Origin of the sequence: Bordetella sp. 02P26C-1 (assembly GCF_009763255.1) — a bacterium.
GTDB lineage: Bacteria > Pseudomonadota > Gammaproteobacteria > Burkholderiales > Burkholderiaceae_B > Bordetella_A.
Map to the genome: position 1 here is coordinate 229224 of NZ_WSJB01000032.1, position 57007 is coordinate 286230.

Below are 57007 nucleotides of genomic sequence, written 5' to 3' on the forward strand. Positions count from 1 at the left end.
GCGGCGCAAGGCTTCGGTTTCAGAGCTTTGCGTGACGTCGAGTTCTACCGGTGTAACACGGCAAACAAAATGGGTTTCGGCGTCATCGATCGTATCGATACGCGCGCGCTGGGTGCCTTCGACCAGAACTTTGACGGTGCCGTCGGGCAGTTTCAACATCTGCAGGATGCTTGCGACGCAACCGATTTCGTAGACGTCTTCGGGAGTCGGATCGTCCTTGCCGGCGGATTTCTGCGCGACCAGCATGATGCTCTTGCCCGACTCCATGGCGACTTCCAGCGCTTTGATCGAGCGAGGACGCCCGACAAACAGCGGAATAACCATGTGCGGGAACACCACCACGTCGCGCAACGGCAGCAGCGGCAGATCGATGGGTTCAGAAGGCAGGGTCTGGCTGGCAGACATATCGGATTCCTTGATTTGACTCGGCGTAGTGAAAAGCGGACGCCAGGCAAACCCAGCTATCCTCGTCATCACGTCTCATATGGGAACAATAGCCGAAAATTCAAGCTATCGTCGTGCAGAGGGGCAGCAAAACACAAAAAAACCCGTTACAAAACGGGTCATTTGCCTACTCAGCGGCCGGCTGCGTCACAGTGGCGCGCGCTCGGCGCGCGCCGTTCCGTTTACTCGCTGTTGCTAGTATGTCAGCCGTGTTAAGCCGCCGCACCGCGAACCTGCGATTGATCCGATTTATCGGACGATTCGCCCTCTTCAGCGTAAATCAATAGCGGCTTGCCGTCGCCTTCGATGGCGTTTTCGTCAAGCACGACACGATTGACGTTGCCTTGTGACGGCAGGTCGTACATCGTATCGAGCAAAGCACCCTCGATAATCGAGCGCAGACCACGCGCACCGGTCTTGCGCTTGAGCGCCTTACGAGCAATCGCCTTGAGCGCGCCGGGCCGTACATCGAGTTCAGCGCCTTCCATCGCGAAGAGCTTCTGGAATTGCTTGATGAGCGAGTTCTTGGGCTCGGTCAAGATCTGAACCAGCGCGGCTTCGTCCAGCTCGTCCAGCGTGGCCACCACGGGCAGCCGACCAACCAGCTCGGGGATCAAGCCGAACTTGATCAGGTCCTCGGGCTCGACTTCGCTAAACAGTTCGCCCACGCCGCGTTCGGACTTGGCTTTGACCGAAGCCGAGAAACCGATGCCGGATTTTTCCGTACGATCACGGATCACCTTTTCCAGGCCGTCGAACGCACCGCCCACGATGAACAGGATGTTGGTGGTGTCGACTTGGACAAAATCCTGGTTCGGGTGCTTGCGTCCGCCCTGCGGAGGCACGGAAGCCACGGTGCCTTCGATAAGCTTGAGCAGCGCCTGTTGCACGCCCTCACCCGATACATCACGGGTGATCGAGGGGTTGTCGGACTTACGGGAGATCTTGTCGATCTCGTCGATGTAGATAATGGCGCGCTGTGCCTTGTCTACCTCGTAGTTGCAGTTTTGCAGCAACTTTTGAATGATGTTTTCGACGTCCTCGCCCACGTAACCGGCTTCGGTAAGCGTGGTGGCATCTGCCATGACGAACGGGACGTTCAGCATGCGAGCCAGCGTCTGCGCCAGCAAGGTCTTGCCCGAGCCGGTGGGCCCGATGAGCATGATGTTGCTCTTGGACAGCTCGACTTCGTCGCCCTTGATTTCGCCGTGGCGAATACGCTTGTAGTGGTTATATACCGCTACGGCCAGCATGCGCTTGGGCAGCGTCTGACCAACAACGTACTGATCCAGGAAAGTCTTGATCTCAGCCGGCGTAGGCAGCTCAGATCGAATGGCCGCGCGCGCGGTGGCCTGAGCCTCCTCGCGGATAATGTCATTGCAAAGGTCGATACACTCGTCGCAAATGAACACGGATGGCCCCGCGATCAGCTTGCGGACTTCGTGCTGGCTCTTATTGCAGAACGAGCAGTGCAGCACCTTGGCGTCGGCCGGTCCCTTTTTATCAGGCATATGTGTTTCGTATCTCTGGTGAGAATGCGCCAGCCACAGGGCCGGCGTATTCAACGCTTACTTGGACGTCACCGCACTGCTCCGGGTTTTACCGCGAGCTTAGCCCTCGGAGCGGGATGCGAGAACCTTGTCCACCAACCCATACGATACCGCATCTTCAGCCGACATGAAGTTGTCGCGCTCGGTGTCGACGGCGATTCTCTCTACCGGCTGCCCGGTATTGTCGGCCAGAATGCGGTTCAAACGCTCGCGCAGGTCCAGAATTTCGCGAGCCTGGATCTGAATATCCGAGGCCTGACCCTGGGCACCGCCGGACGGCTGGTGAATCATGATGCGCGAGTTAGGCAGCGTGAAACGTTTGCCCTTCTTGCCAGCCGCCAGCAAGAATGCGCCCATGCTGGCCGCCAAGCCCGTGCACAATGTCGAAACATCGGGCTTGATGAACTGCATGGTGTCGTAAATGGCCATCCCGGCATACACCGACCCGCCAGGCGAGTTGATGTATAGCGAGATGTCCTTATCGGGGTTTTCCGATTCCAGGAACAGCAACTGCGCCACGATCAGATTGGCCGTGTTGTCATTGACCGGGCCAACCAGGAAGATCAGACGCTCGCGCAGCAGGCGCGAATAGATGTCATAGGCACGCTCTCCGCGACCAGACTGCTCGATGACCATGGGGATATAGCCCAGGCCGGTCGGCGTGACCGAAGACCCGCCGTACATTGCTGCATAGAAATCGGTAAACCTCTGCATACTTACGCCATCCCCATCAACTGATCAAAGGGCACTTGCTCTTCGGTAACCTTGGCTTGTTCGAGCACGTGTTGCACGACGTTGTCTTCGAGCACGATTGCTTCGATTTCAGCGCGGCGCTGACGGTCGGACAGGTAGTAGCTGACGACCTGAGCCGGCTGCTCGTAGTTCTGCGCGAATTCCTCGATGCGAGCGCGGACTTGCTCGGGCTTAGCCTGCAATTGTGCTTGCTTGACCAGCTCGGCAACCAACAGGCCCAGACGCACGCGGCGTTCGGATTCGGTGCTGAAAGCTTCAGCCGGGATGGGCACCGACTCGGCGTTCGGGATGCCACGCTGCTTGAGCTCTTCGCGGGCAGCTTGAACGCGGCTTTCCACGTCGCTGTCGACCAGGGCCTTGGGCACGTCGAACTTGGCGGCTTCGACCAGGGCGTCCATGACGCTGGCCTTGGTGCGGCCTTGCGAACGGGCTTTGACTTCGCGCTCGATGTTGGCGCGGATGTCGGCCTTCAGCTTTTCGACATCGCCTTCGGCTTGGCCGAGGGCTTTGGCAAACTCGCCGTCGACTTCGGGCAACACGCCTTCGGCGACTTCCTTCACGGTGATCGTGAATTCAGCGGTTTTACCAGCGACTTCCTGGCCTTGGTAGTCTTCGGGGAAGCTGAGCGGGAAGACCTTGGTCTCGCCAGCCTTCAGGCCGGTCGCGGCCGTTTCGAACTCAGGCAACATGCGGCCTTGGCCGAGCACGAACGAGAAGCCTTCGGCTTTGCCGCCTTCGAAGGGCACGCCGTCGATAGTGCCGGCGAAGTCGAGCGTGACACGGTCGCCGCTGGCAGCGGCGCGGTCTTCACGGGCTTCGTACGTAGCGCGCTGTTTGCGCAGCACGTCGAGGGTCTGGTCGACTTCGGCGTCGGTGACCGGGGTCTCGTAGCGGGTCACGGCCAGCGCGGACAGGTCCGGCACGGCGACTTCAGGATAGACCTCGAACGTGGCCGTAAAGGCTAACGTGTCTTCGGCGACGCCTTCGGTCTTGGGCTCCAGAGAAGGAGTGCCAGCGACACGCAGCTTCGCGGCTTCGATAGCTTGTTCAAACGCACGGCCGACTTGGCCATTGATCACGTCGTAGCGGATGCCAGGGCCGTGGCTACGTTCCAGCATGGCCAGAGGGGCCTTGCCAGGACGGAACCCGGGCACTTTGGCCGTACGGGCGACGCGCTTCAATTGCGCCTGGACTTCCTTTTCGACGTCGGCCACGGAAACCGACAGATCCAAGCGGCGTTCCAGACCAGAGAGGGTTTCAACCACAGGCTGCATCAAAATTATCCGAGAAATGGGTGAACGAACGGGTAAACCGGGCATTTTACCGGAAAGTTGGACCAGGCTGCGAAAACCGCTGCCAAGGGTCCGCTTAAGCCCGGCGTACGGCGTCTATCTCGGCCCCTGTCCAGTCGCTAAGAGTGCAGTGCTCGAACGAGCAAACGCCCCTGAAAGCGTTGCGCTAACAGGGGCGAGGCCCACACGCGCCTGCCCGAAGAATCAGCCGGCGACGGTGATGTTCTTTGCGCTGGGGCCTTTGGGGCCCTGCCCGACTTCAAAGCTCACGCGCTGATTTTCCTGCAGCGACTTGTATCCGTCGCTGCGAATTTCCGAGTAATGGGCAAAGAGATCTTTGCTGCCATCATCCGGGGTAATAAAACCGTAGCCCTTTTCTGCGTTGAACCACTTGACGATACCTGTTGCCATGAGAGTGTCCTTACCTACTGAAGCGATTGCTCGCGGGATGCTAGATCGTCAAGGATGGGCAACAAAACTGCGGGTACCTGGGCGCCAATGAGACCGACACCATGTCGCTTGAAAATCTCGCAAATCCAGTTTATGAGGCGCGCGGGCCGACGTCAAACTTTCAAATGGAAACAAGTTTTGTACGAAGACGGAATGTTTCGCCGCGATGGCGCGGGCAACAAAAAAGCCCCTTGCGGGGCTTTCGGATTCAGTTCCTAGATCTGTGGATTACAGAACTTGGATCTTCGTCGCTTGGGGGCCTTTGGGGCCGTTAGCCGTCACGAAGCTGACGCGCTGGTTCTCTTCCAGGGACTTGAAGCCGTTGGCTTGGATTTCCGAGAAGTGCGCGAACAGGTCCTTACCGCCAGCTTCGGGGGTGATGAAGCCGTAACCTTTCTCCGAGTTGAACCACTTAACAACGCCGGTTTCCATACTGTATTTCCTAAATAATGTGGGCAACATGCCCGGGAGTCACGAATCAATCAAGAAGGGGACAGTAGAACAATAACGCCGGCCGGAGAGGCACTGCACTGATCGAAAATCACAACGCTTGAGATCGTGTGCCGTCACTATCGTCAGGTTGTCCCGACAAGTCAACATATTCCTCAAAAACGCGTACCAATAATGCAACAAAGCGCAACTTGATTGTCGGGTTTTTGGGAACTTTTGGCGCGCATCACTGTCGTGTGCGCCCCAAAAATCAGTCGATGGGAAGACCTAAGAGGTCGAGTGCAGCGTTATAGGCGTCCTCATCGGCGCAAAAAAACACTGCAACGTCTCCAGGATTCACATTCTCGAGGACTTGATCCACCTGTTCCTGCGCGGTTTCGATATCGTCGACCATGGTCGCGTGAATATCGGCACCGGCTTGGACTTTTTCGGCGGGAACGATCTCTGCGATGGCCTCGAGGTCTGACACGCCAGCGATGACGTAGCTATCGATGCGTTCACCGTCCAGCGTGGTCGCGAGCGCGACGCCGCCAGCGATGTCTGAGATCTTGGTGCTGGTTATTTCCACGAGCGTGCCTCCTTCATGCATTGGTACGCGGGGGTCGGCACTATAACAGCCTTGCGATGGCAGTAATCGTAAAAAACACTATGAGCGGACCCGGATTTACCCTAACCTGTACGTCTTGCGTCCGCCACGTCTTGAGCGTGTTGTATTTGCCCCTCGGATGGCCGGCCGCTCAATTAACCGATAGTAAGGATGGCTATGCGACGCGATTTTGATTTGGTGGTGACGATGTTAAGCGAGCTGCGCGACGCAGAGGCCGCGGCGCTATCACAAGACGAGCTCGTGAGTGCTGTGCGGGCGAGTATTCCCGATGAGTTGACCGATGCGACGATCACGCATCATCTGAATATTTTGCTGGACGCGGGGCTCATCGCGCCGGCCGCGGTCAATGGCGAAGCGTCGGCTGGCTGGCGCTTGACCTGGAAAGGCCATGATGCGCTGGAACAGGAAGAAGAAGACGAAGAGTAGCGGCTGAGACAGCCTAGCCGCGGTGCATCGTCCGATGCCCGCGCACGCGGTGGGTCAGCAATGCTGCCGCCGTGCCGATCACCAGGGAAAACAAGAATGCCGCCACGGCGAGCAAAGTGGTGATGTCCGCGGCCGGCCCTCGCGTGGCGAGACAAGCGACAACAATGGTGGTCACGCAGGACTGTAGCGACACGCCGATCAGGCTGTTACGACGACGTCTGAAACACCCGGCCACCGCGCCCCCGGCCAGCGCCGCAAGCACCACGATAGCCATTCCCCAAAAGACGGACTCATACGCTTGCACGGTATGCACTCATCCTATGAATAGGTGGCGGGCAGCATAGCATGCAGTCTGAATTGTCACACCGCAGGCCATGAGCCAACGTCGGGGCTGTCCTGATTGGTAGAATTCTCGCCCCTTTTTTCGACAAATTCCGACGCAGCATGATTCGTCACGCCCGTAGTTCCCACGCCTTACCTCCACTTGCAGCTTTGATATTCAGTTCGCGCTGGCTGCAACTCCCGCTCTATCTCGGACTGATCGTCGCACAGGCGGTTTACGTTTTGCTGTTTCTGAAGGAGCTGTGGCACCTGGTGACACACGCGTCTTCGTTTGGCGAACTCGAAATCATGTTGATCGTCCTGGGACTGATCGATGTGGTGATGATTTCGAACCTGCTCGTGATGGTGATCGTGGGCGGCTACGAGACTTTTGTTTCGAGACTGCGCCTCGAAGGACATCCGGATAGCCCTGAGTGGCTGAGTCACGTGAACGCCAGTGTATTGAAGGTCAAACTGGCGATGGCCATCATCGGCATCTCATCGATTCACCTGCTGCGTACGTTTATTGAAGCAGGCAATATCGGCGCGCCCGACTCGCGCTTTACGGAGACTGGCATCATGTGGCAAACCATTATCCATGTCACCTTTATTCTGTCTGCGATCGGCATTGCCTATGTCGACAAGCTTCTGGCATCGGCGAGCAAAGACCACTGAGCAATGTAGCCTGACTGGCGGACGCCGGGCGTCCTGCCAGCCAAATAGCGCCTGACAGCAGGCGATGGCGGCGCTATTGCGCCGTCTGTACTTCTGACGCCTTGGTTTCAGCGAAGAAGGCCTCCGCGCCAGAGTGCAGCGGGATGGTGATGCCAGTGAGCGCATGGCGCAGCGAGATCATGGCGCCGGCAGAGCTGCCCGCCGCGACGAAGTCGATGCCTGTATAGACGCCGGTCAATACCCGGCGTACCTCGGCGTTCGACATACTGGTGGTCGCAACCAGCAGTGCCGCCACGCCCACGGTGCGCACGGCAGTGTCCTGCCCCGGATAGGTGCCTGCGGGCAGCATGATTGGCACGATGCCGGGCGACTTGCGCGCCAACATCGCAACGGCCTCGGGCGACAGCGACAGAATGCGGATCGCGTTATCGGCGGCCAAACGCTGCAATTGGCGTTCGGGAGCGCTGATCACGGTGACGAAGGCGTCGATTTCTCCTCGCGCGAGCGCTTGGCCGGCCTCTACCGGGCCCATGTCGGAGGCCTGGATGTCGGACTCTCGCAAGCCGTGGGCCTCTAGCACTGCCAATGCGGTGTTGCGCGTCCCAGAGGCGGGCAGACCGAGATCGACTTTCAAACCCCGCAAGGCCGACACCGACGTCGGGCCATCGGCGCGCACCACGAACTGCACGGCTTCTGGGAACAGGCTGCCTAATGCGCGCAGCGACGGTGCCGCGCCCTGTGCGGCAAAAGGACCTGTCCCTTGAAATGCCATCAGCGCGACGTCGCTTTGCACGATACCGACGGTGGCGAAATGACTGCGCAACAGTTGCGCGTTTTGCACGCTGCCCTCGGTAGTGGTGGCGGCGACCCTGACGCCGACAGGCTTGCCGAGCGTTGCGATTTCTTTGGCCACCACGGCGTACTCGCCGCTGGGTTGCCCCCCGGCCACGACGAGTACGCGTTGCAGATTATCCAGCCGCAAGTCGATTTGGCGCATCGCCTCCTGCAGTTCTTCCGCGATGATGGCGCGCGAGGCGGCGGCCTGCGAAGGCGGCATGACGGAGAAACGCTCCATGATCGGTTCGACGAGTTCGCGCGCGGTTTCGCTGGCCTGATCTTGCACCGGTACGGCGTCGGGGGCCTCGGGAGGCACAAAGAGGACGGGTTTCCAGTCGCCGTCGTCTTCTTTGCTGAATGTCACCGAGCCGTGCACCAGCAAGGAATCGCCCGCGGCGTTGCCCGTGCTCTGAATGCCGCTGATGCCACGCTCAGTGGCACCCAGCAGACTGGCCAGCGCCGCCGGGTTCAGGGCATCCCAGTCCGAAAATCGGTAATCGCGCTCCAGCGTGAAACGCGCGTTGTAATAAACGATCATGCGCGCCGCGCCGTCACCACCGGCGGCCAGGGACGCGCTGCCCATGCGTTTGAGACTGGCGATTTCAAGTAGCGGGTCGTGAAAGGCCGAACGCAGGCGTTCGCTCACCACATCCCGCACGTCTGCCTCATCCGGACCGCGAGCGCAGCCGGTAAGAAACGTCAACAAAAGCAGGCAAAGTGCGAGCCACTGGTAGCGGACAGTGCAAGACCAGAGCGAAGTGCCACGCGCGGCGGGTACGGGGCATGAAGAGACGGAGAGCCTGAGCATGGGAGCGACTTATTTAATAGCCGAAGATCGGGAGAGTCAGAAAACCCTGTAAAAACAAGGCGTTTGTGATATCGATCAGGAATGCTCCCACGATCGGAATAATCAAGAACGCCTGTGGCGAGGGCCCGTACTTGGCCGTGATCGCCTGCATGTTGGCGATAGCGGTCGGGGTCGCGCCCAGCGCCAGACCGCAATGGCCTGCGGAAATCACCGCGGCGTCGTAGTTGCGTCCCATTACAGGGAACGTCAAGTAGGTGATGTAAATCGCCGCCAGCACGGTTTGTATAGCTAACACCACCAGAATGGGCAATGCAAGCGACACCAGCTCCCACAGACGCAGCGCGAGCAACGCCATGGCCAGAAACAACGATAGGGACACGCCCCCTAATAGCGCCACGGTGTTGTCATCGACTTTATAGAGCCGGGCAAACGACAGACCGTTGCGCAATACGACGCCCGTAAACAGCGTCCACACAAAGCTCGGCAGCGTCACATATTCGTTTTGCGCGACGTTGCTAAGCCATCGCCCGCAGAGGACACAGGCCACGATTAGCAACAGGCTATGCATGAACGAAATCGGCGTCAGGGTCTTGGCGCCCGAGGCGGTTTCGTCTGGCTGAACTTCGGCCGCCTCAGCAGCAGCCGCCGGTACGCCTGGCGCAACGGCAGTCTCCTTGGATAGTTTGTTGCGTTTAATCAGCCGCTGCGCGACTGGACCGCCCAGGACACCGCCCAGCACCAGTCCGAATGTCGCACAGGCCATCGCCAGCTCCATCGCACCTTGCAGGTTGTCGACTTCGGCGAAACGACCCGCGTAGGCCGCGCCGGTGCCATGCCCGCCCAGCAAGGTGATGGAGCCTGACAGCAGCCCGACCAGCGGGTGCAAGTCCATCGCCCATGCGGCGGTGATGCCCGCGATGTTCTGCACAACAAGCATGCCGATCATCAACGCCCAGAAGACGATCAGGCTTCTGCCCCCCTTCAGTAGCGTACGCAGGTCGGCGCCCAGGCCAATCGTCGCAAAGAAGGCCAGCATCAAAGGGGTTTGTAACGAAAGGTCCATGGCGACTTGGACGTCCGCGCCAAACAGCAAAACCGTAATCAATACGGCAGCGAGCAACCCGCCTACGACAGGCTCGGGAATGCTGTAGCGACGTAGGAAACCGATACGGTTCACGAGCGCCCGACCGATCAAGAGGACCACAATCGCAATGACCAGCGTGCTCATTGCATCGAATTCGAACAGCATCAAAGTGTTATCCCTACGTCAATTCAATCTGGATTGGAGATGCATGCGCTCGCCTGTTAACCGTGTACCACCGCAGGGCGGCCCGCAGCGAGCGAGGCATTTTATAACCAGTGACATGTGACGACGGATGATTCCGTAGGGAAATCCGACCAACTCCGAGAGTGTCGGCGCCAAGCACGAGAAAAAGCGTTTTTGTCCGCCAAGATGGCCCTAACTGCAGGCTTTGTTGCGGTATGTGCCAATGGGTCGACTGTCATCAAAATATCACGCTACCGTCACGCGACGGCAACACGCCCTGCCTAGACTGCCGGGACGCTTGGGAAACAAGCACCCGTCGAAATCTAAGTGAGGCCGTTACATGAACATCAGCCGCCGTCAGTGGCTCGCATTCACCGCTGGGGTAATCACCACTGCCGTTTCTACGCCGGGATGGGCGCAGCACCGGGATCAGCCATCCGGAGGAAAACGGATTCTACGCATCGCGGTCTCTGGAATCAGTAATAACGGCACCTTGTCCACCCTGCGGGAACAGAGCAACGTCGGCAAACGGGTGCTCCCCTCGCTACTGGAACCTCTGATCGCGATGGACGTGCTGGGAGACCTGAGTTTGCAGCCGGGCCTCGCACAGTCATGGCGCCGCATTGACGACAAAACCATTGAAATCAGTCTTCGCCGCGGAGTGCGATTTCATAATGGCGATGAGATGACGGCTGAAGATGTGGCTTTCAGCTTTGGACCGGACGTCATGTTCGGCGACACCCCACCGCACCGTGGCGAGGGCGCCAAGACGATTCGCACGGATAACGCCGCAGCGCATCGGGCGTCGGGCACACGCTGTCCCGCCGAAGTTGCCGCGGTGGGCCGCCGGCTGTGGCCCTCGCTGGAAGCCGTCGAGGTGCTCGATCCGTATACGGTGCGATTCGTGAACGCGGTGCCGGACCTGACGTTGGAAGGTCGTTTGGCGCGCATGGGCTGCGACATTATCAGCAAACGGCAATATCAAGAGGCGGGCGACTGGCAGGCGTGGGCCTCGGCACCCGTAGGCACCGGGCCGTTCAAGGTGAAGACGTACAAAAAGGATCAGCATCTGATTCTGGAGAAACACGCCGACTATTGGGGTGGAGCGCCGGAGGTGGACGAAGTGCACTTTTATGAAGTGCCCGAAGTCGCCTCGAGAATCAATGGGATGCTGGCGGGCGAATACGATTTCGCTACCGATATTCCGACCGATCAGATCAAGACGATCGAGTCCGCGTCCAAGCTTGAGGCTGTGGGCGGGCCCATTATTAATCATCAGATCACTTGCTTCGATAAGCATCACCCGGTCCTGGCCGATCCGCGCGTGCGACGGGCCATGGCGCACGCAATCGATCGTCAGCTGATCGTGGAAATGATGTGGGGCGGGCGCACAGTCGTTCCCCAAGGGCTGCAGTTCGAGTTCTACGGCGAAATGTTCGATCGGAACCACCACACGCCGGAATACAACCCCGAATTGGCACAGCGACTGCTAAAAGAAGCCGGCTACCAGGGCGAGGTGATCCCTTACCGTGTGCTGAATAACTACTACACCGGTCAAGTGCAAAAGGCGCAGATCATGGTGGAGATGTGGCGGTCGGTAGGCCTGAATGTACAGATGCAGATGGTCGAGAACTGGTCGCAAATCTATGATGCGTCCAGCCCCCGGGGTATTCGTGACTGGTCGAACTCGGCCGGCTATAACGATCCAGTCAGTTCGCTCGTCAATCAACATGGCCCCAACGGCCAGCAGCAGCAAAAGGGCGAATGGAACAACGAAGAGTTCAATCGCCTTTCAGGGTTGCTCGAGACTTCTACCGACCCGGCGGAACGCCAACGGGTGTATGCGCGCATGCTGCGTATCGCGGAGTATGAGGACCCTGCCTACCTGGTCGTGCATCAGACGGCTGCCTTTTACGCCAAACGCAAAGACATTCACTGGAAATGGTCGCCGACCTTTTATATGGATTTCCGGCGCGGCAATACCGCTGAGGTGTCCGTATGAATACGGCAGTATTGACCCGATTTATCGATACGCGAGACTGGACGCGAACCGACAGGCGTCTCATCGGTTCAGCCACCATCGCGCAACCGGCGGCGGCACGCGAGCGCCAAGCGCTATTGAGTATCCGCGACTTGCACGTCTCGTTCGACACTGGATCGCACCTGGTGCCGGTGCTGCATGGCGTGGATCTGGAGATCCGCCGAGGCGAAACGCTGGGAGTAGTGGGCGAGTCGGGCTGCGGCAAGAGCGTGACATGGATGGCGGTGATGCGCTTGCTGGGCGAGCGTGCACGAATCCGTGGCCGTATTCAGTTGGGGGCTGACGATATCGCCACGTTTAGCGAACGTCAGATGACACAGGTGAGGGGCAAGCGCATCGCAATGATTTTCCAGGACCCCTCCTCTTCGTTGAACCCGGTTCATACCGTCGGCCGTCAACTCATGGAGGCGGTCCGTCTGCATCGAGGCCTGCGCGGCGAGGCGGCACGGGTGGAGGCGCTAAGACTGCTGGATCGGGTGCAACTGCCCAGCGCGGCGCAACGGATGCGGGCGTGGCCGCATGAGCTGTCCGGTGGGATGAACCAGCGCGTGATGATCGCCATGGCGTTGGCGGGCGAGCCTGATCTGCTGGTGGCCGACGAGCCGACGACGGCATTGGATGTCACGATCCAGGCACAGATCCTGGACCTGCTGCGGGAGCTGCAACGAGACACAGGCATGGGCTTGGCGCTGATCTCGCACGATCTCGGCGTGATCGCGCAGGTGTGTGACCGCGTGATGGTCATGTACGCCGGCCGGGTTGTCGAAACCGCAACGGCCGATGCGCTGTTTGCTCATCCCCTGCACCCCTATACGCGTGGTTTGCTGGCCGCGCTACCCGAGCTCGATGGACCGGTCCGGCGGCTGCAGGCCATCCCTGGGACGGTGCCCTCCCCCATGGCCATGCCGGCGGGATGTGCATTTGCGCCGCGTTGCGGTCAGCGCGAGAACGATTGCGAAGTCCGTCGGCCCGGGTTAAGAGTCAACGCCCTTGACCACTCGGTCGCTTGTTGGAGGCTGACCAAATGAACGCGCCATTACTTGAGCTACGCAAGCTGGCGCGACATTATCGGGTGCGATCCGGACGAGGATGGTTTTCACCGGCGCAGACCTTGCGGGCGGTCAGCGAGGTATCGCTGCAAGTGCGCAGTGGCCAGACCGTGGGCCTGGTGGGTGAATCGGGCTGCGGCAAATCGACCACCGCGCGGCTCAGTCTGGGGCTGACCTCGCCCACCTCGGGTCAAGTGCTTTTCGAAGGCAGGCCCGTACCGGCTCAGCGTAATGCACATTGGAAAGACCTGCGCCAGCGCATGCAAATGGTGTATCAAGACCCGCTAAGCGCACTCGACCGCCGCCTGGGCGTGATGGCGCAGGTGATTGAGCCATTAAGCATTTTCCGACGCGGCTCGCCGGCCAGCCGCCGCGAGCGCGCCGCGCGCGTGTTGGGCGAGGTGGGACTGAGTGAGTCGCTGTGGCAGCGCTATCCGCATGAGCTATCCGGCGGACAACGCCAGCGCGTGGTGCTGGCGCGGGCCTTGGTGCTGAAGCCAAGCCTGCTGGTTTGCGATGAACCGATATCGGCGCTGGATGTATCGATCCAGGCGCAGGTGATCAATCTGCTCACGCAGACCCAACAGCAGCGGCGACTCGGGATGCTGTTTATTAGCCACGACCTGAAGGTCGTGCGGCAGGTCTGCGATGAAGTCGCGGTGATGTACCTGGGGCGGATTGTCGAACAGGGCACACCAGAGCAGCTATTCACCAATCCTGTGCATCCGTATACCGAGGCCCTGATCTCGGCGATACCGACGATCCAGCGCGGCAAAGTCCATCGGCGGATCTTGCTCAAGGGCGACCCGCCCAATCCGATCAATATCCCTGGCGGCTGCGCGTTTCATCCGCGTTGTCCCATCGCCAAGCAAGCGTGCCGGGAAACCTCGCCCGTTTTGCGCGAGGCAGCCGATGGGCGGCGGCTTGCGTGCCTGTACCGCTGAGAGAAGGACAATCCGATGCTGAATTATCTGGGAGAGCGCAGCCTGCGTCTGGTGATCACGCTGTGGCTGGTGTTGAGCTTTTCGTTCGTCATTTTGAGACTGTCTGGCGACCCTGCGCTAATCATTCTTTCACCCGATGCCCCACCCGAAGCCGTGGAGGCTTTTCGTAAAGCCTGGGGGCTGGACGCACCGCTATGGCAGCAGTACGTTGGGTACTTCCTGAATGCGCTGCAAGGGAATTTCGGTGTGTCGATGAAGGACGAAATCCCCGCGATGCAGTTGGCGCTCGAACGTGTTCCGGCAACGCTGGCGATCACGGTGCCTGCGCTTATTCTGCAATTGCTGATCGGCGTTCCAGCAGGGGTGTACGCGGCGCTGCACCACAATTCGCGGCTGGATCGATGGTTGATGGGTGCATCGATTGCCGGGCACACCTGTCCAAGTTTCGTGTTGGCGCTGCTACTGGTGCTGGTGTTTTCGGTATCGCTCGGGTGGTTGCCTACCGGCGGATATGGCACTTGGCGGCATGCGCTGTTGCCGGTCGCCACCCTCGCCTTCGGTGGCGCCGCAGTGCTGGCGCGTTTTACGCGATCGGCCATGGTGGAGGTGTTGGCGCAACCCTATATTCGGGCGGCCTTGGCCAAGGGACTGAGCTGGCGGCAAGTGGTGTTCCAACATGCGCTACCCAATGCCGCGATCCCCACAGTCACGCTGGTGGGCATGATGGTGGGCGGCTTGGTCGCGGGCGCCGTTGTGGTGGAAAGCGTATTTTCTTGGCCGGGTGAAGGGCGTCTGCTGGTGAGCGCGGTGACGAGTCGCGATTTGTCGGTGGTGCAGGCGGTGTTGTTCATCGTCGCGGCTAGCATGGTCATCGCCAATCTGATGGTGGATGCGGTGTATGTGATTCTGGATCCGCGTCTGCGCACGCGCCACCATGGTGCGAACGAATGAGCCTGCCTCTTATTTCCCACGCGGCCCCGTTTTCGCGCTCGCGCAGCCACATCGCTGCGTTCCTGAAGGCGTGGCCACCCATGGTGCTGCTGAGCCTGGCATGGCTTGCGCTGATGTTGATTATCGCCTGCACAGCGGACTGGCTTATGCCATATGGCTTCAGTCAGATCGATTTGCGCGCGCGCCTGCAGCCTCCGGTTTTCTTTGGCGGGGATTGGAGCCATCCCCTGGGCACTGACGAGCTGGGACGCGATGTGTATTCGCGCGTCCTGTCGGCCATCCAGGTCAGCTTGATGATCGCTTTCGCATCGACGCTGATATCTACGCTGTTGGGTGTGGTGTTGGGCATGATGGCCGCCCATGTGCGTGGCTGGCTGGAAAGCCTGGTGTTGATGCTTATCGATTTTCAGGCAGCCATGCCATTCATGATCATCGCCCTGTCGGTGTTGGCGTTCTTCGGTAGCTCGCTTGCGCTATTCATCGTCCTGATGGGGTTTTATGGATGGGAACGCGCCGCGCGGATTGCACGCAGCATGACGATCACTGCTAATGAGCAGGGCTACGCCGCGGCGGTTCACGATCTGGGTGCATCGGCATGGCGGGTTTACGGCAAACACGTGCTGCCCAACATCGCCGGCACGATCATCGTCAACATCACGATCACGTTCCCGGGTGTCGTGCTGCTGGAATCGGGATTGTCGTTTCTGGGTCTGGGCATACAGCCGCCAATGGCGAGCCTGGGCAATATGGTGGGATATGGACGCGAGTATCTGCAATCGGCGCCATGGATCCTGCTGTGCCCCAGCCTGATCATCGTGCTCACCACTTTTAGTCTGAGTCTGCTTGGCGATTGGCTACGCGACCGGCTCGACCCTGCTTTGCGTTAAGGAACCGAAATGAAGACACGCAAGAATGTACTGCTCATCGTGGTGGATCAATGGCGCGGGGATACCCTGCCCATGCTGGGCCACCCTATCAAAACGCCAAACATCACGCGGCTGGCCCAGCGCGGCGTGACGTTCGCCAATCACTACACGCAGGCGGTGCCGTGCGGACCGGGACGGGCCAGTCTGTTGACGGGTCAGTACATGATGAATCATCGCGCCGTGCAGAACACCATCCCTCTGGATGCCCGTCATACGAACGTGGCGTGGGAAGCGCGCAAGGGTGGGTACGAGCCAGCGCTGGTGGGCTACACCACGACCACGCCGGACCCGCGCCATACCGATGCGAACGACCCGCGATTCCGCGTGTTGGGAGGCGAAATGGAGGGTTGGAAGCTGGTGGGATCGTGGGGGCTGAAGATGGAAGCTTACTTCGCGTGGGTCGTGCGACAATGGCCCGACATGCCGGCTACGCCAGAAGACATGTGGCTGCCGCAGCAACCGGATCGCGCCGGCACGGACGCGACAGGCGAACCGTCGCGGGTACCCGCGGAATTTTCCGACACCGCATTTTTTGCCGAGCGCGCATTGGAGTATCTGCATGGCGCGCGACATAAACCATGGTTCCTCCATCTGGGTTTTTATCGCCCGCACCCGCCGTTTATCGCGCCAGAGCCTTGGAATCAGATGTATGACCCGAGCGATTGTCCGGCGCCGCTGCGGGCCGATACGGTAGAAGAGGAAGCCGCCCAACATCCTTTGCTCGGGTTCTATCTGGAAGATGTACGCAAAGAGCGTTTTTTTCGCCATGGCAAAGGCGTAGCCAGCCGCATGTCGGTCGACGAGGTCAAGCAGATGCGCGCGACTTATTATGGCCTGATGAGTGAGGTCGACGCGCACTTGGGACGCATCTTCGATTTCCTGGAAGAAACGGGTCAGTGGGAAGACACGCTCATTATCTTTACCAGCGACCATGCGGAGCAATTGGGCGATCATCACCTGCTGGGCAAGCTGGGATATTTCGACGAGAGCTACCATATTCCCATGATCGTGGCCGACCCACGCAAGGTCGCCGATGGGACGCGAGGCACGATAGTCAGGGAATTCACGGAGACAATCGATACGATGCCCACCATATTGGAATGGATGGGCCTGCCGATACCGCGGACTTGCGACGGGCATTCCTTGTTGCCCTTTGTCGAAACGGGAGCGACCCCGCCCGGCTGGCGTACGGAGGTGCATTACGAGTTCGATTACCGCAATATCTTTTATTCGCAACCCGAGTCGTTCGTGGGGACGGGGATCGATGACAGCTCGCTGTGCGTGATCCGCGACCACGACTACAAGTATGTGCATTTCACCAATGCTCCACCGCTGTTCTTTGACCTGCGGCGCGACCCCGGGCAATTCAACAACGTGGCGAGCGACCCGGCCTATGGCCCCACCCTGCTCCGCTATACTCAAAAGATGCTTTCGTGGCGCATGCGATACATGGACAGAACTTTGACCGGCTACGCGGCCAGCCCTGAAGGATTACGGAAACGCGCATGAACACGCTTGAAATTTTCTCGACCCCGGTGGTGGGTGACGATGCCGGCTGCGATCACGCGCGGGCGGATCTGACGACGGACAAGGTTGAACAGCGCGCGCTGCACGCTTTGTTCCGCCAAGCCGACGTGCGCGGGCTGATATTCGATCTGGATGGCACGCTGATCGACAGCGCGGACGATATCGTGGGCAGTATGCGCGACATGTTGCGCGAGACCGGCTATGGCGAGGTCCCCCAAGATTACTTCCCCGAAAATCTGCATGGGACAAGTGACGGCATCATTCGCGATGTCATGCGGGATATGGGTTGGGCGGCCCCTGACGATCTGACTGAACTGAAGGCGACGTATTACCGCATCTATGCCGAGCGCGGGCATGCCAACACCCGGCTGTATCCCCACGCATGGGAAATCCTGCGGCAATGCAGCGAGCATTTCTCATTGGGGGTATGTACCAATAAGATTTATCGCAATGCCGTTTCGGTAACGGACACGTTGGGCATCCGCCAGCATTTCGCCGCGATCACCGGCGCGGATTCTTGGTCGGCCGCAAAGCCGTCTCCGGTGCCGCTTTTGGAAACGATACGCACGCTGAATCTGCGCCCGGAGGAATGCCTCTATTTTGGTGATACGTCCGTCGACGCCGAATGCGCAGCGCGGGCCGGCGTACGTTTCGTGCTGCATGAGTCGGGGTACGGAGACCCGGCGCTGCACAAGCAGCCTTGTCATCATGCGTTCAAACAGTGGAAGGAACTGTTGACCGTCTAAAACCGCTGGCAGCCCTGGGCACACTCTTATCCGATTCGCTTCGATGACTGCCTCACCGAACATATCGTTATTACAGCTGCGGGCTTTTTTGGCGGTCAGCCGCTACGGCAGCTTTACGCGCGCTGCCGAGGTGTTGCATCGTACCCAGCCGGCGATTACGCAACAGATACGATCGCTGGAGGAATCGCTGGGGTTGAAGCTATTCGATCGTACAACCAGGCATCTGCGCTTGACCGAAGCAGCGGCGGATCTGGTGCCTGTGCTCTCGGCCATGCTCAAACAGCTGGACGATGTCGTGGATGCGACGCAGGACTTACGGCACAAGCGTCGCGGCACGGTGAGGCTGGGATGTTTACCGTCGGTTGCGGCACTTTATTTACCGGGGCGAGTGGCAGAATTTCGGCGGCATTACCCCGGCGTATCGTTTGTGGTGAGCGATGGCCTGGGGGATCAGGTCGTAGGCATGGTCAAACGTGGCGAGGTCGATTTTGGGATCACGGACGTGCAGCAGCCTGCGCACGATTTGCGTATACGCCCTCTCCTGCGCGAAACCATCCAGATTTTGTATCTGGATGGGCATCCCATTGCGCAGGCGCCGTGTATCGATGTGGACGAGCTTAGCCGGCACGATCTGATTCTGACGGCCCCGGGAAGCACCGTGCGACGCATCGTGGACACCGCCTTTGCCGCGCAAGGCCGCGTGGCCATCGCGACGTGTCAGGCGTCGTATAACACCACCGCCATCGGCATGGTGCAGGCTGGCCTGGGCGTGGCCTTATTGCCCGCGAGTGGCTTTGATCTGGACCAGGACAAGCGGCTGCGCACGCGCGCCATCGAGGCGCCAGGCTTCGATCGGGAGCTCTGCATGATTCAGCTCAAGGATCGATGCATGCCGCCTTCTACACAGGCGTTCTTGGCAATGTTAGAGGCGGAAACGGGACTTCAGTCCTTGCGGGATGCGGTGCCTGCCTGGAGCGCAACGCTGCCCGGTTAAATGAACCAGACGGGACATTCCCGACCGGTATATATAAGAAAGTCTTATCGACTTTTAAGAACATTTCATTTAACTAATATATCGACGCTCTTTAGGATGGTTGCGTAGTGACACCGGCCGCCTGCCTGGCGGTGATCCCACGGCTACAGGACCAACTATGAAGATTGTCGCGTTACGCGAACTGGCCCATGCCAGATCCGGCGAGAAAGGAAATGATTCGAACGTCTCCGTGATCGCCTACGACCCCGCGCTTTATCCCGTGCTTGAGCAGCAGGTCACAATCGAGGCCGTCGCGCCACTCTACCGGCCGATTACGCGGGGATCGATTCGCCGTTATACCCTGCCGGCCATCGGTGCCTTGAATTTTGTTTTCGAAAACGCACTGGAGGGCGGACGATCCCGGACGCTGGCGTTCGAGGAATCGGGCAAGGCGCTGTCTTCCTTGATGCTGACGTTGCGCGTGCGTGTTCCCGACGATACGGAGGAACGATCCGTGGCGGTGGCGAAGGGGAAAGCATGAAACGAATTCGTCTAGGCTGTGGCGCGGCTTGGGCGCGCGATCGTTTCGATCATGCCCCGGATCTGGTCGCGCGTGGAGAGATCGACTACCTGTGCTTTGACTCCATGTCCGAGGTCACCATGAGCGCCGCACAGGTAGCGCGCATGGAGCGCCCGGATGCGGTGCCCTATGACCCCTACCTTGTCGAACGGATGCGACCGATTCTGGCCGACTGCAAGCGCCGGGGGATACGCATCGTCACGAATCAAGGATGGCTGGACCCGGTGGCGGCGGCCAAGCGCGTCACCGAGCTGGCACGGGAGCTGGGCCTGCCGGACTTGAAGGTGGCTGCGGTGTCCGGTGGCGTGCTGCATCAGTCGATCGCTGATCTGGGCCTGACATTCATCGAGAACGGTGAACCTATTTCGCTATCGCGCGACAAGATACTGTCGGCCGAGGTCTATCTGGGCGCCGAGGGGATAGTACAGGCGCTTGAACAAGGCGCCGATGTGGTGATCACCACGCGAGTCGCGGACGCCTGTGTGTATCTGGGGCCGCTGGCTCATGAGTTCGGCTGGGATTTTAGCGACCACCATGCGATGGCGCGCGGCATGATCATCGGTCATTTGATGGAGTGCGGGACTCAGGTGACGGGTGGATACTTCGCTGACCCGGGATATAAAGAGGTTCCCGACCTGGCGAACGTGGGCGCACCGATTGCCGAAGTGAGCGAAGACACGGTGTTCATCACCAAGCTGGCGGGTACCGGTGGCTTGGTCAGCGAAACGACGTGCAAGGAACAACTGATTTACGAGGTGCAGGATCCGTCGACCTACTATTGCCCCGACTGCATCGCGGACCTGACACGCGTGTCCTTTAAACAGGCGGGGCCGGATCGTGTGCAAGTCCTGATCGATAACGCCGGCCGACCGAAAACCGATACGCTGAAAGCACTCATCGGGTTGGCCGAGGGCTATATGACCGAGGAAATGGTGCTGTTTGCCGGCCCGGGCGCGCTGGAACGCGCAGAGCTCACGAAAGAGATCCTGAGCCAACGATTCGATAAGGTCGGTCTGCGGGCGCAAGAGATACGTATGGATTATGTGGGCATCAATGCCGTGCATCGCGAGTCCACGCCTGCTTGGACCGGCGACCCGTATGAGGTCGTCTTGCGCATCGCCATCCGTACCGAAACACGCGCGGACGCGGAGAAGCTGCGCCGCGAGGTAGACCCACTGGCCGTTAATGGCACCTACGGCACCGGCAAATGGGCGACGACCTCGCCCGGATCGCGCGTGCGCGCCGTGGTGGGATTGAGTTCAGCGCTCGTGCCCAGAAAGTCGGTGCCTTTTGAAGTATCCCTGCATCGAATCGCCGTGTGAGCCAACAAAACGATACGCACAACGAATTGGGACAATGAGTCCATCCGGAGGAGACAAACCCCATGAACCGTGTGAAAAATCCCGTAGTTCACCACGCCCCACGCAGGGTCCCACAAGCCGCTCTCCTCGTAGCGGCAGCGACGCTGACAGCATCGGCCTTGGTTCCCACGCAAGCGGCCGCCGAATGGCCAGATCGGCCCATGCGATTGATCTTGCCCGCCGCGCCCGGGGGATCCTCTGACCCTACAGCGCGGCTGCTGGCAGAGGAATTATCCAAACGGTTGGGGCAACCCGTCGCAGTGTTTAATCGGCCGGGTGCGGGCGGCAATGTCGGGATGGCAGAAGCCGCTCGCGCGGAGGCGGATGGAAACACCATCGTTTTGAGCTGGACTGGCCCTTTGGCCACTAACATGGCGCTCTACAAGTCGCCAGGGTTCGACTCGCAAAAGGATTTCGCGCCCATCGCGAAGGTGGGCTGCGTGCCTAACATCATCGCGGTGAACAAGGATCTGCCAGTCAAGGACTTGAAAGACTACATCGAACTGGCCAAGAGCCGACCAAAGGGGCTGACCTATGGTTCAACGGGCACGGGTAGTTCCTGGCATATCGCGGGCGCGATGATCCAGGAAGAATCGGGCGCGAAGCTGGTGCACGTCCCATACACATCGCCGGGCGTGGCGGTCACCGATTTGATGTCGGGACAACTCGATTCCATGATGCCGCTGGTCGTGATGATGGTGCCGTATGTCAATGATGGACGGGCGAAAGGTTTGGCCGTGATGTCAAAAACACGTTCGCCGGTGTTGCCTCAGGTGCCCAGTACCGCAGAACTCGGCATGCCAGAAATGTTGAGCGATACGTGCTTCGCCCTGCTGACCAATGCGGGCGTTAAGCCCGAAATCGTTGCCAAGCTGAATCAAGCCACCAATCAGGTGCTGCAAGACCCGAAAGTCAAGGAGCGGCTGGAGGCCAGCGGAATCACGGTCGAAGGTGGGACCCCGGAAGCGCTACGGGACTACATTGCGAATGAGGTCAAACGCCAGGCGGAGATCGTCAAAGCGATTAATGCCAAGGCGGATTAAAAGCGTTGATACAAAGGAGAAGGCGAGGTGCGCGCGAGCATAAACCCTCGCGCCCGCCCCACCCCTGTTTACCAGTCTGCCATCCCGGCCACTGCCTCGCGCGTGATCTGCAAGGCATGCCGCACGGTCGCGTCACGCCACATCTGATCAACAGGGCTAAACGCATCCATCAAGTCGGCGCGCAGCATGTCGGCCTGTTCGGTGCCCGGCGTGGCATGAAATTTCAGCCAGAGATCCAAGCGTAGGATGCGGCGCATATGCCAACCGCGTGTGCCGAATTCCACCACTGCGCCACACACTGGAATATCGCCGGCGAATCGCTGCACGCCATGAAAGAGCAAGCCTTGATAGGAAGGCCGCGCTTTACCGTGCGGACGTTGTCCGCGTACGCGCGACTCACCCCACCACTGGCAGGCCCGGGCAAACAGGTCGCCGTCTTCGTCGTTAAAGCATAGAAAGAACGGCTCGCCATATTCGCCGACGCCCGTATGCCAATCGATAAAGCCGATTTTGCTCGCCGTGCTGAGGTGTTCCTGATAGATCTGCTCTAACAACAGATTCGACCACTCTCGCTGCGTGCCGCCATAGTTGAGCCCATCCGGATGCGTGTACTGTCCACGAGCCAGCGCATCGAACAAGGCATCCGAGCCCTTGGCTGCGGCATACTCGTCCATGGCGGCCTGCGCGCGCGCAACGGCCCCCATCGTCCACTCGCTTTCCAGCAAGCGATCGTGCAGCAGTCCGTAGTCGGGGTTCGCGGGATGCGGTTGTGTGTGGTCGACGAAATTGCGGTTCAGATCGACGTTGTTTTCCGTCGTGCGCGAACCATGGGCAAAGCCCCACGGATTGATCGCATGCACCATGACGACCGCCACATCGGAGGGCAATGCCTGCGAGCCGCCTTCCAGGATCCAGGCCAATTGGGCCGCCGAGCCGCAATAGCCTTCCAACCCATGCGTGCCGCTGATGATCAGCAGACGGCGCGAGGCGTCGGCAGGCCCGAACACAGCCACATCCGCGGCCAAGGTCTCGCCATTGGGCCCGGACATAGGGTGTTGATATTCATACAGCTTAGCGCCGTGTTCGGTCGCAGCGGCACGAAAGCGCTGACGCGCGCTTTCAAAGGTGGTGGCGTAACAGTCGTGAAATTCCATCGCGATCGTCTTGTGTAATCAGTGTGTAGAAAGCGTCTGCGAGCTGTTGCGCTCCCAGAACACGAGACGGCGGTGCAACACGCTCATGAGCTGCGTGCCGGTCACGCCGATGGCGATCAGGCTAAAGAGGCAGGCAAACATCGTCGCCACGTCCATGTTTACTGACGCCGACTGAATCAGATAACCCAACCCTTTGCTGGAGGAGACAAACTCCGACACCACCGCGCCGATCAGGCTCAACACCACCGAGATCTGCAGACCGGCAAAGATGTGACCGGCTGCGGACGGCAGCTTCACATTCAGGAAGACGTGCAGCCGGGATGCGGAACAGACTTGCATGAGGTCCAGCATGGCCGCATTCGTTTGACGCAGCCCGGTGATCGTGTTGATGAAGACCGGGAAGAACGTCATCAATGCGATCAGCACCACCTTGGACGCCATGCCGTAGCCAAACCACACCAGGATCAAAGGCGCGATGGCAACCTTGGGCGTGGCCTGTAGCGCGACGATGTAGGGGAAGAAAAAACGCTCGAACGTTTTCGATTCCGCCACGAAAGCGCCGAGTACCAGTGCCAGGCAAGCGCCACTGGCATAGCCCACGACCGTATTGCGGAGGGTAAAGAAGAAATCCGGCCAGTACTTGCCTTCAATGTACCCGGTGTAGAGCGTCCCCAACACGGCGCGTGGTGCGGGAATCAGATAGTCCGGCACTTTGAATACATCGACCGCGCAGATCCAGATCGCAATCAGCACCAGCGCGGTCACGATGGGATAGCCGATGGCTTTCAATTTGTTCGACATGAGTGAGCTCACTTAATTGAAATGCACGAGTTGCTCGAACAGCCGACGCAGCACGAGGCAGTATTCGGCGAACTCGGGCGAAGCCATGGTTTCCAGCGTGCGGGGACGCGGCAGATCGATCTTGATGTCTTCGACAATAGTGCCGGGGCGAGCCGACATGACCAGTACGCGATCGGACAGGAATACGGCTTCCGAGATACTGTGGGTGATGAAGATCGCCGAGGTCTTGCGCGCCATCCAGATGCGCTGCAATTCCAGGCTCATGTGATCCCGCGTCATGGTGTCGAGTGCCGAAAACGGCTCGTCCATCAAGAGCAGATCCGGATTATGAATCAGCCCACGCGCAATACCGACGCGTTGCTGCATCCCGCCGGATAGTTCGCTGGGATAGTTATGCGCGAAGCGCTCAAGACCCACGAGACGCAGCAGATCCATCGCGGCTTCGCGCGCCTTGGAGATGTCTTGACGCAGCGCGCGCGCAGGCACCAGCACGTTGTCCAACACGGTCTTCCAAGGCAGCAAGTTTGCCTGCTGGAACACCATGCCCACGTCACCGCGCGGACGATCGATCTTCGCACCCTTCAGATAGGCGGTGCCGTGCGTGGGTTTCAACAACCCGCTAAACACCCGGGTGAGTGTCGATTTACCGCAGCCTGAAGGCCCAATCACCGACACGAACTCGCCGCGTCCTACGGACACGTTGATATCCTGCAGCGCCGTGACGCTGCCACGGCTACCGCGGAAGATAACGCTCAGGTTTTCCGTGGAAACCAAGGGTGTGCTGTCATTCCCAACGTCAATAGCGTTAGGCGTTACCTGCGCGCGTGCTTGCATCATTTTGCCTTTGCTTGCGCTGCAACGGCGCGGGCGTCAAAGTCGTTGATGCGATCGACGAACTCGTTGGTGTAGAGCGTATCCAGCGGCAGATCGGTGGTCGACAACAGGCCGCCTTGGTGCAGAACCTTGGCATAGTCTTGCAGCGATTGCTGGGTATAGCGTCCCATTTGTGCCGGGCCCTCGGCCGGGATCATGGTGGCCAGGCGCATCTCTACGATACGTACGGCGTCGGCGAGTTTTTGCTCTTCGGTGCCTTGGGAAGGCTTGGTGTTGGGATACATCGCCCAGAAGTTTTTCACGCAGGCTTCTACGTTGGCTTGGCAAGCGACCACGCCTTTGGCGGCGGCGCGCGCGAACTTGACGGCCAGTTCGGGGTTATCACGCAATGTGTCTTCGTGGGCCAGCCAGCCATTGGAAAAGAGTTTGCGGTACTTGTCCTCGACTGGCACGCGGCGCAGTTTGGTGCCGTTGTTTTCCAACTGGCCATGGAAGGTGTCGAACAGGTTCAGGCCCGCGATCGAGCCGTCTTCCAACGCGCGAAACGCGCTGGCGCCCACGCCGACGGGCAGCAGCTCGTAGTCTTTACCGGCTTGCAAGCCGGCGTCGTTCATGATGGCCTTGGTAATGGGAATGTTGGCCCAGGTCATGCCACCCACACCGATTTTCTTGCCGGCGAAATCGGAGGCTTGCTTGATGGGGCTGTCTTCCTTGACCACGATCTCGTAGGGCGACAGATAGATACCGTTATAAAAGAGCTTGACCGGTAGGCGCGTGCGGTCGGGCTGCGCGCCGGAGATCAACGACTCCGGGCTCATCCAACCGAAGGTGATGTTCTTTTGAGTCAGCTGGGGCATCATCACCGACGAGCCCTGGAAGAACATGATTTCGACGTCCAGGCCTTCGTCTTTGAAGTAGCCCATGCCATTGGCCATCAACAACGGCGCGTTCGACAGGTTGATGTTCGTGGGAAAGGCGAACTTCACCGTTTCCGCGCGCGCACCGAACGTAGCGGTCAACGCGGCACCAGACAACAGGCTCAACGCGGCCAAGCGCGCGAATGAACGGCGCGATTTTTGTGCTGCTTTCATATGCAAACTCCAAAGATGAGGGAATGCGCGTCAGCGCGCGCTACCCTGGTGTTGCTACTCAAATGACTAGATGGATTCTTGGAAAACGAGCGTCATGCCGCCCGCGTTCTTGGGCGCGATGCGGATGCCTCCAGGACAGGATTGGAACGGCACTGCATGCGCGTTTAAGTGCGTGACCGCGCGTTCCAGACTGGCCACGGTCACGGTGCATGCCGCTGGAAACGGCAATGCGGGCACGCGCGCATCGGGCGCCACTGCGTGCAAGTACTCGGGGGTCACCAGGCGCAATGCGCCGTGAGTGAGAGTGAACAGGCGATATCCCGGCCCTGCTTGCGCTGCGCAGCCTAGAAAACGTTCGTACCGTGCAGCCGCTTCGTCCAGATTCGATACGGCGACGGTGGTTTCCGCCAGTGCAATGGCGGTATTCGGATGCGTGAGGTATCGCGGCTGCCAGACCAGTTCCGGCGTCTCGTGCTGCAGCATGAACACGCGCCCTTCTGGCAGTTGCGAGGCGTCGGGACGCACCTGGATGAATCGCGCGACGTCGCTGCCGTCGGGCAGATCGACGCGCCGTTCTAGGATCGTACGGCCAGGTTCAAAGCCAGTGGCTTTCAATCTGGCCTGCTCGGTATCGGCATCGCGCAAACCGAATGCCAGGATGTGCAGGCCCTCGTAACGTGCGAGCGCCTCGGGTACACCCAGCGTGTCCAGCCCCGGATCGACCACGCCCAACAGTTCGATATAGCCCTGCTGCAACATTGCACAGCGGTTGGCAGTGCCGCGCAGGGATATCGGGGCATCAGGGGTGGGGGGACGGGAATGTTGTGACTGTGGCGTGAGGAGAAACCCTAATGCCTCGTATTGCCGTGCTGTGTGGCTCAGATCATCGGCAAATAGCCCGACATGATCCAGATTCACCCCTGTAGGCAAGGCCGGTAAAAGCTGCATCCGACGTCCTGACTGTATATTTAAGTTGCATAACGATCTGTATACAAATGAGCATACTGTAAAATTTCGCTTGACGAAAGCCGCAATTGTCAGAAACAAGGGAAAGTCCGGGGTTTGTGCGGCCAATCAGGGGCGTTGACACACGAAAATGTCGTTGGTAACCGGCTTTGACTGTGCGCGACCGCCTTGCGCTACGAACCAGATGCAGTACTCGCGTTAGGCGCGGTGCGTGGCTTGAGGGGTTTCGCCAAACGCTTCGCGATAGGCCCGCGAAAAGTCCCCGAGGTGGTTAAACCCGAACCGTAACGCAAGCTCTCCCACTTTCGCGGGCCGTTCCGGCTGCAGCAATTGCTGACGTACCGCTTGCAGACGCTGCATACGCAACCATTGCAGCGGCGACTGTCCGCAAGACTCTCGAAACAAGGCTTGAAGACGCCTGACCGACAAGCCGCAATGCGCCGCGATCATGGATACCGGCATGGGCTCTCCCAGATGCCGCATCATGTAGTCCTGCGCGCGCCAAATCGCCTTGGGCAACGCAGGCGGCGGAGCGGGCCACAACAGTGTTGCCATGTTGTGCGGTTGATGTAGCAACAGCGTTGTCGCCAGTAAGGATTCCGTCTGCGCCAATAAGGTATCCGAAACAGCGCGTCCATTGCTTTGGCCCGCGCACCTGACCACCCATTGCAGCATAGGAAACATGGCCTGCCAGCCCGCCGTATGAGGCGCAACCACGACATCGAAGAGTATTGCAGGCGCTTGTTCATGGCCCGTTAAGCGGCACCATGCCTGGGCAATCGCGCGTCGATCGACCCGCAGTAATACATGTTCGTAGTCGGCGCTGGCGTTAAAACGAAACGGACGACCGGGGCTTAGGAGAAACAGTCTCTGCGGCGATACGTCGATACATGCGCCATCGAAGTAAAAAACGGCTCTCCCTTGCGTCGGCACCACTAAAAGGTAGTAGTCCTCCAGGCACTGCGTCTCGAGGTCGATGCCGATTTCAGCGCCAAAACCTGGCCGCAGCTTCAACAGCGCCAGCTTGCCGCTGGGTACCAGATCCATGCGGCAATGCTGCACGCGTCCCCGATGGATTTGCAGTTGATAGGCGGTCAGCACCTTGCCAATTTCCGATCGCGCCTCGTCCAGGTCGTCCGTGTCGACGACGCTAAAGCGCTCAAACGGGACCTGTTCAAACAGCGTGACGATCATAGGATTCGGCCCAAGCGACGAGAGCGCAGATCTTATCGGATCGGTTGTGGCCCGACGAAAAAATATCGCGAATCCGATAACAGACGCCAGCAATCCGATAGACGGAAATATTAAGTTGCAAGACGATATCGCAGGCTGCAGATGCGTGACAGCGTGCTCCCTCTTCACCTCAAGCGATCCGCAATAGCGTTACTCTGCGCATCCTTTTTTATCGCCACCGCTGCCGTGCGCGCAGCGGTCGCTTACGCGAGTGTTATTGATGCCAAACCCTTCCCAACCGCGCCATCGAGTCGTTCGCCAATCTCTGGATACGCATCACCCAGCTCAGCGCCACGACGTTCTGACACTTAACTATGCGAGCAAGCTGCTGCTGGTGCTTTCTTATTCCGCATTACCCATGGCGCATGCGCAGAGCAACCTCGAGGGTCTAAGTTGTACCAACAGCCAGGGCGCCGAAGTTTGCAGCAATAGCAGCGGTCAGACCATGGCAAACCCGGCGGTCTTAATTGATCAAGGCAATACGCTGCAGGTAACGACGAACTCGAACGTGGTCTACAGCGCCGGCGACGTTATCGCGGGCGCGCAGATCATTAGTCAAGGGGTCGACGGCAGTGCCGATCAGTTCAACGGCGGTGCTAGCGGTGCTGTAACACTGATAAATAACGGGAGCGTGGACATCACGCTGACGGGCTGGGAATCGCAAATGGCCATAGGTCTGCGCGCCTCCAGTCGCGGCGGTGTGGGTTACTCGCCAGAACACGACGATGACGGGGGCCATGGCGGCGACAGCGGCACCGTCCAGCTGACAAACAATGCGTCAGTAACACTAGGCGAGGACGGCGGCGTTTTCCAATATGGCGTGATGGGCGTTTACGCCCAGGCCGCGGGCGGCACGGGCGGCACAGCGCATTCGCACGCTATCGATCACTATGGGGGCAATGGTGGTAACGCTGGCGCAGTCACGCTCAATAATCATGGTGCGATCGGCATGGGCACGAGCAGCGACCTATTGGCGGGAACTTCACGCGCCTGGGCAGTCGCTGCGGAAAGCGTCGGCGGCCGGGGAGGCATGTATGCCAAGGGCCAAAGGACCGATGGCAATGCCGGGACGGGCGGCAGTGCGAGCAGCGTCACGCTGAACAACACAGCCAATATTGCGCTCTATTGGCAGGACCCCGATGTGACAGACGACGGCGCAGTGGGCGTCATGGCGCGCAGTGTCGGCGGCGATGGCGGAGAAAGCCAATACAGTGATGATTCTGGCGGCAACGGTGGTGATGCCGGCTCGGTCGCGGTCAACGTGGGCGAGGTACCCGGCACATCCAATCCCGCGCGAACGTCTATTGTCGTGCGCGCCGCCATGGGTACCACGCCATCTAGTGTGAGCGCGGGCGCGGCCATCACAGCGATTTCGCGAGGCGGGGTGGGCGGCACGCTAACCTCCCACGGTGCCAGTGGGGGCCAGGGCGGCAATGCAGACACGGTGAGCATCCAGCTCAACAACACCAGTGTGCAAAGCATCGGAGACTATATCGCTGGCGTGGTGGGGTTCTCACGGGGCGCGAACGGCGGGTCCGGAGACAGCACGGACCGCAGCACGAACGGCGGCAATGGCGGCAAAGCCGGAAACGTATCGATTTCGCTGGACGCTGGTGCGAGCTCGCCGAGCCAGGCCTCTTCGATCACGACTCAAGGCCTTTATGGCTATGGCTTGCTGGCGCAAAGTATTGGTGGATTTGGCGGCACCGGCACGAGCCAGGGGGGTACGGGCGCGAACGCGGGCACCGCGTCGGCGACAACCAACCTTGCCTCGATTCGCACGAGCGGGAACTATGCCGCCGGCGTGATCGTGCAATCGATCGGAGGTGGCGGTGGCACGGGCACCGATTTCACCTGGGGCCTCGCTGGCAGCGGCGGAAATGGTGGCAATGGGGGTAACGGAGCGGCTGTCACGATAACGAGTTCGGGCAATATCAGCACGATCGGCCAACACGCGTACGGGCTGCTCGCGCAATCGATTGGCGGCAGCGGCGGCACGGGTGGCGTCGGCGTCGGCTTGATCGCGGCCTTGGGCGGAGATAGCGGCGCGGGTGGCGCCGGCAGCACGGTGCAAGTGACTAACGCCGGCAACATCACGACAAGCGGCTATGCATCCAACGGGATGGTGGGTCAGTCCATCGGCGGCGGCGGCGGAGCGGCGGGATCGGCCACGGGTTTGTTCGCTGTCGGCGGGAACGTGGCGCCCAGTGGCACTAGCGGCGCGGGGTCGGTGACGATGACCAACGCCGGCAGCATCACAACGGCGGGCGATGCGGCCATTGCGATGCTCGGCCAATCCATCGGTGGCGGTGGCGGCACGGCAGCCTCCGCGGCCGGACTCCTATCGATTGGAGGAACCGGCGGCAACGGGGGGCAAGCGGGCGACGTCACGCTCAACGCGAACGGCAAGCAACAAACCGCTGGCGAATATGCCTATGGCGTCGTTGCGCAATCCATCGGCGGCGGGGGTGGCAATGGCGGCAATGCCTTCGCGCTAAGCACGGCGGCCCCCGCCATCTCCATCGGCGGCAATGGCGGCATCGGCGGTAACGCTGGCAACGTCAATCTGTCCGTGAACAACAATGGCACGGTGGTCACATCCGGCGCGGGCGCGACCGCGGTCCTTGCACAGTCCATTGGCGGCGGAGGCGGCAGCGGTGGATCGGCGAAGAACGCGACATTGTTTTCAGACGCCACCCTCAGCATCGGCGGCGCTGGCGAAGCGGGAGCCTCCGCGGGTCAGGTCAACGTACAGGCCTCCGGCGCCAACGTGCGGACCTATGGGGCAAGCGCTTCTGGCATCGTGGCTCAAGCCATCGGAGGCGGCGGTGGCATTGGTGGCACCGCGGAGTCGGCCGGCTTAAACGTGGGGTTCAATCTGGCGGTCGCCGTCGGCGGCACGGCAGGCGGTGGCGGAGCCGGCGGAAAAGTGTTGATGACGCTGAGCGATACGGTCGTCGCGACTTCGCCCGTCGACCCCAGCACGGAAGTGACGCAAGCACAGGCACAAGCTGTCGCGCAATCAGACGCCTACGGCGTTCTTGCGCAATCCATCGGCGGCGGTGGCGGCTCGGGCGGCAGCGCGACAGGAAACAGCGTCGCCCTGCCCGTCCCGATTAGCGAGGACACGGTTTTTGCTCTTGCATCCTCCATTGCTGTTGGCGGCAAGGGCGGGCTCGGAGGCGATGGCGGTGAAGTCGATGTCGTATTGAACGGCAGTAGTCTCGTGGTCACCAACGGCCAAGGTGCGCACGGCGTGTTGGCACAATCGATTGGCGGCGGAGGCGGCAACGGTGGCGACTCGAATGCCATGAGCCGCACGTTCACTACGCCTGAGGTAAGCATTGCAGTAAACGTCGACGCGTCGGTGGGCGGCAGCGGCAACGCGAGCGGGCATGCCGGAGCAATCGACTTGCAACTCAATGACCGGAGCCAGATCGTCACCTATGGCGACTATTCCAACGCGCTGATGGCTCAGGGCATCGGTGGGGGTGGTGGTAATGCAGGCGTAGGCAGCAGCGGAACAGGCGGCATCGCGCAGGGCAAGTCATACACCGTTAATGTGGGTGTGGGCGGTAAAGGCACCTCGGGCGGCGCCGGCTCCAATCTGACCGCGACGACTGGGTCGGGTACCGCCATCGGCACCGCTGGATCTGGGTCGCGCGGCATTTTGATGCAGTCGATTGGCGGTGGCGGAGGCGCTTCGCAAGGCACCACCGTCTCTTTAGGCTTACCGTTGGAAGACAGCGGCGGCGGTGGCGGTGAGGCCACCACGAGTTTCACCGCGGCGGTCAGCATTTCCGTGGGCGCCACTGGCGGACAAGGCGGCAGCGGTGGCAGCATCGTGCTGACTGATGCGTCAAGCATTACCACCCGTGGCAATGATGCCGATGGCGTGTTGCTGCAATCCATTGGCGGCGGCGGGGGGTTGGGCGGTTCGGCCGGCTCTGATGCTTCGGCCGGACCTTCGTCATATCCAGGGTTCAATCCAAGTGACGACCCTCCTTCGGATGACAACGATCTCGGCACCTATGGGTTGTCGGTGACCGTGGGTGGCCAGGGCGGCGCGGGCGGCAACGGATCGGCCATCACGGTGAACTACTCCGGCATCACGCAAACGCAGGGCGATCTGGCGGACGCCATGATCGTCCAATCCATTGGCGGCGGTGGTGGCGTCGGAGGTACCGCCACGGCAAAGGGCGCCAGAGGCACCGCTAATCTCACTATCGCCGTGGGTGGTAGCGGTGGCGACGGCGGAAATGGCGGCGACATCGATTTAAATTTCGCGGGCAAGGCCAGCGGATCATCCGGCAATGCCAGTGCGGGCCAGTTGATCACCCGGGGCAACGCGGCGTATGGCCTGCTCGTGCAGTCCATCGGCGGCGGTGGCGGTCAGGCTGCTGACGGGTCGGCCGATGTCACTTACAAAACCGGCGCCACCCCCTCGCTGCTGATTGGTGTAGGCGGGCGAGGTGGCGCGGGCGGAACCGGCGGCGCGATCAACATGAATGCCGCCAACAGCCTGATTGGAGCCAGTACCTATGGCGCAGGCTCGCATGCCATCGTGCTGCAGTCCATTGGCGGCGGCGGCGGCGCAGCCAGCGCTGGCGCCAGCACCGACGGATCGATCGTGGGTGAGGACTTCGTGCTTAGCCTCGGCGGTGGCGGCCAGGGAACCGCTAGCGGGGCCGGCGCGATAACGGTCGATTCCATCATCCTCTCGCACACACAAGGGCCGGCGGCCTACGGTCTGGTCGCTCAATCCATCGGCGGCGGCGGCGGTATTGCGTATGTGGGACCGACTTCGCCAATTAGCAGTGCGAATATCGACACCTCAGAACAAGCCAACTCGTTCGACGCTTCCGGTGGCAATGTCCATGTCAGCCTTTCATCGGTCAATCATCTCGACCCGAACGGCCGGGATCCCTACAACGACATTTCGACCGCGGGCTTTGCTGCGCATGGCATAGTGCTGCAGTCGATAGGCGGTGGCGGAGGGATCGCGGGTAGCCCGGATTCGCAACTGCAGATGGGATGGCAAGGCGCAGGCCAGCAAAATGTCAGCCCGAGCGGCGCTGACGCGGGTGACGTTCGGCTGGACATGGGAGATATGACGATCAGCGTGACCGGTGACAATAGCGTCGGCGTGCTGCTTCAGTCGATCGCAGACGGCGGCGGTGTAGGCACGACTTCACAAGGCAGCTTTGCCGGTTCGGTGTACGACCATACCCAGGGCGGCGGGTCCAAAGCCGGTGCGATTACCTTCACCCAGACCAGCGAAGGCACTCTCTCCGTGACAGGTGCGAACCCGGTAGCGATTTTTGCGCAAAGTGATGGGAACATTGCGCAGGCTTCGCCCATTTCCATCACGATAGGCGGGATGGTGCAGACAGCACCGGTGCCCACGCTTCCCAACGCGTATGGGGTGTGGCTTGATGGGGGTTCAGATTCCAACGTCGTAACGGTTGCAGAGACTGCCTATCTCATCTCCACTATCGCCGTGCAGCAAACACGATTTGGCACGATTACGGTCAATAACGCCGGCACGATCGCGGGTTCTCAGTTTTTAAGCGCCGACAGCAGCGCGACCGTTGGCGTCGTCAACAATACGGGCACGCTGATCAATGCCGCCACCATCAAAGGTACGGTGGTCAACGCAGGCAACGTGATTGTGGGTTCTCCCTATGAAATCGATCAGATGCGTGTGACAAACGACTTCGTCCAACGTGAAAAAGGAACGCTGCATATCGGGGCGGATTTCAACAATCGACGGATAGACCAGCTCGTAGTGGGGCGCGACGCTCATTTAAACGGTCAGCTGAGTATCGCGGCTTCAACGCTCATGCCCAATCGGGAGTTGACCTTTGTGCAAGCAGGCAGTGTGAACGCCGCCGCGCTCAAGGTTCACGGCGCGTCATCGCTCTTTGACTTCAATACGCATGCCACCGCTGGCGCGGCGGCCGTATCCGTCGGTCGAGCGAATTTCGACAAGATGTCGCAGGCCTATGGGCTAGGCGAAAACCTGCGCGAGGTGGGCGATCACCTGCAGAACATCTGGGAACGCGGCAGCACAGAAGCGTTGGGCTCGATCTATGCTCGGCTCGATCGCCTGGCGAATAACGCGCAAGCTTATTCCTCGGCAATGAGTGACTTGTCCCCCGGTTTGTCGGCCGCCCCGGCTGCCCTTGCCACCCGTTCGATGAAAACGTTCGCGGACAGTTTGTTTAGTTGCCCGCAACACGCCGCTAATACCCTGCAGCAACCTGAGGGCGACTGCGTGTGGGGTCGGGTGTCGGAAAAGACCTCGCACCTGGATCCGAATCGGGGTACCGCCGCTACACGTGCGCGTTCAACGTCGTATCAACTTGGTGCTCAACGGCGTATCGCTCCGCAGTGGGTTCTAGGGGTAGCGGGCGCGTATGAGAACAACAACATACGTTCGGACGACAGCCGTATACATACCAAAGGCGACGCGGGTTATGTGGGTCTGGTGCTGAAATACGAGACGGGCCCCTGGACCTTCTCTGGAGCGACCTATGGCAGTTACGCATCGTACGACACCGAGCGGCGCATTAATCTCACGGGCGAGACGGCCAAGAGCGACCCAAAGGTCTGGTCCATCGGACAGCAACTGCGCGCGGCCTACACGGTCTCCATTGAGAAGGCATATATCAAACCTTATGCCAATGTGGATCTGATCTACACACACATGCCTTCCTACACGGAACGCGATGCGGGGCCGTTGAACCTCGACGTCGCCAACGCGGATCAGCTCAATGCCATGTTGACACCGGGCGTCGAAGTGGGCGGACTATTCCAATTGCGCGACAGTTATACGTTGCGGCCCTTCGTGAACGCGGGTGTATCTGTGTCCACCTCGGACAAGTGGGAAACGCGAGCTCGGCTTACTTCAGCCCCTGCCGACAGCCACGCCTTTAAGACCACGCTGGAGACGGGCCGTGTCTTCGGCCATGTGTCTGTGGGCATGCAGCTAGCTGGCCGCGGCGGATTTGATCTTCGCGCGCAGTACGACGGACTAATTTCCAGTCAGACCCGGAGTTCGGGGGGAACCATTAAAGCCATTTGGCGTTTCTAACCGGGTTGGGTCGTAAAAGCCGTGTGCGGCACGCTGGTGTAACGACTGGCTTGCACATGGCGTAGATCAACATTTAGCGAGTCGCCCGCTCAGAGGCTGCCCACCGCTTTGGCCGATGGGCAGCCCGGAGCTGCACTCCGATCGCCGGTCCAGGTGCATCAAGCCGCCGTAAGCAGTTGCCCGAGAAATGCCCGCGCCCGTTCAGTTTGTGGCGCAGCGAAGAACTGTTCAGGTGTGGCGCTTTCGATGACTTTGCCACCGTCCATGAAAACCACGCGATCCCCGACCTCGCGAGCGAAGCCCATCTCATGCGTGACGCAAATCATGGTCATGCCTTCCTTGGCAAGCTCGACCATGGTTTCCAGCACTTCTTTGACCATCTCCGGATCCAGTGCCGAGGTTGGCTCATCGAAGAGCATCACCTTGGGCTGCATGCACAACGCCCGTGCGATCGCGACACGTTGCTTTTGACCTCCAGAGAGCTGCCCGGGGAACTTATCGGCGAGATGAGGAATGCGCACACGCTCCAGATAATGCATCGCGCGCGTATCCGCCTCCTCGGCACTCACGCCTTTGACTCGTCGTGGCCCGATCGTGCAATTCTGCCGAACGGTCATATGCGGGAAAAGGTTGAAGTGTTGAAACACCATCCCGACATCGGCCCGGATGCGTTCGATGTTCGACAACTGATGATTCAACTCAATCCCATTGACAACTATGGTGCCTTGTTGATGCTCTTCCAGTCGATTGATCAGGCGTATCGTGGTGGACTTTCCCGAGCCGGAGGGACCGCAAAGAATCACTTTCTCTCCCGGAAATATCGCCAGAGAAAGGTCGTCGATCACCTTGAACTCGCCATACCACTTCGAGACGCCTTGCAGGTGAATGATAGGTTCTTTCTGCATGATCAGGCCTTGGTGATATCGTGATTCTCGCCCGCACCGTTCCAGTAACCGGGCACGGCTAAGCGACGTTCCGAGCGGCGGAACATCCAGGACAACACGCTGCACATGGCAAAGTAAATGATGCCCACTAGTGTGTACACCGTGAGCGCTTGGAAGGTCGCGCCTGCCAGCATTTCGCCTGCCCTCATCAATTCATACACGCTGATAACGGCAACGAGCGACGTTTCCTTGACCAGAACCAGCGCATAGTTACCCAGTGCAGGAAACACCGTGCGCAAGGCCTGTGGCAATACGATAAAGCGCAGGCGGTCGGTTTTGGATAGGCCCAATGCCCGCGCCGCCTCGTATTGGCCAGAGTCCACGGATTGGATCCCACTACGGAAGAGCTCGGCCAGATACGCCCCGAAATTCAAGGTCAAGCCCAGAACCCCAGCGGTGAATCCGTCGATCACCACACCCATTTCGGGCAGCCCGTAATAGATGTAGAACAGTTGCAATAACAACGGGGTGCCGCGTATGACCTCTATATAAAAGCGGGCGGCGCGCGATAACAGTCTTGAACTGGATAGCCTGCACAGACAGACTATCAAGCCCACGATAACGGCAAGCACCGCCGAACAGACAAAGAGCGCGAGCGTCCATGTCGTACCCTCGGCCAGCGGCGTGAGATATAGCTTTAACGTAGCGAAATCCATCACTCAGACTTCCCTACTCAGTTGCTGATCAGCTCGGACACACCCCACTTACGGCCAATCTCTGCCATCTCCCCATTGCGCTTCATCTCGGTCAGAGCGGCATTCACGGCATCCAGAAGCGCCTTATTGCCTTTCTCCACGGCCATGCCGACCTGCCACTTCGTCTGCGGCTGGTAGCCCGAATAAAGCTTCACGCCAGGGATATTCTTGCTTTGGATCTGGTAGATGATGCTGGGAGGATCCACGATACCCAGATCGATCCGTCGCGCGCGCACATCCGCCAGCAGCGTGGAATAGTCTTGATAAGTCGATACCCGGGTATCGGGCATGTCCTTGATCATCTTGAACTGCACCGAATCCACCAGCACGCCGACTTTATGACCCTGCAGGTCTTCAAATCGATCGTACGCCTTGTCGTTCTTGTCGCTCACGACAATGCCTTCGCCCCATTCATACACGGGAACGCTGAAGTCGATGACCTCGCCGCGCTCGGGTGTCATGAATAGAGGCGCCGACATCACGTCCGCACGCCCGGAAGTCAAGGTGGGAATCAGGCCCGAGAACGGCACATCGCGCAGCTGCATCTGGGCTCCAATATGCTTGGCCACACCTTGCGCCACATCCACCATGATGCCTTCGAGCTGATTGCTGACGGGATTCTTGAAACCATGTGGTGGCGAGGATGCCGTGGTGACCACATTGATGTTCTTGGTCGATTGGATCTCTTCCAAGGACCGCGCCGACGCGTTCGCGCCGACCAAGCTTAAAGCCAACAAACTCGTGAAGATGATTTTCATGTTTTTCCCCTTGTTTTGAAACTACCGACTGCGCGTCAAGCGCGCCTTTTTTGCACCGCTGTGCTGGCAAGTGCAAAAAATTCTTGTATGACCGTGGCCGCCAAAAAGGCCGTCGCCCCGCCTACATCTTGTGGTGGCGAGACGGTGTTGACGTCGAACGCGACGAAATTCAAACCGCTTAATCGGCGTAGCAGCGCCAAGCCTTCCTTGGCTGACAACCCGCCCCACTCGGGCGTGCAGACACCAGGCGCGCACGAGGGATCGAATATATCCATGTCGAAACACAGATAGACCGGTCGATCCCCGACGCGGCGCTTGATCTCGTCAATCACGCCAGCTTGGCCTGCTTCGAGATCGTCAAATGGAATCACCGTGTAGCCCACCTCTCGCCCGTATTCGACAACGCCACCCATGAAGGAATTGCCGCGCGTGCCTACATGAAAGCTGGCGCTGACATCGAGCACCGACTCTTCCGCCGCGCGCGTGAATGTGGTGGCCGTGTTATAGCCAGGGATCGGATAGGTGTCGGTATGCGAATCGAAGTGCAGTACAACCAGTCCGGGATGACGCTTGCCCACCGCACGCAATTGCGGCAAAGTCACGGCGCCGTCTCCACCCATGGTCACCGGAATCGCTCCCGCGTCGAGGATGCGGCCAACCGCCTCTTCGATCACGGGATAGGAACGTTCCGGGTCGCCCGGCCAGCAGGTCACATTACCGACGTCCACGGCATTCAGATATTGAACGGGGTTGTCGACGCCGGCCCGGCGGAATAAGTCGAACGGCCGCAGCAGTTTCGATTGCTCGCGAATGGCATCAGGACCTTGGCGTGAGCCGACACGGAACGGGTGCGTGCCGCAATCAAAAGGAATACCCATGACACAGGCCCCGGGCGTGCCCCGCTCGGGCATAGGCCCCGGCAGGCCCATGAAGCCGGCGGCCGGGTTGAATATGGCCGCATCGGCCAAAAGGTCTGTTTGAGATCCCACTGCTTCCCCTAGTTTGTTGTAGCGCCTGTGAATCCGACCATATCGTTTGTCGATATGATGATGTCATTTTTAATGATATCGGGACGTACGGAAATTAGGGCTAACCCCGAATCAGCTTTTCGGTTTTGGGGGAAACAACCGCAGGCGCGCGAACATGCGTCGCCCGTGCGATAGCAAATGCAATGCTCGCGCGAGTGCACGGGAACGTATCGGCGTAAAGGCGATTAACTCTTCCGCCTGCGCGCTAGACAGGGCGACTCTTCAATAACCGGTTTCGTAAAACGGCGGCGTGATTCCGATAGTGTTCGATGCGCTGATCGCGTGCGCCGTCTCCACAACCTGCGGGCCGAATACCGCTTGCGCCTCTTCAAAAGACCAGCGGCTCGCCGGTACCGACACGTTCACCGCGCCTACCGGCGTACCCACCGGATCTACGACTGGCGCGCTTATCGTGATGTCGCCCGGATATATCTCACAGTTTGACCGTGCGTACCCATGGTCGCGCGCGAACTGGACCTCGTTCATCAAGGCATCCAAGTCGGTGATCGACATATTCGTATGCGCGCGTCTTTCACTGGACGAAAGAAACTCGTGCACGCGATCGGGATCCAGACGCGACAACACGGCCCGCCCCGCCGCGGTCGAATAAAGGGGCAAACGCGTGCCCACCGGCATATTCACGAACATCTGCATATGCGTCGCGAACCGGGCGACGTAGACCATCTCCCGCCCCTCGGGCTCGGCCAAGCTACACGTTTCCTGCGTGCTGCGGTTCAGGGAATGCAGAAATGGATTGCCCCCCAAGACCAACGCACTGGTCTGCGTGTATTGCATGCCCAGCTCGAGCGAACGCGGAGCTAACGAGAATTTCTTGGTCTGCGGATGTTTACGCAAATAGCCTAGCACCCACAGTGTGTGCGCGAAGCGTTGCACCGCACTCTTGGTCAATCCCGTCGCTTCCGCTAGCTCTGGCAAGGTCATCGCAGGACGCCTTTCGGTGAACGCGCCCAACAGCGAAATGCCGCGAGCCAGGGCGGCAACATAAAGAGGCGAATCCTCGACGGAGGCGGACATAGTGGTCATATTGAATCAATGATGGCGCAGGGCATATGGCGGCACCACCACGGCAGCATGTTGGCGGGTAGTGGCGCTGCGCATTATCCGCCCGAAAACGGTGCACGAACACCCTCGATTATTAGGGATTCCCCTTTAAAGCGGCTGCAACATTCAGTTAACTGTTGGATAATAGGCGCAGCCTCCATACGCCAATTCGGACTGTTCGAAGGCGATATGCAGGGCTGCTATTAGGGGCTTACCTGAGAGCCAGCTTACCCATAAGGAGTATTTCTGTGGCGACCACATTGGCAGACTATCTGGCGACTTCGCTCGCCAACGCGGGTGTAAAACGCATCTGGGGTGTTACGGGTGATAGTCTGAACGGGCTGAATGACAGCTTGCGTCGACTGGGCCGCATCGAATGGATGCACGTGCGGCACGAAGAGACCGCTGCGTTCGCAGCCGGCGCCGAGGCTGCCATTACCGGCGAGCTGGCTGTGTGCGCAGGCAGCTGCGGCCCCGGCAACCTGCACCTGATTAACGGTTTATTTGATTGCAAACGCAATCATGTACCGGTGCTGGCGATTGCCGCGCATATTCCGTCCACGGAAGTTGGCCTGGGTTATTTCCAGGAAACGCATCCGCAGGAGCTGTTTCGCGAATGCGCCGACTACGTCGAACTGGTGTCCAGCCCCAAGCAGTTCCCCGGTGTATTGAACCGTGCATTGAACACCGCCGTAGGCAAACGGGGCGTCGCCGTATTGGTCATCCCGGGCGATGTCGCGCTGTCCGAATGCGATCTGGTGGCGGCCGAACATTTCGCCCTGCCGGCCGCACCGCGTGTCGTACCGCAAGATGCTGAAATTCAGCGCCTCGCTGCCCTGCTCAACACGGAAAAGCCCGTGACGATTTTGGCAGGCAGCGGCTGCGCCGGTCAGCATGACGCGGTTGTCGCACTGGCCGAGCGGCTAAAGGCCCCGATCGTGCATGCGCTGCGTGGCAAAGAGCACATCGAATGGGATAACCCTTACGACGTCGGCATGACGGGGCTGATCGGTTTCTCGTCCGGCTATCACGCCATGGCAAATGCCGAGGTGCTGCTCATGCTGGGCACGGATTTCCCGTATCGGAATTTCTATCCCGAGCATGCCCAGGTGATTCAGATCGACCACGACCCGGGCGCGTTGGGTAAGCGTGCCGCGCTCACCATGGGTGTGGTTGGTGATGTCGGCGACACGATCGAAGCGCTCCTGCCCTTGCTGAATGAACGCCAGGATAGTTCGTTCCTGGATGCAGCACGTGACCATTATCTGAAAGCTCGCAAGGGTCTGGACGAGCTGGCCACGCCGACAGCCAAAGGCCGTCCGATTCATCCGCAATATCTTGCTCATCGCATCAGCGAACTGGCCGCCGAAGACGCGGTCTTTACCGCCGACGTAGGCACCCCGACTGTGTGGGCGGCTCGCTATCTCGCCATGAATGGCAAGCGTCGCCTGTTAGGCTCGTTCAACCATGGTTCCATGGCCAACGCCATGCTGCAAGCCATCGGCGCGCAAGCCGCACAACCTGGCCGCCAGGTCGTCTCGCTGTCGGGTGACGGTGGATTCAGCATGATGATGGGCGACTTCATCAGCCTGTCGCAGTTGAACCTGCCCGTGAAGATCGTCGTCTTCAACAACGGTACGCTGGGCTTTGTCGCGATGGAGATGAAGGCAGCCGGTTTCCTCGACACCAACACCAATCTGGACAACCCCAATTTTGCCGCGATGGCCGAGGCGATGGGGATCAAGGGGATACGTGTCGAGAATTCCGACGACGTGGATGGCGCGTTGAAAGAAGCCTTCGCGTATCAAGGTCCTGTGCTGGTGGATGTGGTCACCGCCAAGCAAGAACTCGTGATGCCGCCGGCGATCCAGGCGCAGCAAGCAAAAGGTTTCAGCCTGTATATGCTCAAGGCAATATTCAACGGTCGTGCCGATGAAGTCATCGAACTTGCCAAGACGAATCTGCTGAGAAAATAAGCAGGCAAGAGAAAGGGGCTGCTTTGAGCTGCCCCCGACACCTTGGACATTGATCCAGGCGACGGGGGCAACGCGAGGCAGCCCCTTTTTTACGACTTCAGACTGGCTGATCTGGACGTTAGACGTATTCCAGGTTCAACACCGCAGCCGTCTTCTTGCGCGTATCGAAGCACGCATCCGCGTCCTGGCGCAGGTCGACGCCATAGGTCGGGATGATGGTCTTGAGCTTGTTCATCCAGCCATCGTTGGCGAGTTGCTTGGCGAAACAACGCTCCAGAACGTGCACTGCGATATACGCCGCGGTCGATGCACCGGGAGAGGCACCCAGCAGCGCAGCGATAGAGTTATCCTGCGAGGCGACCAACTCGGTGCCAAATTCCAGGATACCCAGCTTGTCCTTGCCCGGTTTGATGATCTGAACACGTTGGCCTGCCACCGCCTTGGTCCACTCAACCTGACGTGCTGTGGGATAGAAATCCTTCAGCATTTCAAACTGATGGTCCGCGCTGAGCATGACCTGCGACACCAGGTATTCCGTCAACTGCCAATCATCCTTGGCCACATCCAACATCGGCAGCACGTTGCCCGGACGGATGGAGCGGAACAGATCCGTCAACGAACCATGACGCAGGAAGCGCGTGGAGAAGCCCGCATACGGACCAAACAGCAGCGACTTCTTGCCACCGATGATGCGCGTATCCAGGTGCGGCACCGACATCGGAGGCGATCCGATGGCGGCCTTGCCGTAGACCTTGGCTTGATGACGATCGCTCACCTCGTCTACATCGCAACGCAGCCAGATGCCGCTGACGGGGAAACCGCCAAAGCCGTGACCTTCCGGGATGCCCGACTTTTGGAGCAGCTCCAAAGCGCCACCGCCCGCGCCGATGAACACGAATTTCGCGCAGATCGTGTTGTGCTCGTGCGATTGCGTGTGCTTGGTCCGCACCAGCCAGCGGCCATCGGCCTGCTGTTCCAGATGATCGACATGCTGGTGATATTGAACCTGAACGCCGGCTTCTTTAGTCAGATGCGCAATCAACAGGTGGGTGAGCGCACCATAGTCCACGTCAGCGCCGCTGACGATACGCGTGGCGGCGACAGGCTGCGAAGGATCGCGGCCTTCCATGATGAGCGGTGCCCACTTGGCGATCTGTTCGCGGTCCTCGCTGTATTCCATACCGCGGTAGCAATGGTGGCCCGACATTTCCTTGTAGCGCGCACGCAGATAGGCCACATTGGTATCGCCCCACACAAAGCTCATGTGCGGGCACGGGTGGATAAAGGCTTGCGGATCCGGAATCGCGCCTTTGGTGACCAGGTAGCTCCACAGCTGACGCGACAGGTCGAATTCGGTATTGACCTCGAGCGCTTTGCTGATATCGACGCTGCCGTCGGCACGCTGCGGCGTGTAGTTCATTTCGCAGTTAGCGGCGTGGCCCGTGCCAGCGTTATTCCAGCCATGCGAGCTTTCTTGAGCGCAGTCGCCCAAGGCTTCGACAATGGTGACTGACAGCGAGGGCTCCAGCTCTTTCAGGAACGTGGCCACCGTGGCGCTCATGATGCCTGCGCCAATCAACAGGATATCGGTTGTAGTCGTGACGTTTGAGTTCATAGCGTGGCCTTAGGCAGGAACAAAAGGAATCTGTGCGTCAGGCGCAAAGATCACGTAGGCGCGGCGCCACGGCTGGTCATCGACCAAATGCCAGCGATGGCCCTGGCCCACCGTATCGTCGGCCCACAGCACATCGCCCGGATTGATGCGGACGACGCTGCCGTCGGGCATCTCGAAATCCAAGGTGCCGCTGAGCGTCAGCACAAATTGGTGAGCGGGCGCGGTATGCCAGTCGAAGCTTCCACCTTGGCTGGTTTCACGAAACGAGATGCTGGTGGCGCCAACCAGACTGCTGACGAAGTCGCCGCGCTCACCACCGGGCAAGTCGATACTGCCTTCCGTGAAATACGACTTGCCGTCTTCACCGGTGTACAGCTTTACGCATCGGATCATGTCAGGCTTTCCTTATTGTTGATGGTTTCACACTGCTCACAATCAGAGCATTTCCACGACCGCGATACCAATTGCCATCGTCACGAGCGACAGCACGGTACTGATCATGACGGTCGAAGCCGCCTTTTCTTCGTAGATATTCAGGGCCACTGCCAAAGCCGGGTTAGCGGTTGCCGTAGGCAGAATGCCAATAATGAATGCCGATTTGAGCAGATCGCCTTGCAGACCGAGGCCCATGCCAACGGCCAGGATGATCGCACCCTGAACGATGTTCTTTACGAATACGCTGAACAGGACTTCGACATTGAACTTCGGCTTGATGCCCGACAGATACAGACCCAGGAAGAACAGCGCTACGCCGCCCGCCGTTTCGCCCAATTCGTTTAACGAGTTGGTGACGAGTTCGGGCAGTTTGACACCGCTAACACTGAGGATCGCGCCTAGGATGGGCAGAAACACCAGAGGCTGACGCAGCGAGTTCCAGAGCTTTGCACCCGCACTCTGACCTTTGTCACCGCCGCCAATCAACATTAGTGCGATGGGCAGGATGATCACGGTGTAGATCAGGTTACCGATGACCATCGCGATCAGGCCCGATGCGCCGATCGTCGCCAACAGAATTGGAGGGCCGCAGTAAGCCATGTCGGGGAAAGACGCGCAAAGCCCCAGCATGCTCGCATTGCCGCGGTCATGCTTGAAAAATATGATGCCGGCGAGATACGCGCCGATGAACGCGAGAATCAGCCCACAGCCAATCGCCAACGCATAATCCAAGTCCAGAATCGTCTTCGGATTTGAATTTGCCGCCGCCACGAATAACGCGATCGGCAGGGCGATTTTGACGACGAAATCCGCAAACGCTTGCGAATACTCGCGTTTAATAAATCCGGAATAGCCGGCCAGCAAACCGACACCACCCCCAACGATAATGGGCCCCAGGGCCTTCGATATTATTTCGACTAGCATGGTTTTCCTTATTGAAAATGGCTAGAGTTGGCAATTCTTGAAGACTATTGCGGGCGAGCGGCACGCCGGTTGCCCGCACCTCTTGTAACCAAATTATAGGAGAAATGTTTCGAAATCAACTGATTTGAAAAAATCTGAGCTGGCCAATTCTGGCGTGGACCTGCCTGCAGCGAACCCTGCAGTCAGTCACGCAAGTCTTTGCGCAGGGCCGTACGTTCAGCGGCGCGGGTAAAGTGTGTACGCGCCGCTTGCGCCGCCGCCGCGGCGTCATGCCGCCGAATCGCATCGACAATGGCCCGGTGCTCGGCCGCCACCTCCGCATGCATCTCCGCCACCCGCACGTTATTTGCTGCGGCAGCTCGCAGCTTCATTCGCATGCGGGCGTCGATCAATTGCAGGAACTCCACGAAGAAACTGTTCCCCGACGCCTGCGCGACTGTCAGATAGAACGCGGCCTCAGCGTCCAACCAAGCTTGAACCGACTCTTGAGTCCGAGGCGCGTTCGAGGCGTCAACCAAACGATCCAGATAGTGATCCAGCTGCTCCAATTGAGCTGGCGTGCGAAAACGCGCAGCCAGTCCGGCGGCATCCGCCTCGACACTAGTGCGCAGCTGCATGATTTGCATCAGCTCGAGCCGTTTGTCGAAACACTCGGGGGAGATGCGAAACGACGTCAACGAGGACGGCGCCGTGACGTAAGCCCCCAGCCCTTGCGCGTTTCTATAAGGCCATCGCTTTTCAGCCGGGAGATAGCTTCGCGCACCGCCGAGCGACTAACACCGAATTCGGCGGCGATCTGCGCCTCGGCCGGTAGCTTCTGACCGACCGCCACTCCCCGCCCTCGATCTTGTTTTGGATGGCCTCGGCAATCGTGTCGGGCAGCGCCCGCGGACGTCCTAATTCATCAAAAAGGCGGGGCGTTTGAGTCACTGATCTCGTATACAGCAGATGCGATGTTGCCGGATGTTAGCACTTAAGAACCGTTGACATGCTGTAAGGCTGCCTGATAGGTTTACTCTTCGTATCATTATAAGACCGGGCATTTTTCTACATAACCTGGCATTGCATTGCATGCAGCTGTCAAAACCCAAGCCGGCAGGACCTCAGCATATCGCTGATCAAATAAACAAATAAATAAATAAATAAATAAATGAGTAAATATTCGAGGAGACCATAATGAAATTCGCATTTAATGCGCTAGCATCCATCGCGATATTGGGAGGGGTCAGCCCTGCCTGGGGCGCGGGGGATAATTGGCCGGCAGCACCCATTCGAATCGTCGTGCCTTTTGCGGCCGGTGGTGCAACAGACATTTTGGCGCGTGTGGTTGGCGCACAATTGCAACAACGATTGGGCCAGTCCGTCGTGGTGGAAAATCAGACAGGGGCCGGCGGCACCATCGGGGCAGCGGCCGTTGCCAAGAGCAAACCCGATGGGCATACCCTGCTGTTGGGCACCGTCGCCACGCAATCGATCAGCAAAAGCGTCTACCCAAGCCTGTCCTACAAACCCACCGACTTTGCTCCCATCAGTACAGTGGCCACTGTCCCTATGGTGCTGACAATCCATCCGTCGGTGCCGGCCACAGACGCCAAATCCCTGGTGGAATACTCAAAAAAGAATCCGGGCACATTGGATTATGGGTCGTCGGGTAATGGCGCGATCACCCACCTGGCGGTCGAACTATTCAAGAGCATGACCGGCGCCGACATGGCGCATGTCCCCTATCGAGGCAGCGCACCCGCCGTGGCGGATTTGCTTGCGGGACGCATTAAGGTAATGATCGACCACGCACCTACCGTGCTGCCGCATATCGAGTCCGGCAAGCTCAAAGCTATTGGCGTGGCAGATCCAAAACCAATACAGCAGCTGCCGAATGTACCCGCCATCGCGGCCAGCGGTGTGCCGGGTTATGAAGTGACATCCTGGTTCGGGTTATTAGCTCCCGCCGGTACGCCTGACGCCGTCATCGACAAGCTCAATAAAGAATTAAAAGAAGTGCTGGCCTCGCCGCAAGTCCAGAAGACGCTTACCGAGCAAGGCGCTCTCGCCAAACATACCAGCCCCGATGAGTTCGGCAAGATGATCGACGCAGACATGGCCAAATGGGGCAAAGTCGTGAAAGACGCGAACGTCACGCTGCAGTAGTCTCATTACCGGCATCTGAACGAGCGTGCGCCTGCCCACTCGTTCGGATACAGTGTGCCTCTTTGGCAGCACGCGTCGCAGAGACACGCCGCCATCCGTTCGGAGGGAGCGTCCAACGGCAGCGCTTAGTTCAACCTGGCAATGGTGTCGCCGGGCGTCAGTGGCGTTCCGGTCAACGCCTGTAACTCGTCAAACCTTAAACCATCCACCATCCCCGTGACGATCAAGCCGTGCTGCGTCACATCAATGACGGCAAGGTCGGTATAGATTCGGTCCACTACGCCGTAGCCAGTGAGCGGATAGGTGCACTGTTGCACGATTTTCGGCGCGTTATCCCGCGTCACGTGCTCCATCGTCACATACACGCGTTTGGCCCCGACGGCGAGATCCATGGCGCCACCCACAGCGGGAATGGCCTCGGGATGACCGGTATCCCAGTTGGCCAGATCACCGCTGGCAGAAACCTGGAATGCGCCGAGGATGGTCAGGTCTATGTGCCCGCCACGCATCATGGCGAAGGAGACAACGTGATCCGTGATGGAGGACCCGGGTATCAGCGTGACCGGTTCCTTGCTGGCATTGATAAGGTCTAGATCCAACGGGGCATCTGGGTCGCCCGGTCCCATCCCGACAATGCCGTTTTCCGTATGGAGCAGCACATCGCGGTCGTCGGGCAAGTAGCGGGCCACCAGGGTCGGAATACCAATGCCGAGATTGACGTAGTATCCATCGGGAATATCTCCCGCCACCCGCTGCGCAATTTCCTGGCGTGAAAGTTTCTTAACCATTGTGTTGGCCCCCATCGATCTGAATCACTCGCTGTACGAATATGCCCGGGGTATGCACATGCTCTGGAGCGAGTTCGCCCAAGGGCAAGATGCGGTCGACCTGGGCTACCGTGACCGTTGCGGCCATCGCCATGACCGGTGAAAAGTTACGCCCAGCGTAGCGATAGGTCAGATTGCCCCAGCGGTCGCCGTATTGGGCTTTGATGAACGCGAAGTCGCCTTTCAGGGGTTGCTCCAACACATAGCCGACCCCATCGAAGACGCGGGTTTCCTTACCCTGGGCCAACGCTGTGCCATACGAGGTCGGCGTATAGAACGGCCCCATCCCCGCCCCGGCCGCCCGCATTCGCTCGGCCATGGTGCCCTGAGGCACACATTCCAGTTCGATCTTGCCCGCCCGATAGGCCTGCGCAAAAGCGACCGCATTGGGCTGCAGTTTATTAGAGGATCGCGCGAAGGAACACACCATGCGCCGCACCCTGCCGGCCGCAACAAGCTGGCTCAAGCCGACCGGACCATTACCCGCGTTGTTATTGACGATCGTCAAATCGCGGGCACCCTGGTCCAGCAGTGCACAAATCAACTCCGTCGGTACGCCCGAGGCGCCGAATCCGCCAATGAGGATCGTCGCTCCGTCCTGAACGCCCGCCACAGCGGCTTCCAGCGAATTTACTGTCTTGTCGAGCATGTCTCTCTCTTCATTACTCTTACCCACAACCTTGGGACTTAAGGCATTTCGTTACCCAGAATGGCCGTTGATTGGCTCGACAGCGTGCCGCCATTGCCATGCACCAACGCGATGTGAGCGGCGGGAACCTGACGATCGCCACAGGCTCCTCGCAGCTGACGCACCGCCTCGATCAAGATGAAAATGCCGTACATGCCAGGATGCACGCAGGACAGGCCTCCACCGTTGGTATTGACGGGCGTATGTCCACCCGGCGCGATGCCGCCGTTTTCAACAAAGGCGCCACCCTCCCCCTTGCCGCAAAAACCCAGGTCCTCTAAGAACAGGATCGTATTGATGGTGAACGCGTCGTACAGTTCGATCACGTCGATATCACGATGCGTGACACCCGCCATCTGCATGGCGCGCGGGCCGGATTCCGCCGCGGCCGTTACCGTCAGATCATGCATCGAAGAAATCTGGCGGTTCCAGACCGCTGTGGCGTTACCTAAAACATAGACTGGCTTATGCGGCAGATCACGAGCTCGGTCTGACCGCACCAGCACGTAGGCACCCGCGCCGTCGGTCACCAGGCAGCAGTCCAGCACGGACAAGGGATCCGATACCATCCGCGCGTTGAGTACGTCCTCGATCTCCAACGCGTCGCGTTTGTAGGCCTCGGGGTTGAGCTGCGCCCACTTGCGCGCGGCAACGGCGACTTCCGCAAGCTGACGGCGCGTGGTGCCGTACTGATGCATGTGGCGTTGCGCGGCCAGTGCATACGACGTGATCGGCGAAATGGGCTGATAAGGCTGTTCGAACGGTTGAGGATCGAGTAGCGCACGCGCTTTCACGCCTTCCTTGCGACCGAACTTGGCCGTGCGTTGCGTGCTGCCATAGCACACCAGCACCGCATTGCATTGCCCGGATGCCAGGGCCAGCATTGCCGGCAAGAGATGAGCAACGAAGCTCGATCCGCCCAGCATCGTGCTTTCGATGAACTTTGGCCGCAGCCCAAGGTATTCCACGACAGGCATCGCCCACATTGTCGCCGAAGAGCTGCTTGTGCAAATGCCGTCGATGTCAGCCATCGTCAGGCCCGCGTCTCGGACCGCACGTGACGCCGCCTGGGCCAGAAGCTCCATTTCGGTATAGCCATGCGCTTCACCCAGGCCGGCGGTGCCAACGCCAGCGATGGCCACCTTATCCCGAATCGACTCAAGCATGAGAGTCCTCCGTTTGATCGAACACTAGGACACCCTTGCCGTCTTCGAGCGCCACGCGTGCCAATACACGCAGCCCAACATGCACGGCGTCAGGGTTGACCCCTTCGATCCGGCTCATGACACGTACATCTTCATCAAGGTCGACAAGCACTACGTTGTAGTCCCCGCCCGCTTCCGGCTTGCGGCGAACGATGCTATACGAGTACACCGTACCGCGCCCGGAGGGAGCGATCCATTGCAGGTCTTCGCTGCCGCAGTGGACGCAAAGCATTCGAGGATAAAACTGATGGCGCTCGCAAGCAGTACAACGTTGAATTTCGAAAATGCCTTCGCTCAAGCGCGCAAAATACCGCGCCTCAGGACCTTGGGCCTCGCCAAGATTGTCTTGCATGGTCATCCCTCTCTTCCTTTTATTCTTTAGCTGTCACTGAACCGACGACCGCTTTCTGCCAGTTCCACCAGCAACGGGGCAGGCTCCCAGTATTCGCCGTGTTGCTCGTGAAAGCGCCGGATCGTTGCAAGCACCTCTGGCAGACCCACCGTATCGGCATAGAACATCGGCCCACCACGGAACATCGGAAATCCATAACCCGCGACGTAGACCACGTCGATGTCCGATGCTCGCTGCGCGATGCCATCCTGCACGATGCGTGCGCCCTCGTTGACGAGCGCGTAGATCGTCCGAGCAATGATCTCCTCGTCCGAGATTTCCCGACGTGTGATACCCGCCTCTGCGGAACATTGTGCAATCAACGCGTCGATCTCGGGATCGGGTATCGGTTCGCGGCTACCGGCCTCGTAGCGGTAAAAACCCGAGCCGGTTTTCTGTCCAAAACGCCCCATCTCGCAGATGCGGTCGGCAACTTTGGAATAACGCAGATGCGCCGGGCGGGTCGGCGCCTGCCGTTTGCGCGCAGCCCAGCTGATGTCCAGACCTGCCATGTCCTGCATTTGCAGCGGACCCATGGCCATGCCAAAGCGACGCAAGGCACCGTCTACCTGTGCGGGCGTGCAGCCCTCCTCTAGCAGGAAGTAAGCCTCGCGCGTGTAGTGGCTGACCATTCGATTGCCCACAAAACCGTCGCATACTCCCACCAGAACCGGGATCTTGTTCAAACGAACGGCAAGCCGAAAAACCGTGGCGATGACACTATCGGAGGTCTTTGCGCCTTTTACGACTTCCAGCAAACGCATGACGTTAGCGGGGCTGAAGAAGTGCATCCCCAACACCTGGGCGGGGCGCGAGGTGACCGCGGCGATCTCATTGATATCGAGGCGCGAGGTGTTGGATGCCAAGATCGCCGTCGGTTTGCAGACCGCGTCCAGCCGGGTGAAGATTTCCTTCTTGACCTGCATATCCTCGAAGGCCGCTTCGATGACGAGGTCGACGTCCGCCAGATCACCATACTCCAGACTACATTGGATGCGGGACAGCCGGTCTTTCACCTCTTGTTCGGTAAATCGACCTCGTTTGCTGCTGGCTGCATAGTTGCCCTGGATGGTGTTCCACCCACGTTGCAAGGCGGCCTCGGTCTGCTCGAGCAGCACGACCCAATAGCCGCCGTTGGCGAGGCTCATGGCGATGCCTCCACCCATCGTGCCAGCCCCCACCACCCCTACGCGAGCGATCTGACTGGGTTCGGCTGCGCTCGGAAGCTTGGTGGCCTGCCGTTCTGCGAAGAACACATGTCGTTGTGCCTTGGACTGATCGCCTTCGACCAAAAATTTGAAGCGATCTGCCTCGTAGGCCAGGCCAGCCTCCAGGCTCGTATGCACAGTCTGCTCGATGCAGCCGATACACTCTAGCGGCGCAATGCAGCCGCGATAACGCCGCTGCGCATCACGCCGCGCCGCCTCGAACACCGACTCCGAGGCTGCGTTGCGCAAGGGCGCAGGATCAACGGTGCGGGACTCGCGTTCGCCGCGCGACAGTGCGAGCCCCAACCGACAGGCCGCATCGATAGGATCCGCCGCGACTTCGTCCACCAAACCATTGGCGAGCGCTTTATGCGCAGCGATCGGCTCACCCCCAACAATCATGTCCAACGCGGCGGCAATCCCTATGATTCTTGGTAGACGCTGGGTACCGCCCGCGCCGGGCAGGACGCCAAGCTTGACCTCGGGCAGCCCCAGTTTCGCGGTCTCCGACGCCACGCGGCCATGACATCCCAATGTCAGTTCCAGACCGCCCCCGAGTGCGGTGCCATTGATGGCGGCGACTACCGGTTTACCCGCGCCCTCGATCCGGGCGATCAGCTCTCGTAGCAGGGGCCGGACCTGCGTTTTGGGCGTGTTGAACTCGCGAATGTCCGCCCCGCCCGAGAAAAAACGTCCACTACCTGTCAGCACCACCGCATTCACCTGTGCATCGGCCAAGGCCTTGTCGAGCTGTTCGCCCAACGCTACGCGAACCTGACTGCCTACGCTGTTGACGGGCGGGTTGTCGATGCGCAGTACGGCGATGGCCGCTTGATCCACGTGCCTGATTTCGACGTGCACCATATTCAACCCTCGATCCGGACCAGAGCTTGCCCCTCTTCGACTTCGTCACCATCCGCGACCAGAATCTCGACGACCTTCCCGCCGCGCTCGGCGTCCACGGGCAGCTCCATTTTCATGGATTCGATCTTGACGACCTCATCGCCCTCATTGATGACCTGCCCTGGCTTTACCAGCACGCTAATGATGCGGCCTGCGACCGTCGATTCGATTGCCTGCATAGTTGTCTCCTTGAATAGATATCGTCTCGCCCGCGCTACGCCGCGCAGGCCATTGTCTGAATGCGCTCGACCATCGCCGTGGAAAGCTGACCACGGCGGAAATCTGGATTCGCGAGCGCCTGTTGTAGGAACGGGATGTTGTTCTTCACGCCCTCGATGCGAAAACTCGATAACGCCACGGCCAAGCGGTCCAACGCCTGATCGCGCGTGTCACCATGGGCAATCACCTTTGCGAGCATCGGGTCGTAGTAACTGGAGACCTTCACGCCGCTGCAGTAACCCGTCTCCACTCGAATGCCTGGGCCGGATGGTGGATCAAACGCCTTCAAAAGACCTGGCGAGGGTAGAAACCGCACGGGGTCCTCGGCGTAAACGCGAGCTTCCACCGCGTGTCCCGACAAGGAAATCGTTTCAGGCAACACCGCGCTGATACGCTCACCAGCTGCCAGACGAATCTGCGCATGGACCAGATCGATGCCAGTCACGGCTTCCGTCACCGCATGCTCGACCTGCAGTCGGGTGTTGACCTCCAGAAAGACGAAACCCGATTGAGGGGTGTACAGCATCTCTACCGTACCAATCACGTCGTACTTCAAGGCAGAGAGAATGTCCTCCAAACGTGTAGCCATGTCGGCCACAACAGTTCTGTCCAAGCCTGGCGCGGGGGCCTCTTCCAAAACTTTTTGATGACGCCGCTGCGTGGAACAATCGCGCTCGAAAATGCAGCGAACACCGCCATAACGATCCGCCAGGAACTGAAACTCAATGTGGCGCGGCGCTTCGATCAGTTGTTCAACATACAGGTCAGGCTGGGCGAAGCAACGCTGTGCCAACGCGCGCGCCTGCTGCCAGGACGATTCGAGATCTTGGGGGCCACGAATCGGCAGCATACCGATGCCCCCGCCTCCGCCCGCCGGTTTAATCAAAAGCGGGAAGCCCAAATCATTGGCCGCTTGGCGTAGATCGTCGACATCACTCAACACGGCGCTGCTGCGTGTCATCGGCATGCCATGACGGCGCATCAGGTCGCGCGCCTGAGTCTTGTGGCCCAACTGGCGGATGAGCGCGGGGCTCGGCCCGATAAACGTCATGCCCGCCGCCTCGACGGCGTCCGCGAAATCCGCATTTTCTGACAAGAATCCATAGCCCGGATGCAAGGCATCCGCACCGCACTCACGCGCTACATTCAGGATGGCTGCCTGGTTCAAATAGCTGGCCTGCGCCGCTGCTGGCCCGAGCAAGTAAGCCTCATCGGCAGACTTCCAGTACGGCAACGCAGCATCCGCCTCGGAGTACACGGCCACTGACGGAATGCCCAGTTCGCGCAGCGCCCGGATCACCCGATCAGCAACCGCGGCGCGGTTGGCAACAAGGACTTTACGAAACATGTTCGCTCTCCTGTGCGCGTTTAAGGGCGGTATCCGAACGCACGAGGCCCGGGCTTTAACAGAGGTGCGGAGATCGAAATGAACTCTTCCAACAGCGCGCGCGTATGGGCCGGGTCGATCACGTTCTCAATCACAAATGCTTCGGCGCTGCGATAGGGTGAGGTCAATGATCGAACGCGTTGCTCGATTTCAGCCAGCTTGGCATCGCGGTCTTCGGCGGATTCGATTTCGCTTTTGTAGGCGACTTCGAGGCCGCCTTCGACAGGCAGTGAACCCCATTGTGCCGAAGGCCAGGCGTAGCGGAAGTTGTATCGGCCGTCACTCTGATGGCCACCAGCAGCCACACCGAACGCCTTGCGCACGATAAAACTGCACCAGGGCACGGTGGACTGCGCCACTGCCGTCAAGGCGCGCACGCCATAACGCATAGCGCCCTCTTTCTCGGCAGCGAGCCCGATTTGAAAGCCCGGGACATCAACGAAGTTCACCACCGGCAAATGAAAGATCTCGGCCAGATCCAACATACGCACAAACTTCTCTGCCGCCTGCTTATCCCACGCCCCGCCGTAGTAATAAGGATCGCTGGCCACCAAAACTACCGGGTGCCCTTGGATACGCGCAAGGCCCGTAATCAGCGCCCTGCCCCAGCGTGCGCCAATTTCCATGAAGGAATCTGCGTCGACGACCGCGTTGACGACCGGCCGCATCTTGTAGACCGAACGATTGTCCTTTGGCACCACATCACGCAACCAGGAAAAATCATCCGTGGAGGGAGCGAGAGGTTCAGTACGAGGCGGCAGTTCATGCACCGAGCGAGGCAAGTAGGACAGGAAACGCCGCACGCGGAGAAAGGCCTCTTCTTCGGTGGCGACCTCATCATCACACACACCATTACGCGTATGAATGGCGCTGCCGCCCAATTCATTCTTTTCCAGATTCTGCCCAATACGTGCCACCACGGGCGGGCCCGCGATGAACATTTGGGACGTGTCCTTGATCATCACAGAGTAGTGGCTGGTGGTCACCCGAGCAGCGCCCAATCCGGCCACCGAGCCCAGGGCCATTGAGACCACGGGAACCGTCGCCAAATTCTGTGTCATGGCCGGCCACATTCTCAGCTTGGGTAATAACGTGTGGCCCTTTAACTCGATGTTCTTGACGGAGCCACCACCGCCTGTACCATCCACCAGACGTACCAGAGGCAGTTGCAGATCCCTCGCCATAATTTCCGAAGCGAGCAGCTTGTCGCCCACCGCGCCGTCATTAGCCCCCCCACGCACGGTAAAGTCATCCGCGGCGAGCACAACCGGCCGGGCATCAATACGTGCGCGGCCGGTCAAAAAGTTTGACGGCGTGAAATCAACGAGGCGTCCGTTCGCATCGTACTGAGCCGAGCCGGCCAAGTCTCCAATTTCATGGAAAGACCCCGGGTCCACCAGTTTCTCGATACGCTCGCGTACTGGCAATCTGCCCTTGGACCGGTGGCGGGCCACCTTCTCTTCGCCCCCCATACGCTGGGCTAAATCCCTGCGCAGCGCCAGCTCTTCCAATTCCTTGCTCCAGGACATTCCTCGCTCCACTCTGCTATTCAAACTGGTTATTGCTCAATCGTGATGTTGGCGCGCTTGATGAGTTCGCCATTCTGTTTCAGCTCAGTCTCGATCTTTTCGCGGAATGCCTGAGGCGACTGCGTGAGGATGTTGCCTTGCGGCATCAGCCGATCCCGGACTGCGGGTTCTTGCACGACGGCTGCGATCTCTTTATTGAGCTTGTCGACGATGGCCTTCGGCGTCCCCGCCGGTGCGAACGTGCCCACCCAGAACGACACGTCAAAGCCGGGATAGCCGGTTTCGGCAACAGACGGCACATCAGGCAGATCGCGCCAGCGTTCCTTGGTCGAAACGGCCAGGGGCAACAACTTGCCCGACTTCATCAGCGGCATGCCGGCCAGCGTGTCGAAACCAAAGTCGATTTCCTTGCCCAGCAAAGCCGCCTCCATGGGAGCCGCGCCACGATACGGCACATGGGTCATCGCCGTGTTGGACATCGTGCCCAGTTGAGCGCCGGCCAAGTGCATGAGGTTGCCGTTGCCCGCCGAACCATAGGTCACGGTGTTGGGCTTGTCTTTCGCTCTCTTCACGAGATCTTGGACAGATTTGATGTCCTTGGTGCTGGGGTTCTCTGGATTGACGACCAACACAAAGGGTACGGAAACGATCGTGCTGATGGGCTCGAAATCTTTAAGAGGGTCATAGCCCAGGTCTTTGAAGAGCATGGGGTTGACGGTGATCGAACTGGAGTTGCTGACGAGCAGCGTATAGCCGTCCGGTTTGGCCTGCGCCACGGCGCGCGCGGCGATCATCCCGTTGGCACCCGTCTTGTTCTCGACAATGAATGTCGTGCCCATGCGTTTGGACAGACCGTCACCGATGATGCGCGCGACGGTATCGATGGTGCTACCGGCAGTGAAGCCCACGATCAGACGGATGGGTTGATCCGGGTATTTCGCTGCTGAAGCGGCAAGCGGCGCGGCGGCCAGGGTGAGAGCGGCAGTCAACCCTGCCAGCTTGAAGGCAATACGCATGTGTGTCTCCGTGTGTGTGTCGTTTATCGCGCCGCGGCAGCGGCGTGGCACATCTTAGATACACGTTTCGTCAGACGAAACGTTCGTTCTATTTTATAGAAACAGGCCGGGGTGTCAATAGTGGTCTTGCGGTGTTGCGATGAGCAGGCGTGGGAAAGCGCACTGCGGGCAATGACGCAGTGCGGAGCTTTAAACGGGTTAGCTATAAGAGATGAATGACTGCCTGGCGGAGGAAGCCAAAATGGTTCCCCACCGGCAGTGGGTGAAGCGCCCTATCGGGCGTTACCGAGTAGACGAGTGGCCGCAAGCAAGGGGACCGAACTATTCCCAGACTCATACCGCACTGCGAACTAGCGACTGCAGCGGACATGCGCGCCACGATGTGCCTAGTGGCACTCCCGTTTCCATACGGCACACTCCGATTAAAATCCGCTGTCGGGACGATGGCCAAATCGCGTAGACGCGTGCTCAGTTCAGCACGTCTGCGCATTGATCAGATCTCCGACGTACAAGACTCCAAACCCGGAGCACTAACACCCCAGGAGACTCAAATGAAAAACAGCGCACTCGCTTTCGCCGCCGTTCTATTAGCCGCGTTCATCTGGCCAACACAGGCTTACTCGCATGGTGGCGGCTGCAGGAAAGACTCGCCTCCAGGGCAGTGCTGCCACAGAGATTCAAAGACGGGCACCGTACATTGTCATTAACGCCGTTGAGCGCGGCCGGCAGTGGGGCGTTGGGATGCGAAAAGCTGGCTCTACATCATAAACGGGGGACGACCAGCATTCATTAGACTTGTTTTTGCGAAGAACCTGTCTAAAGGAAACAATGCTGATGTCCCCAATCGATTCTA

The 57007-nt window shown here is 59.5% G+C and carries 51 protein-coding genes (1 of these 51 running past the window's edge); 16 read left to right on the plus strand and 35 right to left on the minus strand.

Annotated elements, in window-relative coordinates:
- The 7 genes from lon to GOQ28_RS17495 form a co-directional block, all read right to left on the minus strand.
- On the minus strand, positions 1–405 hold the start of the coding sequence (lon, locus tag GOQ28_RS17465; protein ID WP_160357347.1) for an endopeptidase La. It extends 2058 nt beyond the left edge of the window; 405 of the gene's 2463 nt are visible here — the first part of the coding sequence; it begins with the start codon at positions 403–405; its stop codon lies off the left edge, out of view.
- Between the two features lie 251 nt (positions 406–656).
- Positions 657–1955: an ATP-dependent Clp protease ATP-binding subunit ClpX gene (clpX, locus tag GOQ28_RS17470; RefSeq protein WP_160349619.1), complete on the minus strand. Its 1299-nt coding sequence runs from the start codon at positions 1953–1955 to the stop codon at positions 657–659.
- 99 nt (positions 1956–2054) lie between these two features.
- Positions 2055–2708 (minus strand): ATP-dependent Clp endopeptidase proteolytic subunit ClpP, encoded by a 654-nt coding sequence (clpP, locus tag GOQ28_RS17475; protein ID WP_160349620.1) that lies wholly within the window; start codon positions 2706–2708, stop codon positions 2055–2057.
- A gap of 2 nt (positions 2709–2710) precedes the next feature.
- Complete coding sequence (tig, locus tag GOQ28_RS17480) at positions 2711–4021, minus strand: trigger factor (protein ID WP_160349621.1); 1311 nt, start codon at positions 4019–4021, stop codon at positions 2711–2713.
- A gap of 222 nt (positions 4022–4243) precedes the next feature.
- On the minus strand, positions 4244–4450 hold the full coding sequence (locus GOQ28_RS17485; RefSeq protein WP_160349622.1) for a cold-shock protein: 207 nt from the start codon (positions 4448–4450) through the stop codon (positions 4244–4246).
- A gap of 267 nt (positions 4451–4717) precedes the next feature.
- Positions 4718–4921: a cold-shock protein gene (locus GOQ28_RS17490; RefSeq protein WP_012249703.1), complete on the minus strand. Its 204-nt coding sequence runs from the start codon at positions 4919–4921 to the stop codon at positions 4718–4720.
- A 268-nt stretch (positions 4922–5189) separates the two neighbouring features.
- Positions 5190–5507, minus strand: a complete 318-nt coding sequence (locus tag GOQ28_RS17495; RefSeq protein WP_160357348.1) for a hypothetical protein — start codon at positions 5505–5507, stop codon at positions 5190–5192.
- Between the two features lie 195 nt (positions 5508–5702).
- Between GOQ28_RS17495 and GOQ28_RS17500 the strand changes: the two genes are divergently transcribed.
- Positions 5703–5972 (plus strand): DUF2513 domain-containing protein, encoded by a 270-nt coding sequence (locus GOQ28_RS17500; protein WP_160357349.1) that lies wholly within the window; start codon positions 5703–5705, stop codon positions 5970–5972.
- 13 nt (positions 5973–5985) lie between these two features.
- Here GOQ28_RS17500 and GOQ28_RS17505 read toward each other — a convergent pair whose 3' ends face one another.
- Positions 5986–6276, minus strand: coding sequence for a hypothetical protein (locus GOQ28_RS17505; RefSeq protein WP_336603808.1), 291 nt, complete (start codon positions 6274–6276; stop codon positions 5986–5988).
- A 140-nt stretch (positions 6277–6416) separates the two neighbouring features.
- Here GOQ28_RS17505 and GOQ28_RS17510 point away from each other — a divergent pair, with 140 nt between their 5' ends.
- Positions 6417–6968, plus strand: a complete 552-nt coding sequence (locus tag GOQ28_RS17510; RefSeq protein ID WP_160357350.1) for a TIGR00645 family protein — start codon at positions 6417–6419, stop codon at positions 6966–6968.
- A gap of 73 nt (positions 6969–7041) precedes the next feature.
- On the opposite strand, the gene GOQ28_RS17515 is transcribed toward GOQ28_RS17510, so the two are convergent.
- Together GOQ28_RS17515 and gltS are read right to left on the minus strand one after the other, a co-directional pair.
- The gene (locus GOQ28_RS17515; RefSeq protein WP_160357351.1) at positions 7042–8511 is read right to left on the minus strand and encodes a TAXI family TRAP transporter solute-binding subunit; all 1470 of its coding nucleotides are present in this window, start codon (positions 8509–8511) and stop codon (positions 7042–7044) included.
- A gap of 115 nt (positions 8512–8626) precedes the next feature.
- On the minus strand, positions 8627–9862 hold the full coding sequence (gltS, locus tag GOQ28_RS17520) for a sodium/glutamate symporter (RefSeq protein WP_160357352.1): 1236 nt from the start codon (positions 9860–9862) through the stop codon (positions 8627–8629).
- A gap of 358 nt (positions 9863–10220) precedes the next feature.
- Between gltS and GOQ28_RS17525 the strand changes: the two genes are divergently transcribed.
- The 11 genes from GOQ28_RS17525 to GOQ28_RS17570 all read left to right on the plus strand — a co-directional run bounded on the left by GOQ28_RS17525 (position 10221) and on the right by GOQ28_RS17570 (position 22021).
- Positions 10221–11882 carry an ABC transporter substrate-binding protein gene (locus GOQ28_RS17525; protein ID WP_160349627.1) on the plus strand — a complete coding sequence of 554 codons (1662 nt, stop codon included), beginning with the start codon at positions 10221–10223 and terminating at the stop codon, positions 11880–11882.
- Positions 11879–12949, plus strand: a complete 1071-nt coding sequence (locus tag GOQ28_RS17530) for an ABC transporter ATP-binding protein (protein WP_160349628.1) — start codon at positions 11879–11881, stop codon at positions 12947–12949. Before GOQ28_RS17525 ends, GOQ28_RS17530 begins: the two co-directional genes overlap by 4 nt.
- Positions 12946–13914, plus strand: a complete 969-nt coding sequence (locus GOQ28_RS17535; RefSeq protein ID WP_160349629.1) for an ABC transporter ATP-binding protein — start codon at positions 12946–12948, stop codon at positions 13912–13914. The genes GOQ28_RS17530 and GOQ28_RS17535 overlap by 4 nt, the downstream gene beginning before the upstream one ends.
- 15 nt (positions 13915–13929) lie before the next feature.
- The gene (locus tag GOQ28_RS17540) at positions 13930–14865 is read left to right on the plus strand and encodes an ABC transporter permease (protein WP_160349630.1); all 936 of its coding nucleotides are present in this window, start codon (positions 13930–13932) and stop codon (positions 14863–14865) included.
- A complete protein-coding gene (locus GOQ28_RS17545) occupies positions 14862–15752 on the plus strand; it encodes an ABC transporter permease (protein ID WP_160357353.1) in 891 nt (296 codons plus the stop codon). The genes GOQ28_RS17540 and GOQ28_RS17545 overlap by 4 nt, the downstream gene beginning before the upstream one ends.
- A 9-nt stretch (positions 15753–15761) precedes the next feature.
- Positions 15762–17300, plus strand: a complete 1539-nt coding sequence (locus GOQ28_RS17550; protein ID WP_160357354.1) for an alkaline phosphatase family protein — start codon at positions 15762–15764, stop codon at positions 17298–17300.
- The gene (locus tag GOQ28_RS17555; RefSeq protein WP_160357355.1) at positions 17297–18064 is read left to right on the plus strand and encodes an HAD family hydrolase; all 768 of its coding nucleotides are present in this window, start codon (positions 17297–17299) and stop codon (positions 18062–18064) included. The genes GOQ28_RS17550 and GOQ28_RS17555 overlap by 4 nt, the downstream gene beginning before the upstream one ends.
- 43 nt (positions 18065–18107) lie before the next feature.
- Positions 18108–19058, plus strand: a complete 951-nt coding sequence (locus GOQ28_RS17560) for a LysR family transcriptional regulator (RefSeq protein WP_160357356.1) — start codon at positions 18108–18110, stop codon at positions 19056–19058.
- A gap of 157 nt (positions 19059–19215) precedes the next feature.
- Complete coding sequence (locus tag GOQ28_RS18685) at positions 19216–19578, plus strand: AtuA-related protein (protein WP_236844401.1); 363 nt, start codon at positions 19216–19218, stop codon at positions 19576–19578.
- A complete protein-coding gene (locus tag GOQ28_RS17565) occupies positions 19575–20939 on the plus strand; it encodes an acyclic terpene utilization AtuA family protein (protein ID WP_236844402.1) in 1365 nt (454 codons plus the stop codon). The genes GOQ28_RS18685 and GOQ28_RS17565 overlap by 4 nt, the downstream gene beginning before the upstream one ends.
- A 62-nt stretch (positions 20940–21001) precedes the next feature.
- The gene (locus GOQ28_RS17570) at positions 21002–22021 is read left to right on the plus strand and encodes a Bug family tripartite tricarboxylate transporter substrate binding protein (protein WP_160357357.1); all 1020 of its coding nucleotides are present in this window, start codon (positions 21002–21004) and stop codon (positions 22019–22021) included.
- Between the two features lie 68 nt (positions 22022–22089).
- On the opposite strand, the gene GOQ28_RS17575 is transcribed toward GOQ28_RS17570, so the two are convergent.
- The 6 genes from GOQ28_RS17575 to GOQ28_RS17600 all read right to left on the minus strand — a co-directional run bounded on the left by GOQ28_RS17575 (position 22090) and on the right by GOQ28_RS17600 (position 28061).
- A complete protein-coding gene (locus GOQ28_RS17575; protein ID WP_160357358.1) occupies positions 22090–23175 on the minus strand; it encodes a M14 family metallopeptidase in 1086 nt (361 codons plus the stop codon).
- Between the two features lie 18 nt (positions 23176–23193).
- Positions 23194–23976 carry an ABC transporter permease gene (locus GOQ28_RS17580; protein WP_160357359.1) on the minus strand — a complete coding sequence of 261 codons (783 nt, stop codon included), beginning with the start codon at positions 23974–23976 and terminating at the stop codon, positions 23194–23196.
- A gap of 12 nt (positions 23977–23988) precedes the next feature.
- A complete protein-coding gene (locus GOQ28_RS17585) occupies positions 23989–24810 on the minus strand; it encodes an ABC transporter ATP-binding protein (RefSeq protein WP_202109770.1) in 822 nt (273 codons plus the stop codon).
- Positions 24810–25901, minus strand: coding sequence for an ABC transporter substrate-binding protein (locus GOQ28_RS17590; RefSeq protein WP_160349639.1), 1092 nt, complete (start codon positions 25899–25901; stop codon positions 24810–24812). The genes GOQ28_RS17585 and GOQ28_RS17590 overlap by 1 nt, the downstream gene beginning before the upstream one ends.
- A 66-nt stretch (positions 25902–25967) precedes the next feature.
- Positions 25968–26849: a VOC family protein gene (locus tag GOQ28_RS17595; RefSeq protein WP_160357361.1), complete on the minus strand. Its 882-nt coding sequence runs from the start codon at positions 26847–26849 to the stop codon at positions 25968–25970.
- Between the two features lie 216 nt (positions 26850–27065).
- Complete coding sequence (locus GOQ28_RS17600; RefSeq protein WP_160357362.1) at positions 27066–28061, minus strand: helix-turn-helix domain-containing protein; 996 nt, start codon at positions 28059–28061, stop codon at positions 27066–27068.
- 259 nt (positions 28062–28320) lie between these two features.
- Between GOQ28_RS17600 and GOQ28_RS17605 the strand changes: the two genes are divergently transcribed.
- Entirely contained in the window at positions 28321–35196 is a 6876-nt protein-coding gene (locus GOQ28_RS17605; RefSeq protein ID WP_160357363.1) for an autotransporter outer membrane beta-barrel domain-containing protein, read from the plus strand.
- A gap of 158 nt (positions 35197–35354) precedes the next feature.
- Here GOQ28_RS17605 and GOQ28_RS17610 read toward each other — a convergent pair whose 3' ends face one another.
- The 5 genes from GOQ28_RS17610 to GOQ28_RS17630 all read right to left on the minus strand — a co-directional run bounded on the left by GOQ28_RS17610 (position 35355) and on the right by GOQ28_RS17630 (position 39656).
- Complete coding sequence (locus GOQ28_RS17610) at positions 35355–36101, minus strand: amino acid ABC transporter ATP-binding protein (RefSeq protein WP_160349643.1); 747 nt, start codon at positions 36099–36101, stop codon at positions 35355–35357.
- Positions 36102–36103: 2 nt separating this feature from the next.
- Positions 36104–36796, minus strand: coding sequence for an amino acid ABC transporter permease (locus GOQ28_RS17615; protein WP_160357364.1), 693 nt, complete (start codon positions 36794–36796; stop codon positions 36104–36106).
- Between the two features lie 17 nt (positions 36797–36813).
- Complete coding sequence (locus GOQ28_RS17620) at positions 36814–37593, minus strand: ABC transporter substrate-binding protein (RefSeq protein WP_160357365.1); 780 nt, start codon at positions 37591–37593, stop codon at positions 36814–36816.
- A gap of 35 nt (positions 37594–37628) precedes the next feature.
- A complete protein-coding gene (locus GOQ28_RS17625) occupies positions 37629–38522 on the minus strand; it encodes an arginase family protein (RefSeq protein ID WP_160349736.1) in 894 nt (297 codons plus the stop codon).
- A gap of 321 nt (positions 38523–38843) precedes the next feature.
- Positions 38844–39656, minus strand: coding sequence for an IclR family transcriptional regulator (locus GOQ28_RS17630; RefSeq protein WP_442862115.1), 813 nt, complete (start codon positions 39654–39656; stop codon positions 38844–38846).
- 275 nt (positions 39657–39931) lie between these two features.
- Between GOQ28_RS17630 and poxB the strand changes: the two genes are divergently transcribed.
- Positions 39932–41659 (plus strand): ubiquinone-dependent pyruvate dehydrogenase, encoded by a 1728-nt coding sequence (gene poxB / locus GOQ28_RS17635; RefSeq protein ID WP_160357367.1) that lies wholly within the window; start codon positions 39932–39934, stop codon positions 41657–41659.
- A gap of 118 nt (positions 41660–41777) precedes the next feature.
- On the opposite strand, the gene mqo is transcribed toward poxB, so the two are convergent.
- From mqo to GOQ28_RS18800, 5 genes are all read right to left on the minus strand, one after another.
- The gene (gene mqo / locus GOQ28_RS17640; RefSeq protein ID WP_160349648.1) at positions 41778–43274 is read right to left on the minus strand and encodes a malate dehydrogenase (quinone); all 1497 of its coding nucleotides are present in this window, start codon (positions 43272–43274) and stop codon (positions 41778–41780) included.
- A 9-nt stretch (positions 43275–43283) separates the two neighbouring features.
- Positions 43284–43667, minus strand: coding sequence for an AraC family ligand binding domain-containing protein (locus GOQ28_RS17645; protein WP_160349649.1), 384 nt, complete (start codon positions 43665–43667; stop codon positions 43284–43286).
- A 42-nt stretch (positions 43668–43709) separates the two neighbouring features.
- On the minus strand, positions 43710–44633 hold the full coding sequence (locus GOQ28_RS17650) for an AEC family transporter (RefSeq protein WP_160349650.1): 924 nt from the start codon (positions 44631–44633) through the stop codon (positions 43710–43712).
- Positions 44634–44815: 182 nt separating this feature from the next.
- Positions 44816–45250 (minus strand): FadR/GntR family transcriptional regulator, encoded by a 435-nt coding sequence (locus GOQ28_RS17655; RefSeq protein WP_160357368.1) that lies wholly within the window; start codon positions 45248–45250, stop codon positions 44816–44818.
- A gap of 56 nt (positions 45251–45306) precedes the next feature.
- On the minus strand, positions 45307–45465 hold the full coding sequence (locus tag GOQ28_RS18800) for a FadR/GntR family transcriptional regulator (RefSeq protein ID WP_160349652.1): 159 nt from the start codon (positions 45463–45465) through the stop codon (positions 45307–45309).
- A gap of 344 nt (positions 45466–45809) precedes the next feature.
- Here GOQ28_RS18800 and GOQ28_RS17665 point away from each other — a divergent pair, with 344 nt between their 5' ends.
- Positions 45810–46781 carry a Bug family tripartite tricarboxylate transporter substrate binding protein gene (locus tag GOQ28_RS17665; RefSeq protein WP_160357369.1) on the plus strand — a complete coding sequence of 324 codons (972 nt, stop codon included), beginning with the start codon at positions 45810–45812 and terminating at the stop codon, positions 46779–46781.
- Between the two features lie 125 nt (positions 46782–46906).
- On the opposite strand, the gene GOQ28_RS17670 is transcribed toward GOQ28_RS17665, so the two are convergent.
- From GOQ28_RS17670 to GOQ28_RS17710, 9 genes are read right to left on the minus strand one after another with little or no spacing between them, the layout of a single operon-like run.
- Positions 46907–47584: a 3-oxoacid CoA-transferase subunit B gene (locus GOQ28_RS17670; RefSeq protein ID WP_160357370.1), complete on the minus strand. Its 678-nt coding sequence runs from the start codon at positions 47582–47584 to the stop codon at positions 46907–46909.
- Complete coding sequence (locus GOQ28_RS17675; protein WP_160357371.1) at positions 47562–48257, minus strand: 3-oxoacid CoA-transferase subunit A; 696 nt, start codon at positions 48255–48257, stop codon at positions 47562–47564. Before GOQ28_RS17675 ends, GOQ28_RS17670 begins: the two co-directional genes overlap by 23 nt.
- Before the next feature lie 38 nt (positions 48258–48295).
- Positions 48296–49462: a thiolase gene (locus GOQ28_RS17680; protein ID WP_160357372.1), complete on the minus strand. Its 1167-nt coding sequence runs from the start codon at positions 49460–49462 to the stop codon at positions 48296–48298.
- Positions 49455–49859: a Zn-ribbon domain-containing OB-fold protein gene (locus GOQ28_RS17685; protein WP_160357373.1), complete on the minus strand. Its 405-nt coding sequence runs from the start codon at positions 49857–49859 to the stop codon at positions 49455–49457. The genes GOQ28_RS17680 and GOQ28_RS17685 overlap by 8 nt, the downstream gene beginning before the upstream one ends.
- 20 nt (positions 49860–49879) lie before the next feature.
- Positions 49880–51964, minus strand: a complete 2085-nt coding sequence (locus GOQ28_RS17690) for a 3-hydroxyacyl-CoA dehydrogenase NAD-binding domain-containing protein (protein ID WP_160357374.1) — start codon at positions 51962–51964, stop codon at positions 49880–49882.
- Positions 51965–51966: 2 nt separating this feature from the next.
- On the minus strand, positions 51967–52182 hold the full coding sequence (locus GOQ28_RS17695; protein ID WP_160357375.1) for an acetyl-CoA carboxylase biotin carboxyl carrier protein subunit: 216 nt from the start codon (positions 52180–52182) through the stop codon (positions 51967–51969).
- Between the two features lie 35 nt (positions 52183–52217).
- A complete protein-coding gene (locus GOQ28_RS17700; protein WP_160357376.1) occupies positions 52218–53570 on the minus strand; it encodes an acetyl-CoA carboxylase biotin carboxylase subunit in 1353 nt (450 codons plus the stop codon).
- 20 nt (positions 53571–53590) lie between these two features.
- Positions 53591–55138, minus strand: coding sequence for an acyl-CoA carboxylase subunit beta (locus tag GOQ28_RS17705; protein ID WP_160357377.1), 1548 nt, complete (start codon positions 55136–55138; stop codon positions 53591–53593).
- A gap of 29 nt (positions 55139–55167) precedes the next feature.
- Positions 55168–56154, minus strand: a complete 987-nt coding sequence (locus tag GOQ28_RS17710) for a Bug family tripartite tricarboxylate transporter substrate binding protein (protein ID WP_160349662.1) — start codon at positions 56152–56154, stop codon at positions 55168–55170.
- Between the last annotated feature and the right edge of the window lie 853 nt (positions 56155–57007).

What these genes read in the sequence shown, in the direction of transcription:
- GOQ28_RS17605 (WP_160357363.1), top strand. Translation starts at nt 28,321, where the DNA reads ATGCCAAACCCTTCCCAACCGCGCCATCGAGTCGTTCGCCAATCTCTG.
- GOQ28_RS17500 (WP_160357349.1), top strand. Translation starts at nt 5,703, where the DNA reads ATGCGACGCGATTTTGATTTGGTGGTGACGATGTTAAGCGAGCTGCGC.
- GOQ28_RS17650 (WP_160349650.1), bottom strand. Translation starts at nt 44,633, where the DNA reads ATGCTAGTCGAAATAATATCGAAGGCCCTGGGGCCCATTATCGTTGGG.
- GOQ28_RS17545 (WP_160357353.1), top strand. Translation starts at nt 14,862, where the DNA reads ATGAGCCTGCCTCTTATTTCCCACGCGGCCCCGTTTTCGCGCTCGCGC.
- GOQ28_RS17525 (WP_160349627.1), top strand. Translation starts at nt 10,221, where the DNA reads ATGAACATCAGCCGCCGTCAGTGGCTCGCATTCACCGCTGGGGTAATC.
- GOQ28_RS17610 (WP_160349643.1), bottom strand. Translation starts at nt 36,101, where the DNA reads ATGCAGAAAGAACCTATCATTCACCTGCAAGGCGTCTCGAAGTGGTAT.
- GOQ28_RS17670 (WP_160357370.1), bottom strand. Translation starts at nt 47,584, where the DNA reads ATGGGGGCCAACACAATGGTTAAGAAACTTTCACGCCAGGAAATTGCG.
- GOQ28_RS17685 (WP_160357373.1), bottom strand. Translation starts at nt 49,859, where the DNA reads ATGACCATGCAAGACAATCTTGGCGAGGCCCAAGGTCCTGAGGCGCGG.
- GOQ28_RS17575 (WP_160357358.1), bottom strand. Translation starts at nt 23,175, where the DNA reads ATGGAATTTCACGACTGTTACGCCACCACCTTTGAAAGCGCGCGTCAG.
- GOQ28_RS17490 (WP_012249703.1), bottom strand. Translation starts at nt 4,921, where the DNA reads ATGGAAACCGGCGTTGTTAAGTGGTTCAACTCGGAGAAAGGTTACGGC.
- gltS (WP_160357352.1), bottom strand. Translation starts at nt 9,862, where the DNA reads ATGCTGTTCGAATTCGATGCAATGAGCACGCTGGTCATTGCGATTGTG.
- mqo (WP_160349648.1), bottom strand. Translation starts at nt 43,274, where the DNA reads ATGAACTCAAACGTCACGACTACAACCGATATCCTGTTGATTGGCGCA.
- GOQ28_RS17680 (WP_160357372.1), bottom strand. Translation starts at nt 49,462, where the DNA reads ATGCTTGAGTCGATTCGGGATAAGGTGGCCATCGCTGGCGTTGGCACC.
- GOQ28_RS17555 (WP_160357355.1), top strand. Translation starts at nt 17,297, where the DNA reads ATGAACACGCTTGAAATTTTCTCGACCCCGGTGGTGGGTGACGATGCC.
- tig (WP_160349621.1), bottom strand. Translation starts at nt 4,021, where the DNA reads ATGCAGCCTGTGGTTGAAACCCTCTCTGGTCTGGAACGCCGCTTGGAT.
- GOQ28_RS17630 (WP_442862115.1), bottom strand. Translation starts at nt 39,656, where the DNA reads ATGTCCGCCTCCGTCGAGGATTCGCCTCTTTATGTTGCCGCCCTGGCT.
- GOQ28_RS17485 (WP_160349622.1), bottom strand. Translation starts at nt 4,450, where the DNA reads ATGGCAACAGGTATCGTCAAGTGGTTCAACGCAGAAAAGGGCTACGGT.
- GOQ28_RS17625 (WP_160349736.1), bottom strand. Translation starts at nt 38,522, where the DNA reads ATGGGCCTGCCGGGGCCTATGCCCGAGCGGGGCACGCCCGGGGCCTGT.
- GOQ28_RS17570 (WP_160357357.1), top strand. Translation starts at nt 21,002, where the DNA reads ATGAACCGTGTGAAAAATCCCGTAGTTCACCACGCCCCACGCAGGGTC.
- GOQ28_RS17655 (WP_160357368.1), bottom strand. Translation starts at nt 45,250, where the DNA reads ATGCAGCTGCGCACTAGTGTCGAGGCGGATGCCGCCGGACTGGCTGCG.
- GOQ28_RS17565 (WP_236844402.1), top strand. Translation starts at nt 19,575, where the DNA reads ATGAAACGAATTCGTCTAGGCTGTGGCGCGGCTTGGGCGCGCGATCGT.
- GOQ28_RS17645 (WP_160349649.1), bottom strand. Translation starts at nt 43,667, where the DNA reads ATGATCCGATGCGTAAAGCTGTACACCGGTGAAGACGGCAAGTCGTAT.
- GOQ28_RS17710 (WP_160349662.1), bottom strand. Translation starts at nt 56,154, where the DNA reads ATGCGTATTGCCTTCAAGCTGGCAGGGTTGACTGCCGCTCTCACCCTG.
- clpX (WP_160349619.1), bottom strand. Translation starts at nt 1,955, where the DNA reads ATGCCTGATAAAAAGGGACCGGCCGACGCCAAGGTGCTGCACTGCTCG.
- GOQ28_RS17675 (WP_160357371.1), bottom strand. Translation starts at nt 48,257, where the DNA reads ATGCTCGACAAGACAGTAAATTCGCTGGAAGCCGCTGTGGCGGGCGTT.
- GOQ28_RS17535 (WP_160349629.1), top strand. Translation starts at nt 12,946, where the DNA reads ATGAACGCGCCATTACTTGAGCTACGCAAGCTGGCGCGACATTATCGG.
- GOQ28_RS17585 (WP_202109770.1), bottom strand. Translation starts at nt 24,810, where the DNA reads ATGCAAGCACGCGCGCAGGTAACGCCTAACGCTATTGACGTTGGGAAT.
- GOQ28_RS17690 (WP_160357374.1), bottom strand. Translation starts at nt 51,964, where the DNA reads ATGGTGCACGTCGAAATCAGGCACGTGGATCAAGCGGCCATCGCCGTA.
- GOQ28_RS18685 (WP_236844401.1), top strand. Translation starts at nt 19,216, where the DNA reads ATGAAGATTGTCGCGTTACGCGAACTGGCCCATGCCAGATCCGGCGAG.
- GOQ28_RS17590 (WP_160349639.1), bottom strand. Translation starts at nt 25,901, where the DNA reads ATGAAAGCAGCACAAAAATCGCGCCGTTCATTCGCGCGCTTGGCCGCG.
- GOQ28_RS17530 (WP_160349628.1), top strand. Translation starts at nt 11,879, where the DNA reads ATGAATACGGCAGTATTGACCCGATTTATCGATACGCGAGACTGGACG.
- GOQ28_RS17700 (WP_160357376.1), bottom strand. Translation starts at nt 53,570, where the DNA reads ATGTTTCGTAAAGTCCTTGTTGCCAACCGCGCCGCGGTTGCTGATCGG.
- GOQ28_RS17600 (WP_160357362.1), bottom strand. Translation starts at nt 28,061, where the DNA reads ATGATCGTCACGCTGTTTGAACAGGTCCCGTTTGAGCGCTTTAGCGTC.
- GOQ28_RS17560 (WP_160357356.1), top strand. Translation starts at nt 18,108, where the DNA reads ATGACTGCCTCACCGAACATATCGTTATTACAGCTGCGGGCTTTTTTG.
- GOQ28_RS17510 (WP_160357350.1), top strand. Translation starts at nt 6,417, where the DNA reads ATGATTCGTCACGCCCGTAGTTCCCACGCCTTACCTCCACTTGCAGCT.
- GOQ28_RS17620 (WP_160357365.1), bottom strand. Translation starts at nt 37,593, where the DNA reads ATGAAAATCATCTTCACGAGTTTGTTGGCTTTAAGCTTGGTCGGCGCG.
- GOQ28_RS17615 (WP_160357364.1), bottom strand. Translation starts at nt 36,796, where the DNA reads ATGGATTTCGCTACGTTAAAGCTATATCTCACGCCGCTGGCCGAGGGT.
- GOQ28_RS17695 (WP_160357375.1), bottom strand. Translation starts at nt 52,182, where the DNA reads ATGCAGGCAATCGAATCGACGGTCGCAGGCCGCATCATTAGCGTGCTG.
- GOQ28_RS17550 (WP_160357354.1), top strand. Translation starts at nt 15,762, where the DNA reads ATGAAGACACGCAAGAATGTACTGCTCATCGTGGTGGATCAATGGCGC.
- GOQ28_RS17665 (WP_160357369.1), top strand. Translation starts at nt 45,810, where the DNA reads ATGAAATTCGCATTTAATGCGCTAGCATCCATCGCGATATTGGGAGGG.
- GOQ28_RS17540 (WP_160349630.1), top strand. Translation starts at nt 13,930, where the DNA reads ATGCTGAATTATCTGGGAGAGCGCAGCCTGCGTCTGGTGATCACGCTG.
- GOQ28_RS17580 (WP_160357359.1), bottom strand. Translation starts at nt 23,976, where the DNA reads ATGTCGAACAAATTGAAAGCCATCGGCTATCCCATCGTGACCGCGCTG.
- clpP (WP_160349620.1), bottom strand. Translation starts at nt 2,708, where the DNA reads ATGCAGAGGTTTACCGATTTCTATGCAGCAATGTACGGCGGGTCTTCG.
- GOQ28_RS17595 (WP_160357361.1), bottom strand. Translation starts at nt 26,849, where the DNA reads ATGCAGCTTTTACCGGCCTTGCCTACAGGGGTGAATCTGGATCATGTC.
- GOQ28_RS17705 (WP_160357377.1), bottom strand. Translation starts at nt 55,138, where the DNA reads ATGTCCTGGAGCAAGGAATTGGAAGAGCTGGCGCTGCGCAGGGATTTA.